General features: G+C 61.0%; 52 protein-coding genes (2 of these 52 running past the window's edge). 13 read left to right on the forward strand and 39 right to left on the reverse strand.

Annotated features, from left to right (window positions below; genetic code table 11):
- Window positions 1-931, forward strand: partial view of a GTPase/DUF3482 domain-containing protein gene (locus ND528_RS06060; protein WP_263469917.1) — the 3' portion only. The gene continues 446 nt to the left of window position 1, outside the view; 931 of the gene's 1377 nt are visible here — the last part of the coding sequence; its start codon lies off the left edge, out of view; it ends in the stop codon at window positions 929-931.
- Between the two features lie 12 nt (window positions 932-943).
- Here ND528_RS06060 and ND528_RS06065 read toward each other — a convergent pair whose 3' ends face one another.
- The 8 genes from ND528_RS06065 to ND528_RS06100 all read right to left on the reverse strand — a co-directional run bounded on the left by ND528_RS06065 (window position 944) and on the right by ND528_RS06100 (window position 10665).
- Entirely contained in the window at window positions 944-1474 is a 531-nt protein-coding gene (locus ND528_RS06065) for a hypothetical protein (protein ID WP_129997850.1), read from the reverse strand.
- A gap of 118 nt (window positions 1475-1592) precedes the next feature.
- A complete protein-coding gene (locus tag ND528_RS06070; protein ID WP_212617377.1) occupies window positions 1593-2144 on the reverse strand; it encodes a phosphonate degradation HD-domain oxygenase in 552 nt (183 codons plus the stop codon).
- The gene (locus ND528_RS06075) at window positions 2141-3274 is read right to left on the reverse strand and encodes a TIGR03364 family FAD-dependent oxidoreductase (protein WP_263469918.1); all 1134 of its coding nucleotides are present in this window, start codon (window positions 3272-3274) and stop codon (window positions 2141-2143) included. The genes ND528_RS06070 and ND528_RS06075 overlap by 4 nt, the downstream gene beginning before the upstream one ends.
- 118 nt (window positions 3275-3392) lie before the next feature.
- Window positions 3393-4418, reverse strand: a complete 1026-nt coding sequence (locus ND528_RS06080) for a putative 2-aminoethylphosphonate ABC transporter substrate-binding protein (protein ID WP_056786284.1) — start codon at window positions 4416-4418, stop codon at window positions 3393-3395.
- A gap of 26 nt (window positions 4419-4444) precedes the next feature.
- Window positions 4445-6169 (reverse strand): putative 2-aminoethylphosphonate ABC transporter permease subunit, encoded by a 1725-nt coding sequence (locus ND528_RS06085; protein WP_263469919.1) that lies wholly within the window; start codon window positions 6167-6169, stop codon window positions 4445-4447.
- Window positions 6169-7245 carry a putative 2-aminoethylphosphonate ABC transporter ATP-binding protein gene (locus ND528_RS06090; protein ID WP_263469920.1) on the reverse strand — a complete coding sequence of 359 codons (1077 nt, stop codon included), beginning with the start codon at window positions 7243-7245 and terminating at the stop codon, window positions 6169-6171. The genes ND528_RS06085 and ND528_RS06090 overlap by 1 nt, the downstream gene beginning before the upstream one ends.
- Window positions 7246-7479: 234 nt before the next feature.
- Entirely contained in the window at window positions 7480-8343 is an 864-nt protein-coding gene (locus ND528_RS06095) for a LysR family transcriptional regulator (protein ID WP_263470092.1), read from the reverse strand.
- A 15-nt stretch (window positions 8344-8358) separates the two neighbouring features.
- Window positions 8359-10665 carry a heavy metal translocating P-type ATPase gene (locus tag ND528_RS06100; protein ID WP_263469921.1) on the reverse strand — a complete coding sequence of 769 codons (2307 nt, stop codon included), beginning with the start codon at window positions 10663-10665 and terminating at the stop codon, window positions 8359-8361.
- Between the two features lie 84 nt (window positions 10666-10749).
- Here ND528_RS06100 and cadR point away from each other — a divergent pair, with 84 nt between their 5' ends.
- The gene (gene cadR / locus ND528_RS06105) at window positions 10750-11199 is read left to right on the forward strand and encodes a Cd(II)/Pb(II)-responsive transcriptional regulator (protein ID WP_130910333.1); all 450 of its coding nucleotides are present in this window, start codon (window positions 10750-10752) and stop codon (window positions 11197-11199) included.
- A gap of 125 nt (window positions 11200-11324) precedes the next feature.
- Here the strand turns inward: cadR and ND528_RS06110 are convergent, their stop codons facing one another.
- The 3 genes from ND528_RS06110 to ND528_RS06120 all read right to left on the reverse strand — a co-directional run bounded on the left by ND528_RS06110 (window position 11325) and on the right by ND528_RS06120 (window position 14024).
- Window positions 11325-12296, reverse strand: coding sequence for a thymidylate synthase (locus tag ND528_RS06110; RefSeq protein WP_076564469.1), 972 nt, complete (start codon window positions 12294-12296; stop codon window positions 11325-11327).
- A gap of 50 nt (window positions 12297-12346) precedes the next feature.
- Window positions 12347-13162, reverse strand: a complete 816-nt coding sequence (gene lgt / locus ND528_RS06115) for a prolipoprotein diacylglyceryl transferase (RefSeq protein WP_016772683.1) — start codon at window positions 13160-13162, stop codon at window positions 12347-12349.
- Window positions 13163-13241: 79 nt separating this feature from the next.
- Window positions 13242-14024 carry a sulfite exporter TauE/SafE family protein gene (locus tag ND528_RS06120; protein ID WP_016772682.1) on the reverse strand — a complete coding sequence of 261 codons (783 nt, stop codon included), beginning with the start codon at window positions 14022-14024 and terminating at the stop codon, window positions 13242-13244.
- A gap of 130 nt (window positions 14025-14154) precedes the next feature.
- On the opposite strand from ND528_RS06120, the gene ND528_RS06125 reads away from it, so the two are divergent.
- Complete coding sequence (locus ND528_RS06125; RefSeq protein ID WP_263469922.1) at window positions 14155-14901, forward strand: NRDE family protein; 747 nt, start codon at window positions 14155-14157, stop codon at window positions 14899-14901.
- Between the two features lie 194 nt (window positions 14902-15095).
- Here the strand turns inward: ND528_RS06125 and ptsP are convergent, their stop codons facing one another.
- Window positions 15096-17375 carry a phosphoenolpyruvate--protein phosphotransferase gene (gene ptsP, locus ND528_RS06130; RefSeq protein ID WP_212617384.1) on the reverse strand — a complete coding sequence of 760 codons (2280 nt, stop codon included), beginning with the start codon at window positions 17373-17375 and terminating at the stop codon, window positions 15096-15098.
- Between the two features lie 22 nt (window positions 17376-17397).
- Window positions 17398-17877 (reverse strand): RNA pyrophosphohydrolase, encoded by a 480-nt coding sequence (locus ND528_RS06135; protein ID WP_003229203.1) that lies wholly within the window; start codon window positions 17875-17877, stop codon window positions 17398-17400.
- Window positions 17878-18020: 143 nt separating this feature from the next.
- Between ND528_RS06135 and ND528_RS06140 the strand changes: the two genes are divergently transcribed.
- Window positions 18021-18677, forward strand: coding sequence for a histidinol-phosphatase (locus ND528_RS06140; RefSeq protein WP_212617385.1), 657 nt, complete (start codon window positions 18021-18023; stop codon window positions 18675-18677).
- A gap of 105 nt (window positions 18678-18782) precedes the next feature.
- Here ND528_RS06140 and ND528_RS06145 read toward each other — a convergent pair whose 3' ends face one another.
- Together ND528_RS06145 and ilvA are read right to left on the reverse strand one after the other, a co-directional pair.
- Complete coding sequence (locus ND528_RS06145; protein WP_263469923.1) at window positions 18783-19196, reverse strand: DUF2269 domain-containing protein; 414 nt, start codon at window positions 19194-19196, stop codon at window positions 18783-18785.
- Window positions 19197-19237: 41 nt separating this feature from the next.
- The gene (gene ilvA, locus ND528_RS06150) at window positions 19238-20752 is read right to left on the reverse strand and encodes a threonine ammonia-lyase, biosynthetic (RefSeq protein ID WP_071172186.1); all 1515 of its coding nucleotides are present in this window, start codon (window positions 20750-20752) and stop codon (window positions 19238-19240) included.
- A gap of 261 nt (window positions 20753-21013) precedes the next feature.
- Between ilvA and rpiA the strand changes: the two genes are divergently transcribed.
- Window positions 21014-21688: a ribose-5-phosphate isomerase RpiA gene (gene rpiA, locus ND528_RS06155; protein WP_007913886.1), complete on the forward strand. Its 675-nt coding sequence runs from the start codon at window positions 21014-21016 to the stop codon at window positions 21686-21688.
- A gap of 143 nt (window positions 21689-21831) precedes the next feature.
- On the opposite strand, the gene ND528_RS06160 is transcribed toward rpiA, so the two are convergent.
- The 4 genes from ND528_RS06160 to ND528_RS06175 form a co-directional block, all read right to left on the reverse strand.
- Complete coding sequence (locus ND528_RS06160) at window positions 21832-22749, reverse strand: SdiA-regulated domain-containing protein (protein ID WP_263469924.1); 918 nt, start codon at window positions 22747-22749, stop codon at window positions 21832-21834.
- 203 nt (window positions 22750-22952) lie between these two features.
- On the reverse strand, window positions 22953-23876 hold the full coding sequence (locus ND528_RS06165) for an SdiA-regulated domain-containing protein (protein WP_263469925.1): 924 nt from the start codon (window positions 23874-23876) through the stop codon (window positions 22953-22955).
- Between the two features lie 292 nt (window positions 23877-24168).
- Window positions 24169-24834: a fumarylacetoacetate hydrolase family protein gene (locus tag ND528_RS06170; RefSeq protein WP_212617389.1), complete on the reverse strand. Its 666-nt coding sequence runs from the start codon at window positions 24832-24834 to the stop codon at window positions 24169-24171.
- A 41-nt stretch (window positions 24835-24875) separates the two neighbouring features.
- Window positions 24876-26270, reverse strand: a complete 1395-nt coding sequence (locus tag ND528_RS06175; protein WP_122603398.1) for an FAD-binding oxidoreductase — start codon at window positions 26268-26270, stop codon at window positions 24876-24878.
- A gap of 205 nt (window positions 26271-26475) precedes the next feature.
- Between ND528_RS06175 and serA the strand changes: the two genes are divergently transcribed.
- Window positions 26476-27705, forward strand: a complete 1230-nt coding sequence (gene serA / locus ND528_RS06180; protein WP_024014707.1) for a phosphoglycerate dehydrogenase — start codon at window positions 26476-26478, stop codon at window positions 27703-27705.
- Window positions 27706-27828: 123 nt separating this feature from the next.
- Here the strand turns inward: serA and ND528_RS06185 are convergent, their stop codons facing one another.
- Window positions 27829-28254, reverse strand: coding sequence for a DUF4399 domain-containing protein (locus ND528_RS06185; protein ID WP_039757489.1), 426 nt, complete (start codon window positions 28252-28254; stop codon window positions 27829-27831).
- 135 nt (window positions 28255-28389) lie between these two features.
- Here ND528_RS06185 and ND528_RS06190 point away from each other — a divergent pair, with 135 nt between their 5' ends.
- Complete coding sequence (locus tag ND528_RS06190; RefSeq protein ID WP_137214343.1) at window positions 28390-28953, forward strand: transporter substrate-binding domain-containing protein; 564 nt, start codon at window positions 28390-28392, stop codon at window positions 28951-28953.
- A 224-nt stretch (window positions 28954-29177) separates the two neighbouring features.
- Here ND528_RS06190 and ND528_RS06195 read toward each other — a convergent pair whose 3' ends face one another.
- Window positions 29178-29663 carry a DUF523 domain-containing protein gene (locus ND528_RS06195; protein ID WP_263469926.1) on the reverse strand — a complete coding sequence of 162 codons (486 nt, stop codon included), beginning with the start codon at window positions 29661-29663 and terminating at the stop codon, window positions 29178-29180.
- 2 nt (window positions 29664-29665) lie between these two features.
- The gene (locus ND528_RS06200; protein WP_137214345.1) at window positions 29666-30298 is read right to left on the reverse strand and encodes a 2OG-Fe(II) oxygenase; all 633 of its coding nucleotides are present in this window, start codon (window positions 30296-30298) and stop codon (window positions 29666-29668) included.
- Between the two features lie 108 nt (window positions 30299-30406).
- Here ND528_RS06200 and ND528_RS06205 point away from each other — a divergent pair, with 108 nt between their 5' ends.
- Window positions 30407-31138, forward strand: coding sequence for a DUF2059 domain-containing protein (locus ND528_RS06205; protein ID WP_024014712.1), 732 nt, complete (start codon window positions 30407-30409; stop codon window positions 31136-31138).
- Between the two features lie 104 nt (window positions 31139-31242).
- Here ND528_RS06205 and ND528_RS06210 read toward each other — a convergent pair whose 3' ends face one another.
- Window positions 31243-32190 (reverse strand): phospholipase BipL, encoded by a 948-nt coding sequence (locus tag ND528_RS06210; RefSeq protein WP_263469927.1) that lies wholly within the window; start codon window positions 32188-32190, stop codon window positions 31243-31245.
- A 99-nt stretch (window positions 32191-32289) separates the two neighbouring features.
- On the opposite strand from ND528_RS06210, the gene ND528_RS06215 reads away from it, so the two are divergent.
- Both ND528_RS06215 and ND528_RS06220 read left to right on the forward strand, forming a co-directional pair.
- On the forward strand, window positions 32290-32868 hold the full coding sequence (locus ND528_RS06215) for a DUF6436 domain-containing protein (protein WP_263469928.1): 579 nt from the start codon (window positions 32290-32292) through the stop codon (window positions 32866-32868).
- A gap of 102 nt (window positions 32869-32970) precedes the next feature.
- On the forward strand, window positions 32971-35379 hold the full coding sequence (locus ND528_RS06220; protein WP_263469929.1) for a penicillin acylase family protein: 2409 nt from the start codon (window positions 32971-32973) through the stop codon (window positions 35377-35379).
- Window positions 35380-35711: 332 nt separating this feature from the next.
- Here the strand turns inward: ND528_RS06220 and ND528_RS06225 are convergent, their stop codons facing one another.
- The gene (locus ND528_RS06225) at window positions 35712-36677 is read right to left on the reverse strand and encodes a GlxA family transcriptional regulator (RefSeq protein WP_263469930.1); all 966 of its coding nucleotides are present in this window, start codon (window positions 36675-36677) and stop codon (window positions 35712-35714) included.
- A gap of 312 nt (window positions 36678-36989) precedes the next feature.
- On the opposite strand from ND528_RS06225, the gene ND528_RS06230 reads away from it, so the two are divergent.
- On the forward strand, window positions 36990-37631 hold the full coding sequence (locus ND528_RS06230; RefSeq protein ID WP_212617396.1) for an HD domain-containing protein: 642 nt from the start codon (window positions 36990-36992) through the stop codon (window positions 37629-37631).
- A gap of 175 nt (window positions 37632-37806) precedes the next feature.
- Here ND528_RS06230 and ND528_RS06235 read toward each other — a convergent pair whose 3' ends face one another.
- The 7 genes from ND528_RS06235 to ND528_RS06265 form a co-directional block, all read right to left on the reverse strand.
- Entirely contained in the window at window positions 37807-38697 is an 891-nt protein-coding gene (locus ND528_RS06235) for an ABC transporter permease subunit (RefSeq protein ID WP_122748323.1), read from the reverse strand.
- A complete protein-coding gene (locus tag ND528_RS06240; RefSeq protein WP_178083722.1) occupies window positions 38694-39575 on the reverse strand; it encodes an ABC transporter permease subunit in 882 nt (293 codons plus the stop codon). The genes ND528_RS06235 and ND528_RS06240 overlap by 4 nt, the downstream gene beginning before the upstream one ends.
- A 35-nt stretch (window positions 39576-39610) precedes the next feature.
- A complete protein-coding gene (locus ND528_RS06245; RefSeq protein ID WP_016772662.1) occupies window positions 39611-40753 on the reverse strand; it encodes an ABC transporter ATP-binding protein in 1143 nt (380 codons plus the stop codon).
- Between the two features lie 63 nt (window positions 40754-40816).
- On the reverse strand, window positions 40817-41914 hold the full coding sequence (locus ND528_RS06250) for a polyamine ABC transporter substrate-binding protein (RefSeq protein ID WP_212617397.1): 1098 nt from the start codon (window positions 41912-41914) through the stop codon (window positions 40817-40819).
- Window positions 41915-42100: 186 nt separating this feature from the next.
- Entirely contained in the window at window positions 42101-43213 is a 1113-nt protein-coding gene (locus ND528_RS06255; RefSeq protein ID WP_039757472.1) for a polyamine ABC transporter substrate-binding protein, read from the reverse strand.
- A gap of 171 nt (window positions 43214-43384) precedes the next feature.
- Window positions 43385-44749 carry an aspartate aminotransferase family protein gene (locus tag ND528_RS06260; protein WP_263469931.1) on the reverse strand — a complete coding sequence of 455 codons (1365 nt, stop codon included), beginning with the start codon at window positions 44747-44749 and terminating at the stop codon, window positions 43385-43387.
- 56 nt (window positions 44750-44805) lie between these two features.
- Entirely contained in the window at window positions 44806-46164 is a 1359-nt protein-coding gene (locus tag ND528_RS06265; protein ID WP_016772658.1) for a glutamine synthetase family protein, read from the reverse strand.
- Window positions 46165-46892: 728 nt separating this feature from the next.
- On the opposite strand from ND528_RS06265, the gene ND528_RS06275 reads away from it, so the two are divergent.
- Complete coding sequence (locus tag ND528_RS06275) at window positions 46893-48269, forward strand: glutamine synthetase family protein (RefSeq protein ID WP_039757469.1); 1377 nt, start codon at window positions 46893-46895, stop codon at window positions 48267-48269.
- Between the two features lie 315 nt (window positions 48270-48584).
- The gene (locus ND528_RS06280; RefSeq protein ID WP_095181294.1) at window positions 48585-49217 is read left to right on the forward strand and encodes a TetR/AcrR family transcriptional regulator; all 633 of its coding nucleotides are present in this window, start codon (window positions 48585-48587) and stop codon (window positions 49215-49217) included.
- A 161-nt stretch (window positions 49218-49378) separates the two neighbouring features.
- Here the strand turns inward: ND528_RS06280 and ND528_RS06285 are convergent, their stop codons facing one another.
- The 8 genes from ND528_RS06285 to ND528_RS06320 all read right to left on the reverse strand — a co-directional run.
- The gene (locus ND528_RS06285; protein WP_003229256.1) at window positions 49379-49594 is read right to left on the reverse strand and encodes a TOBE domain-containing protein; all 216 of its coding nucleotides are present in this window, start codon (window positions 49592-49594) and stop codon (window positions 49379-49381) included.
- A gap of 106 nt (window positions 49595-49700) precedes the next feature.
- Window positions 49701-50507: an aliphatic sulfonates ABC transporter ATP-binding protein gene (gene ssuB, locus ND528_RS06290; RefSeq protein WP_130912673.1), complete on the reverse strand. Its 807-nt coding sequence runs from the start codon at window positions 50505-50507 to the stop codon at window positions 49701-49703.
- Complete coding sequence (gene ssuC, locus ND528_RS06295; protein ID WP_027610511.1) at window positions 50504-51286, reverse strand: aliphatic sulfonate ABC transporter permease SsuC; 783 nt, start codon at window positions 51284-51286, stop codon at window positions 50504-50506. Before ssuC ends, ssuB begins: the two co-directional genes overlap by 4 nt.
- 9 nt (window positions 51287-51295) lie before the next feature.
- Complete coding sequence (gene ssuD, locus ND528_RS06300) at window positions 51296-52444, reverse strand: FMNH2-dependent alkanesulfonate monooxygenase (RefSeq protein ID WP_263469932.1); 1149 nt, start codon at window positions 52442-52444, stop codon at window positions 51296-51298.
- Between the two features lie 25 nt (window positions 52445-52469).
- Window positions 52470-53444, reverse strand: coding sequence for a sulfonate ABC transporter substrate-binding protein (locus ND528_RS06305; protein ID WP_110644464.1), 975 nt, complete (start codon window positions 53442-53444; stop codon window positions 52470-52472).
- Window positions 53445-53533: 89 nt separating this feature from the next.
- Window positions 53534-54127, reverse strand: a complete 594-nt coding sequence (gene ssuE / locus ND528_RS06310; protein ID WP_016772651.1) for an NADPH-dependent FMN reductase — start codon at window positions 54125-54127, stop codon at window positions 53534-53536.
- Window positions 54128-54441: 314 nt separating this feature from the next.
- Complete coding sequence (locus ND528_RS06315) at window positions 54442-55080, reverse strand: peroxiredoxin (protein WP_024014725.1); 639 nt, start codon at window positions 55078-55080, stop codon at window positions 54442-54444.
- 292 nt (window positions 55081-55372) lie between these two features.
- Window positions 55373-56643, reverse strand: the 3' portion of a protein-coding gene (locus tag ND528_RS06320) for an OprD family porin (protein ID WP_137214357.1). 88 nt of this gene lie beyond the right edge of the window; 1271 of the gene's 1359 nt are visible here — the last part of the coding sequence; the start codon falls outside the window, past its right edge — the gene reads right to left on this strand; its stop codon occupies window positions 55373-55375.

Here is a 56643-nt window from a genome sequence, read left to right on the forward strand (position 1 = left end):
GCCGCTGCTGCCGGTGCTGAATTTCGTCAGCAGCGCCAACCATCGCGAACCCGATTGGCGCGAGGCGCTGGCGCGGCTGGGGCTGCATGCGCTGGTACGTTTCGACAGCGTCGCACCGCCCGAGGATGGCGAGCGGCGCTTGTACGAGAGCCTTGCCCTGCTATTGGAAAACGCCCGGCCGCAGCTGGAGCGGTTGATCGCCGACCAGCAGGCGCAGCGCCTCGCGCGCCAGCAAAGTGCCGCGCGCCTGATTGCCGAATTGCTGATCGATTGCGCCGCGTGCCGGCGCAGTGTGGTCAGCGAAGCCGAGCAGGAACAGCAGGCGATCAGCGAACTGCGCAAAGCTGTACGCCAGCGTGAGCAGAAGTGCGTTGAGGCGCTGCTCAAGCTCTACGCGTTTCGCCCGCAGGACGCGGCGGCCAGTGACTTGCCGTTGCTCGACGGGCGCTGGGGCGATGACCTGTTCAACCCGGAAACCCTGAAACAACTCGGCGTGCGCGTCGGCGGCGGCGTTGCTGCCGGTGCGGCGGCCGGGGCTGGCGTGGATTTACTGGTCGGCGGGATTACTCTCGGCGCAGCGGCACTGGCCGGCGCGATTGCCGGTGGCGCGCTGCAAACGGCGCGCAGTTATGGCAGTCGCCTGCTCGGCAAGATCAAAGGCCAGCGGGAATTGACGGTGGATGACGCCGTGCTGCGCCTGTTGGCGTTGCGCCAGCGCCAGTTGTTGCTGGCACTCGATCAGCGTGGGCATGCGGCGATGGACAGCATTCAGGTGGCCACGCCTGTGGATAAAACCTGGCGCGAAGGCAAGTTGCCCGAGGCCTTGGGCAAGGCCCGGGCGCATCCGCAGTGGTCGTCGCTCAATCCGCAGGCGAAGTTGAACCAGGCGCAAAGGCAGGAGCAGGTTGTGGCGCTGGCGGAACAGATCTGATGCGGCGGATCATCAGCGCCATTTGAATTTTACGTAACTGGTACTCAGCTGCGAAACAAGCTTGCGATCCACGGCATCCTGATCACCATCGTTATCCACATCGAAACTGATGATCCAGTCCAGCGTTCCATCATTGTCGGTGTCGTAGTGGGAGGCGGTGTAGACGATGGTGTTGTCCTGAGGTTTGCCGGTGCCCTCGTGGAAATGCAGGCGCACCGTGTCCGGTGAACCGTCCTTGGCGAAATCCTCTGTGAAAATCTTCAGATACCGGTCCCAGGTATTACCACGATTGAACCAGTTGAGTTGCAGGTAGGTGTTGGCAAATGACTTGAGCAGGCGCTCGTCCTTGATATCTTCCTTGCCGTCGGAGTTTGCATCGCCGGCCTGGAAATCGACTTTTCCATCGGCGGTGATATCCAGTGCATAGGCGCGGTGCACGAGCGTGTCTTCAGCGCCGCTGCTTTCCTCGAAAAAATGCAGGAGCACGGTATCAGCTCTGTTGTTGGTACTTCGATCTTGGGCGGTTACTTTCAAATAACGCATACAGGTCAGTCTCGTGAGATGAGCGGACAATCAACCTAGCCCGTCCGTGCCGGATTATCTGCACGATTGTTCTTTTTATACCGTAGGACAATTCATCCGCACCGACCTTGCCTGTCTCTCAAGACAAAACGGCGCAGGCCTTGCGCTTCAGCACCGCAAGATCCATCACCGGCACTGCCTCCTTTTTGGCCAACTCATCCCAGCGCCGCATGCGCAAACTCAGCGCACACAACGGATCAGCCTCGAACGCATCCGCCTCAGCCGCGCTCATTACCCCGCCCTGATATTCCAGCGTCCTGCGACTCGCCTCACTCAACCGCGCGTAATAGCCCGGCTCGCGCAAGGTCAGATAGCGTTTGGCCTGGACGTGATATTCCACCAGTCGCGCCAGCCGCTCGCTGAAACCTGCCTCACGCAGATAATCCGCACCGAGCCGTTCATGGCTGACCACGCCATAACCGCCCATGTTTTCCGCGCCCTCGGCACACAAATGGCCGATGTCATGAAAGAACGTCGCCAGCACCACTTCATCGTCACAGCCTTCAGCCATGGCCAGTTCTGCGGCCTGGGACATGTGCTCGAGTTGCGACACCGGTTCGCCGATGTAATCGCTGGCGCCGAAGCGTTCATACAGGCCGAACACCCGGGCGATCACCTGTTCGTGATTCATGCCTCCTCCAGTAATTGCGCGATGTTGCGTTCGGCCAGCGCCGGGCCGACGCTCATGCCGACGCCGGTGTGCATCAGCGCCACGCTCAGGCCCGGTGCCGGACGCAGGAATGAAAACGGCGCCGGCCCGCGAGAACCATAGACGCCCTGCCAGCGTTCGACCACTTGCACCTGGCAGCCCAGGGTCTGCTCGGCGAGTTCGAGCATCCAGTTGTCGACCTGTTCGGCGTTGAACGGTGACGCATCGCTGCCGTAATGATGCGAATCGCCAATGATCAGTTCGCCATACGGCGTCGGGCTGATCAGCAGGTGAATGCCGTTGGCGTGCAGGTGCGGTTGTTCACGGAGAATCTGCGCCTGCACCGCTGCGGCTTCCGGCAGATCGGCGAAAGCGCCGTAGTGCACGCAGCTCAGGCCGGTGAGCACGGCGTGTTGCAGGTTCAACTCGATGCTTGGTCTGGCGCGGAGCATTTGCAAACGACAGATCTGCGGATTGAGCGCGGCAATCGGCTCGGCCAGCAGGGTCTGATAATCGTGGCCGGAGCAGACGATGATCTGCTTGCCGGTAAAACTGCCGGCGGTGCTGTGCAGACGCCCCGGCTCGACGTCGCGCACCAGCGTGGAAAAGTGAAACTCGACGCCGAGGTCACGGCGCAAGTAGTCGATCAGCGCCGGAATCGCTTCGCGCGAGTACAACTGCTGATCATCGACACCGTGCAGCGCGGCGCGGTGATGGCTGAACTGGCCGCCATACAGATCACGCAACGCTGCGCCGCGCAGCAGCTCGACGTTGTAGCCATGCTCGACCGCGCGGCCGGCGCAGAAGGCTTCGAGCAGGTGTTCTTCGGCCTCGCTGCGGGCGAACAGGTATGAGCCGTTGCGCTTGACCTGCAGGCCGGCAAGTTGCGCCCAGTCGCCCCAGATCTCGCGGCTGGCCTTGGCCAGTTCGAGCATGGTGCCGGGCGGCTGACCGGTGACCAGCGCCTGACCGAAGTTGCGCACCGAAGCGCCAAGGGGCGTGGCGGTGCGTTCGAATACCGCGACTTTGAGGCCGCGTTTGGCGGCGGCATAGGCGTGGGACAGACCGAGGATGCCGGCGCCGATGATGAGCAGGTCTTTGGGTTGTGTCATGTAGAGGTGCTCTGAATGAGAAACCGCTTTCGCGAGCAGGCTCGCTCCCACAGGGGACAGCATTGCAACTGTGGGAGCGAGCCTGCTCGCGATGGGGCCTTGTCAGTCGATAAAGATCTTACTTGGCGACAACTTTCTCGGACTTGCCGTCATACCGCTTGCGCCATTCAGCCAGGATCTCGTCGCGATTCTTCGAGGCCCAGGCAAAGTCGTTCTTGATCAGACGCTGCTCATAGTCGGCCGGCAATTCGGTCTGCGGCTTGGCAATCCCCGGCTGGGCTAGCACGGCGAAGTTCTCTTTGTACAGATCCATCGCCTCGGCGCTGGCGGAGAAATCAGCGAGTTTCTTCGCCGCTTCTTCATGCGGTGTGCCTTTGATCACCGCTGTCGCTTCGATCTCCCAGCCCAGACCTTCCTTCGGCAGGATGATGTCCAGCGGCGCGCCCTGGCGTTTCAGCTGTACGGCTGGATATTCAAAGGAAATCCCGATCGGAAACTCCCCCGCCGCCGCCAATTTGCACGGCTTGGAACCAGAGTGGACGTACTGGCCGATGTTCTGGTGCAGGCCGTCCATATACGCCCAGCCCTGCTTCTCGCCGAAGGTTTGCAGCCAGGCGCTGACGTCAAGGAAACCGGTGCCGGACGACGCCGGGTTGGGCATGACGATCTTGCCCTTGTACTCAGGCTTGGTCAGGTCCTGCCAACTGATCGGTTTGCTCAGACCCTGCTTCTCAGCCTCAACGGTGTTGAAGCAAATGGTCGCGGCCCACACGTCCATGCCGACCCAGGCTGGCGGGTTGGCGGCGTCGCGGTAATTCGCGCCAATCTTGCCGAGATCCTTCGGTGCATAACTTTGGAGCATGCCTTGCTGGTCGAGAATCGCCAGGCTCGACGCGGCCAGGCCCCACACCGCGTCAGCCTGCGGACGAGCCTTTTCGGCGAGCAGTTTGGCGGTGATGATCCCGGTCGAATCGCGCACCCATTTGATCTCGACGTCCGGGTTGGCCTTCTCAAAGGCCTCCTTGTAGGACTTCAGTTGTTCGGCTTCGAGGGCGGTGTACACCGTCAACTCGGTTTTTGCCGCGAAGGCATTCAGGCTGAAAGTCGCGAGCACAGCAGCGGCCAGGGCCATAGGCTTGAACATGAGCGTTTTCCTGTAGGTGAGTTGAATCAGTGACCGGGCGCGGTTTGCCGCCAGGCTTGAGAACGGCGCAGCAAGCCGCGCGAAGCCCACGCCAGCAGCAGCGACACGCCGGCCGAAGTGAACAGAATCAGGGTCGACATTGCCGCCGCACCGCCAACGTTGCCGGCATCGTCCATGTTCAGCACCGCCACCGCCGCGAGAATGGTGTCGGGGCTGTAGAGGAAGATCGCGGCGGAAACCGTGGTCATCGCCGAGACGAACAGGTAGCGCACGATGTCCAGCAACGCCGGCAGGCAGATCGGCACGGTCACGCGCAGGTAATGCCGGTACAGCGGCGCCTTCAGCGACAGCGCGGCGGCTTCGAACTCGGCGTCGAGCTGGCGCAGCGCGGTGGTCGCGGTCATTTGTGCGGTGGTCAGATAGTGCGCAATGGTGCAGACGATCAGCAGCGTCATCGTCCCGTAGAGCACATGCAGCGGATTGCCGCTGAGGTTGAAGAAGAAAACGTAACCCAGGCCAAGCACCAGCCCCGGCACCGCCATCGGCACGAAGCTGAGCATGCGCAAAGCCAGGTTGAGCCCGCGCTGAGTGCTGGTTTTCTCCATCAGATAGGCACCAGTGAAAATCAGCACGCTGCCAATCAGCGCGGTGCCCAGCGCCATATTCAGACTGTTGCTGTAGGCGAGCCAGCCACCGCCGGCGGTCTCGTTGAACTGATAGTGGTTGAGCGACAGCGACAGGTTGTACGGCCAGAACTTCACCAGCGAGGAGAACACTGCCATGCCGAATACCAACAGCAACGCGGCGCAAATCAGCAAAACGATCGCCAGATAGCAGCCATCGCGCAGCCTGGACGGCAGCGGCTTGAACACCTGCGCGCGCCCGCTCATGGAGTCGCCGTGACCCCGACGCAACCACGCATCGACGCCGAAGCTGAACAGCGCCGGCAGCAACAACACCATGCCGATCAAGGCGCCGCGACCGAATTGCTGCTGACCGACCACGGCTTTATAGGCTTCCAGCGCCAACACCTGATAGTCGCCACCGACCACCACTGGCACACCAAAATCGGTGATGGTCAGGGTGAACACCAGACAGAACGCGGCGAACACCGCCTGGCGGGTCGCCGGCCAGGTGATGCTGCGAAACGCCTTGGCCGGACTGGCGCCCATGCTCGACGCGGCATCGAACAGACGTGCATCGGCCAGCGACAATGCCGAGAGCAAAATCATCAGGGCATGAGGAAAGGTGTAGATCACCTCGCCCAGCACAATGCCCCAGAACCCATAGATATTGTCCGAGAGCAGCCCACGCAGCATGCCCTGATTGCCGAACAGATAGACCAGGGCAATCCCCGGCAGCATCGACGGCGCCATCAGCGGCAGCAGGGAAATCCCGCGCCAGATGCCTTTGCCCGGAATCAGCGTGCGTTGCAGCGCGTAGGCAAACAGGTAGGCCAGCGGTACGACAATGGCCGCAACGCTGAGGGACACTTTCAGGCTGTTGCCGAGCAGCCAATGGAAATTGGCACTGGTCACCAACTCTTTCGCCGCGAGCCAGCCACCGCCCTGCCCGGCGTCATTGCTGAAACCGCGCCAGAAGATCGCCAGCAACGGCAGCAATACCGCAAGGCCGAGCAATACCAGCAGGAGGATTTTGCCGCCGAGCACGAACAGGCGATCGCCGATCTCGGCTTTCGAGGACTGTCGCACCTGCTTGTGCGGTAGCGGCAGCGCGAGGTTGCTGTTCATCAGGCGAACACCTGCAAACTGCGCGGCGGCAAGGCGACCATGATCTGCTGGGCGCCGAGGCGCGGCATGGCTTCTGGCGCGAGCTCGGCGAGCAGCGCATGGCCCGGCAGTTGATCGAGTTCGAAGCTCATCCGGCAGCGGTTGCCGAGGAAAGTGATTTCGCGAACCTTGGCCGGGAACAGGTTCTCTTCGTGCACCAGCGGATTGACGTTGATCGCCTCCGGGCGGCAGAACAGTCGACCCGAAGCGCCGTGCACGCTGCCATCGGCCAGCCGCAGATTCATCCCGCCGACCTGGGCGTGACTGTCGCTGCTGCGCTGGAACGGCAGCCAGTTGCCCTGGCCGACAAACTCGGCCACGAACGGCGTGGCCGGGCGGTTGTAGATTTCCTGCGGCGTGGCGTACTGCTCGACGCGGCCGTTGTTCATCACCGCGATGCGATCGGCCATCAACATCGCCTCGTCCTGATTGTGCGTGACCATCAGCGTGGTGATGCCGAGGTTGCGTTGCAGCTGACGCAGCTCGGTGCACAAGTGCTCGCGCACCCGCGCGTCGAGGGCCGACATCGGTTCGTCGAGCAACAGCAGCGACGGCGACGGCGCCAATGCGCGAGCGAGCGCTACACGCTGTTGCTGACCGCCGGACAATTGGCCTGGGTACTTTTTCTCACTGCCGGTGAGGCCCACCAGTTCCAGCATCTGACCGACACGCCGGCGCACTTCATCGCGCCCGCTGCCGGCGAGGCCGTAGGCAATGTTCGCCTCGACCGTCAGATTGGGAAACAGCGCGTAGGACTGGAACAGAATTCCGTAATCCCGCGCTTGCGGGGCAAGGTGCGAGACATCGCGATCGCCCAGGTACAACTCGCCGCTGTCCTGCCGCTCCAGACCGGCAATGCAGCGCAGCAGCGTGGTCTTGCCACAGCCCGACGGGCCGAGCAGGCACACCAGTTCGCCGGCGGCGACATCGAGGGAGACGTTGTCCAGCGCAGTGAACGCACCGAAACGCTTGTGCACGCCGCGCACTTTCATCGGCGCGCCGGGGTTGGTCAGGGCAGTTGCGATGGCAGGATTCATGGACGGACCTCAGCAAACGGATGAGGCCAATCCTAGAGTTGTAATGCGTCCGTCATGTGGCAGCGAGGCAAAAACGGCTGATAGTGGTATTCGGGGATTTTGGTTCAGATTGTGTTTTGCCTGGGCTGACGCCTTCGCGAGCAGGCTCGCTCCCACAGGGGATCGTGTTCACAACCCAAATCCAATGTGGGAGCGAGCCTGCTCGCGAAGAGGCCTTTTCAGACATTGAAGGTCTCATGCCGGAGACATCTCTTGGGCCAAGCCGAGAAACGCCGCCGGCAAACGCGCGCCCTTCCTCTCTTTGAGGCAATACAGATACTCTGGAATCTGCGGTGCATTCTCGATGGTCAGCACGCGCAGTTGCGGATCATGCGGCACTTCCTGCCGCGCGATGATGCTGATGCCGATATTGCGCAGCACCGCCTCGCGAATCGACTCGCGGCTGCCGATCTCCAGCAACGGCCCGAAGCTCACTCCGGCGCTGGCCAGCAACTCTTTGGTCAACCGCCGCGTGGTCGAACCCGACTCGCGCATCAACAACGTATGCCCGGCCAGCGCATTCAACGTCACATGCTCAAGCGAGGCCAACGGATGATTGCGATGCACCGCCAGCACCAGCGGATCAGTGCCGAGCACCCGGCGAATCAACCGCGTATCGTCGAGCAGCTGCGACGAGGCCGCGACATCCACGCGGTAATCCTCCAGCGCTTCCAGCACCTGCTGCGAGTTGCCGATTTCCACCGACACTTCCACCTGCGGCAAACGCTCGCGGAAGGTCTTCACCAGATCGAGGATGTAATACGGCGCCGTCGCGGCAATACGCAGCGTGCCCTGCACTTGCCCGCTATTTCGCAGGAAAAACTCGATGTCCGCCTCTTGCTGCAACAGGGTCTTGACCATCGGCAGCAGCCGCGCGCCTTCGTCACTGACGCTTAAACGGCGCCCGCCACGGTAGAACAACTCCACCGAATACTGACTCTCCAGATTGCGAATCTGCGTGGTCACGGTCGGTTGGCTGAGGCCGAGTTTTTTCGCCGCCAGCGTGATGCTGCCCAGGCGGGCGACCATGTAAAACGCTTTCAGCTCGGCACTCAGCACAACCATCCCTCATTGTTATTTGCGCAACAGGCGCAAACCGTTGAACACCACCAGCAGGCTCACGCCCATATCGGCAAACACCGCCATCCACATGGTGGCCAGCCCGGCGAAGGTTACCGCAAGAAAGATCGCCTTGATCACCAGCGCCAGTGCGATGTTCTGTTTGAGGATGCTCGCGGTGTTGCGCGACAGGCTGATGAACGCAGGGATCTTGCGCAGATCGTCGTCCATCAGGGCGACATCGGCGGTTTCGATCGCGGTGTCGGTGCCGGCGGCGGCCATGGCGAAACCGATCTCGGCACGAACCAATGCCGGGGCATCGTTGATGCCATCGCCGACCATACCGACCCGGTGGCCCTGCTTGTACAGATCTTCAATGGCTTGCAGCTTGTCGGTCGGCAGCAAATCGCCGCGCGCCTCGTCGATGCCGACCTGGGCGGCAATCGCTTGCGCGGTGTGGACGTTGTCGCCGGTCAGCATCAGGGTTTTCACCCCAAGTTCATGCAACTGACGAATCGCTTCGCGGCTGGTTTCCTTGACCGTGTCGGCCACGGCGAACAGCGCCAGCGGGCCTGCGCTGTCGAGCAGCAGCACAACGGATTTGCCCTGTTTTTCCAGCGCGAACAGCTTTTCTTCCAGCTGCGGCGAGCACAGGCCCAAATCTTCGACCAGACGATGGTTGCCCAAGTGATAAGTCTTGCCGTTGATATCACCTTTGACGCCCCTCCCGCCTAGCGCGGCGAAGTTATCCACAGTCAGCGCGGCGAAGTTTTTATCCACAGCGGCACTGGCAATCGCCAGCGACACCGGGTGATCGGAGCGCCCGGCCAGCGCGGCGGCGATGGCCGGTGCCGTGGCGTCTGCGGTCGGCTCGAGCGACAGGTAATCGGTCTGCACCGGTTTGCCGTGGGTGATCGTGCCGGTCTTGTCCAGCGCCAGATAATCGAGCTTGAAGCCGCCTTCCAGATACACGCCGCCCTTGACCAGAATGCCCTTGCGCGCTGCCGCCGCGAGGCCGCTGACGATGGTCACCGGGGTGGAAATCACCAGTGCGCACGGACAGGCCACCACCAGCAGCACCAGCGCGCGGTAGATCCAGTCGAACCACGCCGCGCCCATGAACAACGGCGGGATGATCGCCACGGCCAAGGCGAAGACGAATACCGCCGGGGTGTAGATTTTCGAGAATTGGTCAACGAAACGCTGGGTCGGTGCCCGTGCGCCCTGGGCCTGTTCGACGGCGTGAATGATCCGCGCCAGCGTCGAGTTGTTCGCCGCAGCGGTCACCGTGTATTCCAGCGAGCCGGCCTGATTGATGGTGCCAGCGAAGACTTTATCGCCGACAGTTTTTTCCACCGGCAGGCTTTCACCGGTTATCGGCGCCTGGTCGATGGTCGAGCTGCCGCTGACCACCGCGCCATCCAGCGCGATGCGCTCGCCGGGTTTCACCCGCACGCGGGCGCCAAGATCGACGCTTTTAACCTCTTGTTCGCGCCAATTACCGTCGGCCTGCAATACCGTGGCCTGCTCCGGGGTCATTTGCATCAAGCCACTGATCGCATTGCGCGCGCGGTCCAGCGAGCGTGCTTCGATCAGCTCGGCGACGGTGAAGAGGAACATCACCATCGCCGCTTCCGGCCACTGACCGATGAGGATCGCGCCGGTTACGGCGATGCTCATCAGCGCATTGATGTTGAGGTTAAGGTTCTTCAGGGCAATCCAGCCCTTTTTATAGGTGCCGAGGCCGCCGCTGAGGATCGACACCAGCGCAACAATCGCCACCACCCAGTCGGGGGCAGCGCTGGTGAAGTGGATGACTTCGGCGCCCAGCGCGGTCACACCGGACAGCGCCAGTGGCCACCAGTGTTTTTTCACCGCAGCCGGGGCCGGAGCATCGACACCCGCCTCTAGCGGCTCGGCGTGCATGCCGAGGGATTTGATCGCCTCGGTGATCGGCTCGGTGCCCGGCAGATTATGGGTCACGCCAAGCACGCGATTGATCAGATTGAATTCCAGCTGCTGCACGCCGGCCAGCTTGCCGAGCTTGTTCTGGATCAGCGTCTGCTCGGTCGGGCAGTCCATCGCCTCGATGCGGAAGCTGCTCAGGCGCGCGTCTGCGCTGGTCTTTTCGCTCAATTGCACCAAGGCAGGCGCTGCGGCTTTCGACGAGCAGCAGGAATCTTCGTGCGCATGAACCGGGGCCGGCGCAGCTTTCGAAGCGCAGCAGGAATCGCCGCCGTGCGAATGTTTATGCACCGGCTGCAATTTATGACTGTGATCGTGGTCGTCGCCGGGCTTGTGGGTGTGCAGGGAGTCGCTCATTGGTCGCGTCCATGAAGGTGCCTGTTGCCAAGTAAAGACCCTGTAGCCACTATAGGGTCAAGCACCCTCTTGGAGATGGCCGTCATGAAGATCGGCGAATTGGCGAAACTCACCTACTGCGCCGTGGAAACCATCCGCTACTACGAGCGCGAAAACCTCCTGCCGGAACCGGCGCGCAGCGACGGCAATTACCGCGTCTACACCCAGGCCCACGCCGAGCGGCTGACCTTCATCCGCAACTGCCGCACCCTCGACATGACCCTCGAAGAAATCCGCAGCCTCCTCGCCCTGCGCGACAGCCCGCAGGATCAGTGCGAGAGCGTCAATGCGCTGATCGACGAACATATTCAGCACGTGAAGGCGCGAATTGATGGGTTATTGGCGTTGCAGACACAACTGCTCGACCTGCGCCAACGCTGTGGCGAAGGGCCGGAGGCGGATCAATGCGGGATTTTGCAGCGGCTGGAGGTGAGTGGCGGGGTTGTAGCGACGGAAGTTGAACATTCCCATGTAGGCCGTAGCCACGGCCATTGAGCCCAACACACAACCAAATGTGGGAGCGAGCCTGCTCGCGAAAGCGGTGTATCAGTCGACACATCTGCGACTGACACGCCCTCTTCGCGAGCAGGCTCGCTCCCACAGGGATATTGCGGTGTGGTTTAGACCGCCATCGGCGCGGTCATTGGCGGATGGTGCTCATAGCCTTCCAGCGAGAAATCGCTCGGCTCGACCAGTTCCAGCCACTCCGGCTGATACACACCGGTCTTGGCAAACTCCGGCACGCGGTCGGAGATTTTCAGTTTCGGCATGGCAAACGGCTCGCGCTTGAGCTGTTCGTTGAGCATGTCCAGGTGGTTTTCGTAGACGTGGGCATCACCGATGAAATAGGTGAACCAGCGCGGCGTGTAGCCGGTCAGGCGCCCGATCAGGCTCAGCAGCGCGGCGCCCTCGGTGAGGTTGAACGGCGTGCCCAGCCCCAGATCGTTGGAGCGGATGTAGAGAGTTAGAGAAATCTCTTTGGTCTCGACGTTCGGGTGGAACTGGTACAGCAGATGGCATGGCGGCAGGGCCATTTCATCGAGCTGGGCGACGTTCCAGCCGTGGAACAGAATGCGCCGGCTGCCCGGATCCTTGATGATCGTGTCGACGCACTGGCGTACCTGGTCGATTGCCTTGTACAGCACGACGTAGGCCTGGCCGTCTTCTTCGCCCTGAGCGATCTGCTTGTAGCCGTTGCTCAGGGTCTGTTCGATGGCAGCAGTGTTGCTCAGCGGGATCTGCTTGTACGCCGGCCACTTGCGCCATTGCACGCCGTAGATTTCACCGAGGTCGTCGTCGCCCTGACGGAACGGGTTGGCCAGCCATTGCGCGTTTTCGTTGGCGTTCTGGTCCCAGACCTTGCAGCCCAGCGCGCGGAATTCAGCGGCGTTGTTGACGCCACGCAGAAAGCCGCACATCTCGCCGATGGCCGATTTGAAAGCCATCTTGCGCGTAGTGATCGCCGGGAAACCTTCCTGCAGATCGAAACGCAGCATCGCTCCCGGAAAACTGATGGTGTTGATACCGGTGCGGTTGGCCTGCTTGGTGCCGTTCTGAATGACGTGCGAGACCAGTTCGAGATATTGCTTCATGAGTTACCTGTGTCCTTGGAGCCCCGGCGTCTCGCGCCGGGGTTCGTAGTTTAAGCCGTCGGCGCGAGCGGCGCTGCCGGGGCGCGACGATAGGCCAGCCAGATCAGCAACAGCCCGCCGACAATCATCGGCACGCAGAGCACCTGACCCATGGTCAGCCAGTTCCACGCCAGATAGCCCAACTGCGCGTCAGGCACACGGACGAACTCGACGATGAAACGGAAGATGCCGTAGAACAGCGCGAACATGCCGGAGACCGCCATGGTCGGGCGCGGTTTGCGCGAGAAGATCCACAGGATCAGGAACAGCGCCACGCCTTCAAGGGCGAACTGGTACAGCTGCGACGGGTGACGCGGCAACTGCGCCGGATCGCTGAAAGGCGGGAACACCATGGCCCATGGCACGTCGGTGGCCTTGCCCCACAGCTCGGCGTTGATGAAATTGCCGATGCGCCCGGCGCCCAGACCGATCGGCACCATCGGCGCGACAAAGTCCATCAACTGGAAGAACGACTTGCCATTGCGCTTGCCGAACCACAAGGCCGCGAGCATCACGCCGATGAATCCGCCGTGGAAAGACATGCCGCCCTTCCACACTTCGAAAATCAGTGTCGGGTTGGCCAGGTATGCGCTCAGATCATAGAACAGCACATAGCCCAGACGGCCGCCGACGATCACGCCCATCGATAGCCAGAACACCAGATCGGAGAGTTTCTCCTTGGTCCAGGTCGGGTCGAAGCGGTTGAGCCGGCGCGACGCCAACAGCCACGCGCCGCCGATGCCGATCAGGTACATCAGACCGTACCAGTGGATTTTCAGCGGACCGATGGCCAGGGCCACCGGGTCGATCTGCGGGTAAGGCAGCATTGCGACTCCTTGTTAGAGTTGAAAGCGAAATTCCCGGGCGACGCTGCCACCTCAGGATTAAGCCAGGATTGCCACGCGGTCAGAGCAGAAAGCTCAAACCCACGCAGAACAGCAAAGCGGCGAACAGCCTTTTCAGCAAGCGCGGCGACAATCTGTGCGCCAGACGCGCGCCGAGCCGGGCGAAGACCATGCTGGTCAGGGCGATGCCCAACAATGCCGGCAAATACACAAAACCGAGACTATGGGCCGGCAACAACGGATCGTGCCACCCCAGAATCATGAAACTTGCTGCACTGGCCAGAGCGATCGGCAAGCCACAGGCCGACGAGGTCGCCACGGCTTGCTGCATCGGCACGCTGCGCCAGGTCAGAAACGGCACGGTCAGCGAGCCGCCACCAATGCCGAAAATCGCCGAGGCCCAGCCAATCACCGTACCGGCGGCAGTCAGACCGAGTTTGCCCGGCACCGTTCGGCTGGCCTTGGGTTTGACATCCAGCGCCAGTTGCACGGCGATCACCAGAGCGAACACGCCGATAATCTTTTGCAGGTTCGGCCCGGAGATGGCTTCTGCGGTCAGCGCCCCGAAACCGGCACCGAGCAGGATACCCACGGTCATCCAGCGAAAAATCGCCCAGCGCACCGCGCCACGGCGGTGATGTTCACGCACGGCGTTGACCGAGGTGAATATGATCGTCGCCAGCGACGTCCCTACCGCCAAATGCGTAAGAATCGACTGATCGAAGCCCTGCAAAGTGAAGCTGAACACCAGCACCGGGACGATGATGATCCCGCCGCCGACGCCAAACAGCCCGGCGAGCACGCCCGCACAGGCGCCGAGCGCCAGGTAGAGCAGAAATTCCATGACCGTCTCCAGCACGCATCGGCAAAACAGGAGCGGCATGTTAACGGATGCGCAGCCTTCTGCTCCACTGGCGATGGATGCACGGACGCCGGATGCGTAGAGTGGGCAAAAAACACACAAGGACCACCTTATGTGCCTGATTGTTTTCGCCTGGCGCCCGGGCCATGCCCAGCCGCTGATCGTCGCGGCCAACCGCGACGAATTCTACGCCCGCCCCAGCCGGCCATTGGCGCCGTGGGCGGAAGCTCCGCATGTGCATGCCGGGCGTGATCTTGAGGCTGGCGGTACCTGGTTGGGGATCGGCGCCAACGGACGCTTCGCCGCGCTGACCAATATTCGCGATCCGCAGCAGCCACCGGCAACCAAATCCCGGGGCGAGCTGGTGGCGCGCTTTCTTGCTGACGATCTGTCGATTGATGATTATTTGAGCGATGTGGTGGGCCGTGCGGGCGAATACGCTGGGTTCAATCTGCTGCTGGGCAATGCCCATGAGCTGTGGCATTTCAATGCGCGGGCGTCGGAGCCGGTGATGTTGCAACCCGGGGTTTACGGGTTATCCAATGCCGGACTGGATACACCGTGGCCAAAACTGCTCAAGGCCAGGGCGGCGTTGAGCGCGGTACTGGACGATCCGCAGCCTGAGCGATTGCTGGCCTTGCTGAGCGACGCGCAGACCGCACCGGAGGCCGAGTTGCCGGATACCGGCGTGGGCATGGCGACGGAAGCACTGCTGTCGAGTGTGTTTATTGCCAGCCAGAGTTATGGCACGCGGGCGAGTACGGCGTTGATAGTGCAAGCGGACGGGACGCGGCGGATGGTGGAGCGCAGTTTTGGGCCGTATGGGGGGCATCTAGGGGAAGTTGAGGTTTGTGTCTAACAGCAGCCCCTCACCCCAGCCCTCTCCCGGAGGGAGAGGGGGCCGACCGAAGTGTCTTGCGGTATACATCGACCTGAAAGATCGAGTCGGTTATGGATTCAGCAAAGCACTTACAGGTCGACGGAGTTCTGCAGCATCCCCCAATCAGTCCCCTCTCCCTCTGGGAGAGGGCTAGGGTGAGGGGCTTTTGATCTTTAGAGAGCCTTGGGCACCACCGGCGAATTCATCTTCGCCAACCCGAGATTCTTCAGCGCCAGTTGCAGCGAGCTGTGGATAACTTGCGGGTTATCGATCTTCATCAGCTCCGCCAGCATTTCCTGCGCTTTACTCAGATTCACCTGACGCAACATCCACTTCACCTTCGGCAGGTTGGTGGCGTTCATCGACAGGCTGTCGAAGCCCATCGCCATCAACAGCACCGCCGCCGCTGGATCCCCGGCCATCTCGCCGCAGATACTCACCGGTTTGCCTTCGGCATGGGCGTCAGTGACCACGGTTTGCAGGGCTTGCAGCACCGCCGGATGCAGATAGTCGTAGAGGTCGGCGACGCGCGGGTTGTTGCGGTCTACCGCCAGCAGGTACTGGGTCAGGTCGTTGGAGCCGACGGAGAGGAAGTCGACCATCCGCGCCAGTTCCTTGGTCTGGTACACCGCTGCCGGGATTTCGATCATCACGCCGATCGGCGGCATCGGCACATCGGTGCCTTCGTCGCGCACTTCGCCCCAGGCCCGGTGGATCAGGTGCAGGGCTTCTTCGAGTTCGTGGGTGCCGGAGATCATCGGCAGCAGAATCCGCAGGTTGTTCAAGCCTTCGCTGGCCTTGAGCATCGCACGCGTCTGCACGAGGAAGATTTCCGGGTGGTCGAGGGTGACGCGGATACCGCGCCAGCCGAGGAACGGGTTGTCTTCCTTGATCGGGAAGTACGACAGCGATTTGTCACCGCCGATGTCGAGGCTGCGCATGGTCACCGGTTGCGGGTGGAACGCGGCGAGCTGTTCGCGGTAAATCGCCAGCTGTTCCTTCTCGCTCGGGAAGCGCTGGTTGATCATGAACGGCACTTCGGTGCGGTACAGACCAACCCCTTCGGCGCCACGCTTCTGCGCCCGCGCCACATCGGCGAGCAGGCCGGTGTTGACCCACAGCGGCATGCGGTGACCATCGAGGGTCACGCACGGCAGGTCGCGCAGGGTGTCGAGGCCCAGCGCCAGTTGTTTCTCTTCTTCAACGACCTCGGCGAACTGCTTGCGCAGCACTTCGCTGGGGTTGGTGTAGACCTCGCCACGGGTGCCGTCGACGATCATTTCGATGCCGTCGACCTTGGCGTACGGCAGGTCGACCAGGCCCATCACCGTCGGAATGCCCATGGCCCGGGCCAGAATCGCGACGTGGGAGTTACCCGAACCGAGCACCGAGACCAGACCGACCAGCGTGCCTTCCGGCACCTCGCCGAGCATCGCCGGCGTCAGCTCTTCGCTGACCAGAATGGTTTTTTCCGGGTAGACCAGGTTCTGCTGACGCTCTTCCTGCAGATAGGCGAGCAGACGGCGGCCAAGGTCTTTGACGTCCGAAGCACGCTCGCGCAGGTAGGCGTCGTCCATCAGTTCGAAACGGTTGACGTGCTCAGTGACCACCTGACGCAGCGCGCCCTGAGCCCACTGCCCCGTCTTGATCACGGTGGTGATTTCGCTGCCCAGCGAGGCATCGTCGAGCATCATCAGGTAGACGTCGAACAGCGCGCGCTCTTCCGGGCGCAGCTGGGTCGCGAGTTTGGCGGACAAGGCGCGCATGTCGGCGCGCACGCCTTCGATGGCGGTCTTGAACAGCGCCAGCTCGGCGTTGATGTCGGTGATGGTCTTGTCCGGCACCACGTCCAGGTCCGCCGGCGGCAGCATGACCACGGCGGTACCGACCGCCGCACCGGGTGAACCCGGCACGCCGACGAACTTGGCTTCCTGAATGCCCTTGCCCTGCCGGCCCAGACCACGGATCGAACCGGTGGCCTCGGCGTGGGCGATCACGCCGGCAAGCTGCGCGCTCATGGTCACGAGGAAGGCTTCTTCACCTTCGTCGAACTGGCGGCGTTCTTTCTGCTGGATGACCAACACGCCGACGACGCGGCGGTGGTGAATGATCGGTGCACCGAGGAACGAGGCGTAACGCTCTTCACCGGTTTCGGCGAAGTAGCGATAGCGCGGGTGAACCGAAGCGTTTTCCAGGTTCAGGGGTTCTTCACGCGTGCCGACCAGACCGACCAGACCCTCGTTGGGGGCCATGCTGACCTTGCCGATCGAGCGCTTGTTCAAGCCCTCGGTGGCCATCAGGACGAAGCGGTTGGTTTCCGGATCAAGCAGGTAGACCGAGCAGACCTGGCTGCCCATGGCCTCTTTGACGCGCAACACAATAATCCCCAACGCCGCCTTGAGATCCTTGGCGGAGTTAACTTCCTGGACGATCTTGCGCAGCGTATTGAGCATGGCTCGGGGTCGAACTCCGTCGTCAGTCGCGCGCTAAAAGGCGCGGGGCAAGCTCTTTGAGAGCGCGTCGATACACCTCGCGCTTGAATGTCACCACCTGGCCCAACGGATACCAATAGCTGACCCAGCGCCAGCCATCGAACTCCGGTTTACCGGTCAGATCCATCCGCACCCGCTGCTCGTTGGAGATCAGGCGCAGGAGAAACCATTTCTGCTTCTGGCCGATGCACAGCGGTTGGCTGTGGGTACGCACCAGGCGTTGCGGCAAACGATAGCGCAACCAGCCCCGGGTACAGGCCAGTATTTCAACATCTTCACGTTCCAGGCCAACTTCTTCGTTCAGCTCGCGGTACAAGGCGTCTTCCGGCGTCTCCTCGGGGTTGATCCCCCCTTGCGGAAACTGCCAGGCGTCCTGATTGATACGGCGAGCCCATAGCACCTGGCCGGCGTCATTCGTCAGAATGATCCCGACATTGGGGCGGAAACCATCGGGGTCGATCACGGCAACAACCTCGCAAACGCATGTCGCCGCATTGTTCCACAAAGCTTGATGAGGCGGCAACGAAGGTTCCTACCTTATGTGCACTCTTGTGAAAAGACCGTATTCTTGTCGCCTTTTTACTGACTTTTCAGCGGGTAACTGCAATGCGCCTGGCTTTATTCGATTTGGACAACACCCTTCTGGGCGGCGACAGCGATCACGCCTGGGGCGATTATCTGTGCGAGCGCGGCTTCCTCGACCCGATCGCCTACAAGGCGCGCAACGACGAGTTCTATCAGGATTACCTGGCCGGCAAGCTCGACAACGCCGCCTACCTGAACTTCTGCCTGGAAATTCTCGGCCGCACCGAAATGGCCGTGCTCGACGCCTGGCACAGCGATTACATGCGCGACTGCATTGAGCCGATCGTGCTGCCCAAGGCACTGGAGCTGCTGAAAAAACACCGCGATGCCGGCGACAAACTGGTGATCATCACCGCCACCAACCGTTTCGTCACCGCGCCGATCGCTGTGCGCCTGGGCGTGGAAACCCTGATTGCCACCGAATGCGAAATGGTCGACGGCCGCTACAGCGGGCGCAGCACCGACATTCCGTGTTTCCGTGAAGGCAAGGTCACGCGCCTGAATCGCTGGCTGGAAGAGACCGGGCATTCGCTTGAGGACAGCTATTTCTATAGTGATTCGATGAATGATCTGCCGTTGCTGGAGCAGGTGGCGAATCCGGTGGCGGTGGATCCTGATCCGAATCTGCGGGCCGAAGCCGAGAAGCGTGGCTGGCCGGTGATTTCGTTGCGCGACTGATATCGCCTTCGCGAGCAGGCTCGCTCCCACATGGGATCGGTGTCATTGACAAATCTCCTGTGGGAGCGAGCTTGCTCGCGAATGGGATCGACTCGGTCTCCAGCCTTAAACCGGCTTGGCCCCCATCAACGCCGCTATGGCGAGAAATCCGACGCCGCTGACAACCGCCAGCGCCAGAGTGAACTTGCGGTTACCCGCCCCGCTGGTCCACAGCCGATCCAGCCGGACCAGCAGCCAGACCGCACTGAACGTGGCCACGGCATAGATCACGCTGGACCCCAGAATCCACAATTGCCCCAATGGCCAGCCAACCAGGTGCACCAGCCACCAGCCGGTGAAAGGCATGCTGAGCATGCCGATCAGCATCAGACACCAGATGAACAGCCACGGACGGCGCATCGTACTGGCCGGGCCTTCGCTGCGATTACGCCAGGTCAGGGCGGCGAGCCCCAGCCCGCTCACGAGGATCACCACGGTCGCCGCGACGTGAAGGACTTTCAGGGTGGTCAGGGTTTCCATGTCGTTCTCATCCGTAGATCCATGCCCATCAGCGTAGCCGCTTAGCCAAGAAACAGCTGATAGGCCGGGTTGTCGCTTTCATCCCAATACGGGTAGCCGATTTCCGCCAATGCCGCCGGCACCAGATGACGCTCGTCATGGGGCACTTGCAGGCCGGCGACCACGCGGCCGTCCGCTGCGCCGTGATTGCGGTAGTGAAACATCGAGATATTCCAGCGCCCGCCGAGCTTGTTGAGGAAGTTGAACAGCGCGCCCGGGCGCTCCGGGAATTCGAAGCGCAGCACCACTTCATCGACCACCTGCGCCGCGCGGCCGCCGACCATGTGGCGGATGTGCAGCTTGGCCAGTTCGTTGTCGGTCAGGTCGATGACCGGGAAACCCTGCTCGGTCAGGCTTGCCAGCAAGGCGCTGCGCGGGTCGTTGTCCGGGTGGGTCTGCACGCCGACGAAGATGTGCGCTTCGCTGCCGGTGTTGTAGCGGTAATTGAATTCAGTGATCTGGCGCTTGCCGATGGCTTCGCAGAACGCCTTGAAGCTGCCGGCCTTTTCCGGAATGGTCACGGCGATGATCGCTTCGCGACCCTCGCCCAGCTCGGCGCGCTCGGCGACGTGGCGCAGGCGGTCGAAGTTGACGTTGGCACCGGAGTCGATGGCGACGAAAGTCTGGCCGCTGACGCCACGCTGCTCAACATACTTCTTGATCCCGGCCACGCCCAGCGCGCCGGCAGGCTCGGTGATCGAGCGGGTATCGTCGTAGATATCCTTGATTGCCGCGCAGATCTCGTCGGTGCTGACCGTTATCACTTCATCGACGTAATCCTTGCAGATCTCGAAGGTGTACTGGCCGATCTGTGCCACCGCCACGCCGTCCGCGAAGATGCCGACGGTCGGCAGAACCACGCGCTCGCCCGCCGCCATCGCTGCTTGCAGGCAATTGGAGTCGTCCGGTTCGACGCCAATTACCTTGATGTCCGGACGCAGGTATTTCACGTACGCCGCGATACCGGCGATCAACCCACCGCCGCCGACCGGGACGAAAATTGCGTCCAGCGGCTGCGGGTGCTGACGCAGGATTTCCATGGCCACGGTGCCCTGCCCGGCAATGGTGTGCGGATCGTCGTACGGGTGGATGTAGACGTAGCCTTTTTCATCGACCAGTTTCAGCGAGTAGGCCAGCGCTTCCGGGAACGAGTCACCGTGCAGCACCACTTTACCGCCGCGCGAACGCACGCCTTCGACCTTGATTTCCGGGGTGGTCTTGGGCATGACGATGGTGGCTTTGACGCCCAACACTTTCGCCGCCAGCGCCAGACCCTGCGCATGATTGCCCGCCGACGCGGTGACCACGCCTCGGGCGCGCTCCTCGTCGCTGAGCTGGGTCAGCTTGTTGTAGGCGCCGCGAATCTTGAACGAGAACACCGGCTGCAAGTCTTCGCGCTTGAGCCAGATGTCGTTGCCCAGCCGCTCGGAGAGCTGGCGGGCGTTCTGCAGCGGGGTTTCTACGGCAACGTCATAAACGCGCGAGGTGAGGATCTTCTTGACGTACTGTTCGAGCATCGGAAAGCATCACTGGGCGAGTTGGGCAGGGCCAAGGAGTCTAACCCGGCTTTTGCCCGGGCGACCACACGGATCCAGAGGTTTTATCGCGCCGAAAAGATCGCAGCCTTCGGCAGCTCCTACAGTGGGAATGCATTCCAAAGTGTAGGATCTGCCGAAGGCTGCGATCTTTTGATCTGCCAACAGGACAATGACCTTCACCACCGCGAGGCCTATAATGCCGGCCTTTCTGCCCAACCCTTGCCCGCTTCCGGAGCCCGCATGACCCAGGATCAACTCAAACAGGCCGTGGCCCAGGCCGCCGTCGACTTCATCCTGCCGAAACTCGACGACAAGAGCATCGTCGGCGTCGGCACCGGCTCCACCGCCAACTGCTTCATCGATGCACTGGCCCAGCACAAGGGCGCGTTCGATGGCGCGGTCGCCAGCTCCGAAGCCACCGCCGCGCGCCTCAAGGGCCATGGGATTCCGGTGTATGAGCTGAATACCGTCAGCGATCTGGAGTTCTACGTCGACGGCGCCGATGAAAGCGATGCGCACCTGAACCTGATCAAGGGCGGCGGCGCGGCCCTGACCCGCGAAAAGATTGTCGCCGCCGTGGCCAAGACTTTCATCTGCATCGCCGACGCCAGCAAACTGGTGCCGGTACTCGGCGAGTTCCCGCTGCCGGTGGAAGTCATCCCGATGGCCCGCAGCCACGTTGCCCGCCAACTGGTGAAACTCGGTGGCGACCCGGTCTACCGCGAAGGCGTATTGACCGACAACGGCAACATCATCCTCGACGTGTTCAACCTGCAAATCACCAACCCGGTGGAGCTGGAAGCGCAGATCAATGCCATCGTCGGCGTGGTCACCAACGGACTGTTCGCTGCGCGCCCGGCGGATCTGTTGTTGCTGGGTACCAGTGAAGGCGTGAAAACCCTGAAGGCTGAGTAACAGACTGCCCACTTGCCTTGGGCTGATAAATAAACCTGTGGGAGCGAGCCTGCTCGCGAAAGCGTCGGGTCAGTCAACATATTCAGAGACTGATCAACCGCCTTCGCGAGCAGGCTCGCTCCCACAGTGTTTTGTGGTGTTGGTCAGTTTTGTGTGGGCTTCTTGAATACGTAAAACAGATTCGGCTCGCTCACCAGGTACAACGTGCCGTCATCATCCATCGCAATTCCCTCCGCCTGCGGCACGGTTTTCTGCAAACCCTGACGCCCGCCGCTGATCGACATGGTGCTCAAGGGGCGCCCGTCGACATCCAGCTCGATAATCAACCGCGACTCGTCCGACAGTGCCAGCAAGTGCCCGCTGCGTTCGTCGTACTGCAGACTCGACAGATCACGCACAAACATTCCGGCATCGCGCTTGGGGTTGTTGATCACGTGCACCGCGTAGGTCTTGTCCGGTTTGAAGTGCGGAAAGCCGTGGACCTCGTAGATCAGCATCGGGTCGCGCTCTTTGGCCACGAAGAGCCGCTTGCCCACTGAATCGTACGCCAGCCCTTCGAAACCCTTGTTGCCGGACATGTGCACGCCGAGGGTCATTTGCTCCGCATCTTCGGCATCGAGAAAAGTGGTGTCGGCTTCAAGGTGGATCTTGATCAGGCGTTGCTGACGCTCGTCGGTGATCACGTAGGTGTCGGCGCTGATGTACTCGACGGCTTCCGGATCGCCAAACCCCACCAGAGCGATGCGCCGTAGAATCTTGCCTTCCAGCGACAGTTCGATCAGTTCGGAATTCTTGTTGGTCACGGTGAACAGGCTTTTGCGCACCGGATCGTAGGTCAGCGCCGAGACGTCATCGTCGAGCCCGTCGATCGGTCGCGCTTCGATGGTCACCCGATATTGATCCAGGCCGATCGCCTCGCTGCTCACCGGTTGCCACAGCGTGTGCAGGTTGAACCAGGCGCGCTCGAACAGGCGCAGGTATTGGCCGATCGCGATCAACGCGATCAGGACAATCATCAACAGGACGAGGATCAGCGGTTTGGGGCGGGCAAGTCGACGCATTCAGGCAGGCTCGGATTCATGACAGGCCGATGAAATATCACGCCCGTCTGAATTGAAGCTTAATGGCCACTTGCCTCAGATCGCAAGCCAAGCCCCGCAGGAGCTGCCGAAGGCTCGGGCTGCGATCGGACGACCTTTTGATTTTGACTTTCACAAGCAAGATCAAAAGATCGCAGCCTGCGGCAGCTCCTACAGGGAAGGCATTACCGGTGTTTTTCGAATCGGTAGAACAGGTTCGGTTCGCTGACCATGTACAGCGTGCCGTCCTCGTCCATGGTCATGCCTTCGGCGCGGGGGATGGTGTCTTTCAGACCGTTGAAATTGCCAAGCAACGTCATGAAGCTGACTTGCTTGCCGGCCTCGTCGAGCTCGAGCAACAGGTGTGAATCCGCCGACAGCACCAGCAGATGGCCAGTGCGCGGATCGACGGCCAGCGCCGACAGGTTGCGCAGATCCAGCTGATCGCTGGCCAGCTTCTGCTTGTCGCCCTGCAGGGTCTGGCTGCCATCGCTTTTCCAGGTGAACAGCGCTGGCGGGCGCTCCTCACCCAGGATCAATTGATGATTGCGCGGGTCCCAGGTGATGGCTTCAAAAGCCTTGTTCTGGTCTTTCGACGGCCCGAGATCGTATTTCGGGAAGTCGGCAATGTTCAGCTCACGAGTCGCGGCGTCGATCTTGACGATCGACAAGGTATGCTCACGCTCATCGACAATGGCCAGCAAACCGTTTTCCATGACCGTCAGGCCTTCAGGATTGCTCCAGCCCACCAGCGGCATTTTGCGCAACACGTCGCCCTGCAGCGTCAGCTCGACGAGGAAGGCATTCTTGCCCATCACCGCAAACAGGGTCCTGGTCTGCGGGTTATAGGCCAGATCCGAAGCTTCGTCCTTTTCCATGCCCGGCAGCGGCTTGGCATCGATCACCACCTGATAATCCGGCAGCCAGACGCTCTCCTTCTGCTCGGCCTTGCTCTCGAAGCGCTCCAGCACCCACAGCACGCCGCGATCATCCCAATGCATGGCGAACGCCAGCCCATAGGCTGCGGCGATGACCAGCAACAGCCAGACATACCAGCGCAGGACGAAGCGGGATCGGAGGGTGGTTTTTTGCTGAGTTGGAGATGCCATCAAAGGATGCGTTCCGTTAATTCAGGCCAAGGGTAATAGCACAAGAGGCCGGCTGAGACGCCAGAATCGCGGGAATTATCCAGAGAGGATGTGAAAAAAACGGCAAATGGCGGGATTGGCGTGTTCGTTTGCCAGAAACACACTTGTGGCGAGGGGACTTATCCCCGTTGGCGCGCGAAGCGCGCCCCTCTTGATCTTGAAGAGGGGCCTGCTGCGCAGTCCAACGGGGCGGTGCGACGTTTCGCTAAATCCCCCTCACCACAAAGCTCACCCCCTACAAGGGGGTCTGCGGTTAGCGCACGCTGCTGCTGAAGCTGCTCGCCCCCGGCAGTTCGAGGACGATTTCATCGCCGACGTTCAGCGGGCCGACGCCCACTGGCGTGCCGGTGAGGATCACGTCACCGGCCTGCAACGAGAAGCAGCCGGCCATGTGCTGGATCATCGGCACGATAGGGTTGAGCATCGCGCTGCTGTTGCCGTCCTGGCGCACTTCGCCGTTGATGATCAGGCGGATGCCGATGTCGGTCAGGTCAGCGAAGGTGCTGCCGACCACGAACGGCGCGATCACCGCCGCGCCGTCGAACGACTTGGCGATTTCCCACGGCAGGCCCTTGGCTTTCAGCTCGGCCTGCTTGTCGCGCAGGGTCAGGTCCAGCGCCGGCGCGAAGCCGGAGATCGCATCGAGGACTTCTTCGCGGCTCGGCTTGGTCGACAGCGGTTTGCCGATCAACACGGCGATTTCCGCTTCGTAGTGCACTGAACCACGCTCGGTCGGAATGCTGAACCCGCCTTCCAGCGGCACCACGCAACTGCCCGGCTTGATGAACAGCAGCGGCTCGGTCGGCACCGGGTTGTCCAGTTCCTTGGCGTGTTCGGCGTAATTGCGGCCAATGCACACGACTTTCCCGATCGGGAAGTGAATGCGCGTGCCGTCGACGTACTGGTGCTGATAGCTCATTTACCGACTCCTGCCTTTATTGATTCAACAGAGATTACCGATCAAACCGGGAAAATCTTGCCCGGGTTCATGATGCCGTTCGGGTCGAACACTGCCTTGACCGCTTTCATGTACTCGATCTCGGCCGGCGAGCGGCTGTAGGTCAGGTAATCACGCTTGGTCATACCGACGCCGTGCTCGGCCGAGATCGAGCCGTTGTATTTCTCGACGGTTTCGAACACCCACTTGTTGACGGTGGCGCACTTGGCGAAGAACTCGTCCTTGCTCAGGTTTTCCGGCTTGAGGATGTTCAGGTGCAGGTTGCCGTCGCCGATGTGGCCGAACCAGACGATCTCGAAATCCGGATAGTGCTCGCCAACGATCGCATCGATTTCACGCAAGAACGCTGGCACCTTGGAAACGGTCACCGAGATGTCGTTCTTGTACGGCGTCCAGTGGGAAATGGTTTCGGAGATGTACTCGCGCAGCTTCCACAAGTTGTGCAACTGGGTTTCGCTCTGGCTCATCACGCCGTCGAGCACCCAGCCCTGTTCTACGCAGTGTTCGAAGGTCTCCAGCGCGCTGTTGGCCACTTCTTCGGTGGTCGCTTCGAATTCCAGCAGGGCGTAGAACGGGCACTCGGTTTCAAAAGGCGCCGGCACGTCACCGCGCCCCATGACTTTGGCCAGGGCCTTGTCGGAGAAGAATTCGAACGCGGTCAGGTCAAGCTTGCCCTGGAAGGCGTGCAGAACCGGCATGATCGAATCGAAATCGGCGGTGCCGAGGACCATCGCCGTGAGGTTTTTCGGTGCGCGATCAAGGCGCATGGTCGCTTCGACAACGAAACCGAGGGTGCCTTCGGCGCCAATGAACAGCTGGCGCAGGTCGTAACCGGTGGCGTTCTTGATCAGGTCCTTGTTCAGCTCGAGCACGTCGCCCTTGCCGGTGACGACTTTCATGCCGGCCACCCAGTTGCGGGTCATGCCGTAGCGAATCACTTTGATCCCGCCGGCATTGGTGCCGATGTTGCCGCCAATCTGGCTGGAACCCGCCGAGGCGAAGTCGACCGGATAGTACAAGCCGTTCTCTTCGGCGACGTTCTGCAGATGCTCGGTGACCACACCCGGCTGGCACACGGCGGTGCGGTCGGTGAGGTTGACGTCGAGAATCTGGTTCATGTAATCGAACGAAACCACCACTTCGCCATTGGCCGCCACCGCAGCGGCGGACAACCCGGTGCGCCCGCCGGACGGCACCAGCGCAATTTTGTGGGTATTGGCCCAACGCACCACGGCCTGCACTTGCTCGATGGTCTTGGGAAACACGATGGCGCTCGGCGCCGGGGCGAAGTGCTTGGTCCAATCCTTGCCGTAAGTGTTCAGGGAGTCGGCGTCGGTGAGGACTTTGCCAGGCTCAACCAGGGTCTTCAGTTCATCAATCAGCGCAGGATTGGTCATCGACAGAACTCTCGAACAATTCATGGTCATCCTGAGAACGCTTCACGTCGCAGGAATGAGTGTTTAGCGGGGTGGCTATGCTAGCATACCGACCCCGCAGGACAGTGCCCAAGGCCAGATCCGCGGTGACGGCTTTGTTGCCGTGCGGGTCAGCTCCAGGCTGCTCCCTCCCTGCCATTTTTCTCCGGGATACAGGTTTACGCAGATGAGCAAGACTTCTCTCGATAAGAGCAAGATCAAGTTCCTTCTTCTCGAAGGCGTCCACCAATCGGCTGTCGACGTCCTCAAGGCGGCGGGCTACACCAGCATCGAATACCTGACTGGTTCCTTGCCGGAAGCCCAGCTCAAGGAAAAGATCGCTGACGCTCACTTCATCGGCATCCGCTCGCGCACGCAACTGACCGAAGAGATCTTCGATCACGCGAAGAAACTGGTCGCGGTCGGCTGTTTCTGCATCGGCACCAACCAGGTTGACCTCAGTGCGGCCCGCGAGCGCGGTATTGCCGTGTTCAACGCGCCGTACTCCAACACCCGTTCCGTAGCGGAACTGGTGCTGGCCGAAGCGATCCTGCTGCTGCGCGGCATCCCTGAGAAGAACGCATCCTGCCACCGTGGCGGCTGGATCAAGTCCGCCGCCAACTCGTTCGAGATCCGCGGCAAGAAGCTGGGCATTGTCGGCTACGGCTCGATCGGCACTCAGCTGTCGGTGCTGGCTGAAGGTCTGGGCATGCAGGTGTTCTTCTATGACACCGTGACCAAGTTGCCACTGGGCAACGCCACGCAGGTCAACAACCTGCACGAGCTGCTGGGCATGTCCGACATCGTCACCCTGCACGTGCCGGAAACCGCCGCAACTCAGTGGATGATCGGCGAGAAGGAAATCCGCGCCATCAAAAAGGGCGGCATCCTGATCAACGCTGCACGTGGCACCGTGGTCGAGCTCGACGCCCTGGCGGACGCGATCAAGGACAAGCACCTGATCGGCGCGGCCATCGACGTGTTCCCGGTGGAACCACGCTCCAACGACGAAGAGTTCGAAAGCCCGCTGCGTGGCCTCGACAACGTGATCCTGACCCCGCATATCGGTGGCTCGACCGCCGAAGCGCAAGCCAACATCGGTCTGGAAGTGGCAGAGAAACTGGTCAAGTACAGCGACAACGGTACTTCGGTGTCGTCGGTCAACTTCCCGGAAGTGGCCCTGCCGGCTCACCCTGGCAAGCACCGCCTGCTGCACATCCACGAGAACATCCCGGGTGTGATGAGCGAGATCAACAAGGTCTTCGCCGAAAACGGCATCAACATCTCCGGTCAGTTCCTGCAGACCAACGAGAAGGTTGGCTACGTGGTAATCGACGTCGACGCCGAATACTCGGAGCTGGCGCAAGAGAAGCTGCAACACGTCAACGGTACTATCCGTAGCCGTGTTCTCTTCTGAAGAAGCAGCGGCAAGCTTCAAGCTACTAGCGGCAAGTGAACAGCGCTTTTGCTTTACCTTGCCGCTTGCAGCTAGCCACTTGAAGCTGAATAAAAAAAGGGAGCCCCGCAGGGCTCCCTTTTTTTATTTCACGTTGACCGTGATTTTTTCCGAAACGATCGATGGGTCGAACGGCATGTGGCCGCTGTCGCCGAGGATCAGTTGCAAGGTGTGCTTGCCGGGGGCCAGTTTGATCGTGGCTTCGGTCTGCGCCTTGCCGAAATGCATGTGATGGGCGTCAGTCGGGATCGGCGCGCCTTCGGCCGGCAGGTCGTCGACGTCGATCAGCAGGTGATGGTGGCCGGTGTTCTTGGTGGTGTCACCCGCTGGGGCCAGCGCGATGTTCTTGACGCCGAACTTGACCTTGAATTCCTGCGAGACGGTGGCGCCGTCCTCGGGAGAAACGATGAACACTTCAGCATCCTTCGGCGCCGGTGTCGCCGCACTGGCCAGCACCGAAACACCCATCAGCACACCGGCCAACGCTGCACGTGACATAAAGCTTTTCATTTTCTTCTCCAGTTTTTCCGTAAAATCCGCACGGTCATGACAACTTCATGACCATTCGTTGTCGAAGGCACTCGACAACCATAGCAAAGCGAGCCTGAATCAGAGCGTCGCGATAATGATTTCAAAGGAGTGACCATGCGCCTGCTGCCTGGCCTGATCTGCCTGCTACCCCTTCTGAGCCCGCTGGCTCACGCCGAACTGATTGATGACGTCAACGACCGTGGCGAGCTTCGTATAGCCCTTGAGGCTAATACACCGCCCTTCAATTACAAGGAAGGCGACACCCTTACAGGGTTCGAGGTCGAGCTTGGGCAACTTCTGGCCAAAGAGCTGGATGTACGCGCCGATTTCATCGTCACCGATGAGGGTGACCTGCTCCAGGGCGTTGAAAGCGGCAAGTACGACGTCGCGCTCAACCACATAGCACTGACACCCGAACTCAAGGATCGTTTCGACTTCAGCGAGCCGTACGGCCAGGTCGACGGGCAATTGCTGGCGAAGAAGGACGAGACGCCGCGGCCGATGGTGCTGGTGCAGGCGTTGACCGAAGAGAAACCGAAAGCGGCGGCGCCGGTCGAGCTGGCGATCCCGTTTCAGAAGGGCAACCCGGCGTTTCAGGCCAGCCTCAAGAGCGCGCTGGAACGGATCAAGGCGGATGGGCGGTTGGCGGCGCTGTCCGAGAAGTGGTTGAAACCGTAAGAGCCCCTCACCCTAACCCTCTCCCGGAGGAAGAGGGAACTGATCCGGGGATGCTTTAGAGGTACGCCGACTTGGGATTGCTATACCGAATCCGAAATCGACTGATCATGGCTTTGTCGAATCCCTGGTCGCCAAGGTCTTTCAGTTCGATGGACAGCGCCAGACACCTCGGTCGGCCCCCTCTCCCCCCGGGAGAGGGCTGGGGTGAGGGCAACGATGGCGGATCAGTCCAAAGCCGCCAGAGTCACCGCCGCCTCAGCCAGCTCAAGCTCACTGAAAACCCGAACCCCATGACGCTTGAGCAACGCCGCCGTCACCCCTTCGCCACTGACTTTGACCCCACTGAAGGTGCCGTCATACGTCAGCAAATTCCCGCAAGACGGACTGTTCGCCTTGAGCACCGCCACCCGAATGCCGTGCTTTTGCACCAGTTCCAGCGCTTGCCGCGCCCCCTCGAGAAACTGCGCGCTGACATCCTCGCCATCAGTAGTGATGACTGCGGCAATGCCATCCAGCACCTGACCGCCCTGCCCGCCGGGAATCTCCGCCGCCGCCCGCGGCGTCGGCAATCCACCCGCCACCTCAGGACACAACGGCACTACCCGCCCTTCTTCGATCCACTGCTCAAGCAGATCAAACGGCCCGCTCGCGCCACCGTCATAACGCACGCGATGGCCCAACAGGCAGCGACTGACCAGGATCTTTTCCATGTTCAGAACGGCTCGTTGCCACGGCGACGGAACCAGCCAGTCAGCGACAAGCGCTCGCGATGGGCCGGCATCACTTCGTGGGGCACCTCGCCGGAGAGAAACACCACCAGACAGCCGCCGGTAGGCTGTACGTCGTGCACGCGTTCATCGCCCAGATACATGCGCAACTGGCCACCGTCCTCCGGCAGCCAGGCCTCGTTGAGGTAGATCACCGCCGACACCATGCGCCGGTCATCATCGCGAAAGCGGTCAACGTGCTTGAGGTAAAACGCGCCGGGCGGGTACAGGGCGAAATGGCATTCGAAATCTTCCAGGCCCAGAAACAGACCGCGATTGAGTGCCTCGCGCAGACTGTCCATCAGGCTCAGGTAACGGTCAGTGGCGTCGGCCTGCCCCGGATCGATCCACTGGATGTGATCGCCGCGGATACCCTCGCGAATTTCCGAAAACGGCCCGCGTCCGACCGCCGCCGGCGCCAGCTCACCTTCGGCTTCACGTTTACGGCACTCGGCCGCCAGCGCCCGGGTCAGATCGGCGGGCAGGAAGATGTTCTGCTGCGACCAGCCGTGTTCGGCCAGGTCGTCGACAATGCGTAACAGCAGCGGGTGTTCAGAGGATATCGGCATGGCGCGCATAGTATGCCGACGGCAACAAATCCGACAGAGCCACGCAGCGCCTTGCTACGAATTCTCGACAAGTACCGGCACCGCACGGACAATAGTCCGCTGCTGACAGGAGTCCCTATGCGCCGTTTGCTTTTTTCACTGTTGATGTTCTGCGTATTGCCCGCCTGGGCGGACGGCCACGACCAGTTGTACAAGGTCGCCGGCTGGCCAGAACAACGCGCGCATTTCAACGATGCCCTGAGCGCCGCCCAGCAGCGCTATCAGAACAGCCTGCCGCCTGCGGTGTTTCAGGCGCTGGTCAACAACAGCAATCAACGCTTCGCCGCGCAGGCCATGGATCAGCGTGCCGAAGCGCAACTGCGGCAGAAACTCGCCGACCCGAAACCGGCGCTGACCTTCTTCCAGTCACCGCTGGGCAAGAAAATCGTCGCCGCCGAATTGCTCGCAACCCGTCGCGATCAACTGGCGAAAAATGCCCAGGGCCTGCCGAAGATGCAGGCCAGCGACAGTCGTTTGCTGATCATCGGCCATCTCGCCCAGGCTCTGCCGGCCCGTGAGGCTGGTGCCGAGGTGAGTCTGGCGATCGCCGGCGTGGCGGCGGACAGTTTGAGTTCGATGATCCCGGGACTGCTCGGCGGTGGACAGGCACAGGGCATGTTGAACGGTCAGCGCCAGCGGCTGATGGATCAGATTGGCGCTGACCTGAACAACACGTTGCTCTACGTGTATCGCGATTTGTCGGATGAAGAGCTGGAAGAATTTGCGACGTTTGCCGAGTCAACCGAGGGCAAGGCTTACTACCAGGCGGCACTGGCGGCGATTCGGGCGGGGTTGGCGGTCGGCCAATAATCTTCGTCGCCAGATAAGCCGCCTTCGCGAGCAAGCTCGCTCCCACAGTTGTAACGCATTCCCCTGTGGGAACGAGCCTGCTCGCGAAGAGGCCCTCCCAGGCACTACAGATTCCTGCCCCTGATCCGCTTGCTCAAGAATTCGAAATACTCTTCACGCATCTCCGCCGTTTCATTGGCCAGGTGATGCCGTGCCTCGGCCAACAGCAGAATCTGCGGCCGGTCGAATTTCCATTTCAATACTTGCAGATTGTGCTGCCAGTCGACAGTCATGTCCGCCTGCCCCTGAACGATCAGCGGCCGCCGCGGGCTTTTTTTCGCGTGCTCGACGCGGATGATCCAGCGTGAAAGCGCGCCCACCCATTTCGTCGGCAGACGCCTTGGCTGTAACGGATCGGCCTGCAGAAACGGCAGAAAATCCGGATCGTTGGAGTTCTCGCTGAAGCGTCGCGCGACCCCGCGTACAAACGGCCGCAGCAGGTAATAACTCAACTGCGACCAGCCCCACGCCCTCGGCCGCACCAACGGCGCCAGCAAAATCACTTGCCCCTGCGCCGGGCTGTTCTCGCCATGATTGAGCAGATGATCGACGACAATCGCGCCGCCGGTGCTCTGCCCGCACAAATGCCAAGGCTGCGGCAGCGCGATCGAGTTCGCTTCAGCAAACAGCGCCTGCAACATATGCTGGTATTCCGCGAAATCACGAATGCTCGCCCGTGGCCCGCTCGACAATCCGTGCCCCGGCAGGTCGCAGGCGATCACGGCAAAATCCTGATCCAGCGCCCACTCGATCACATGCCGGTACAGGCCGATGTGATCGTAGTAACCGTGCAGCAGAAACAGCGTCGCCTTGACCTTCTCCGGCCACCAGCAATGGCTGACCAGCTCGTAGCCATCGACCTCGAAACGGCCCATGCCGCGCCAGACATCGCGCTCGGCAAAGTCGGTCTTGTAGAAGCGCTGGTAAGCCTTCGCCTCATCCGATAACGGCTGCCACTCGGCCAATGGCTTGAGGCTCGCGCGTAAATGATCGGGGTCGAAAGTATCAGGCATGCGGGTATTCCAGAGCGGGAAACGGACTTTATCGGCCTGCGATATTCATCTGTAGAGGCAGACATGGCAAGCTAGCCGGCCTTTCGAGGATCGAAAACCATGCGTTCGCCCTACCGCACCGCACTGTTCGCCAGCCTGCTCGCGCTGATCTGCGCCGGGGTGCTGTGGGCGGCGTATGACTGGTTTCAGGGCCGCTATCTGCGCGCGTTCAGCGAACATACGGCGGTATTTTCCGGCGACCCGCTGCGCCTGCCGGACAACCTCGCCGGGCCGGGCAATATCCGCTTCGTGCACTTCTGGGATCCGGCGTGCCCGTGCAACGTCGGCAATCAACAGCACCTGAGCGAGATGGTCGAACAGTTCGGTCCTCTCGGCGTGGAGTTCTTTGCCGTACAAAAACCCGGCAGCCACGGCCAGTTGCCCGCCACCCTCGCCAGCCTGAAAACCATCATCGTCCTGCCCGGCGCCGAACAGATCCCCGCCAGCCCCGCCGTGGCGATCTGGGATCGTAGCGGCAAACTCGCCTACTTCGGCCCGTACAGCGAAGGCCTGACCTGCAACTCCAGCAACAGCTTTATCGAACCGATCCTGCATGCGCTGACGGAAGATCGGCCGGTGAATGCCACGCATACCTTGGCGGTGGGTTGTTATTGCCCGTGGTCGGTGGAGGCAAAGTAAGGCATTCCGGACTTTTCAAGGACAGCGCTGCAGCGCACAGATGCTCTGTGCTAAATGTTTGCAGCCCGATGGGCGGCCCTCCCGCCTGCACAAGGAGTCACCATGAAGCGTGCGTTCACCGTTGTTGCCCTGCTCATCGTTGTCCTGCTCTGCGTCGCCGGCGGCTATCTCTACAGCAAGCAGCCGACGCGCCAGGGCCAGGTGGAACTGCGCAACCTGCAAGGCTCGGTGACCGTGCGCTACGACGAGCGCGGTGTGCCACATATCCGCGCCGAGAACGAAACCGACCTCTATCGCGCCCTCGGTTATGTGCACGCGCAGGACCGCCTGTTCCAGATGGAAGCCATGCGCCGCCTCGCCCGCGGTGAACTGGCTGAAGTGCTCGGGCCGAAACTGCTCGACACCGACAAGCTGTTTCGCAGCCTGCGCATTCGCGAGCGTGCGGCCAGTTACGTCGCCAGCCTCGACAAGCAGTCGCCGGCATGGAAGGGCCTGCAAGCCTATCTGGATGGCATCAACCAATATCAGGACAGCCACGCCGCGCCGATCGAGTTCGACGTGCTGGGCATCCCCAAGCGGCCGTTCACGGCCGAAGACAGCATCAGCGTCGCCGGTTACATGGCCTACAGCTTTGCCGCCGCGTTTCGCACCGAGCCGCTGCTGACCTACGTACGCGATCAGCTCGGCGCCGATTACCTCGATGTGTTCGATCTCGACTGGCAGGCCAAAGGCGTTCTGGCCACCGATCACACCCGGCACGCACCGGCCCTCGCCGCCGGCGACTGGCAGGACCTCACCGCCCTCGCCCGCCTCAGCGAACAGGCGCTGCTCGACAACGGCCTGCCGCAGTTTGAAGGCAGCAACGCCTGGGTGATTGCCGGCAGCCGCAGCCAGAGTGGCAAGCCGTTGCTGGCCGGCGATCCGCATATTCGCTTTTCGGTGCCGTCGGTGTGGTACGAGGCGCAGCTGTCGGCGCCGGGTTTCGAGTTGTACGGCCATCATCAGGCGCTGGTGCCGTTCGCGTTTCTGGGACACAACCTCGATTTCGGCTGGAGCCTGACCATGTTCCAGAACGACGATCTCGACCTGATCGCCGAGAAGGTCAACCCGGACAACCCCAATCAGGTCTGGTATCGCGGCCAGTGGACCGACCTGCTCGTCAGCGAGCAGCAGATCAATGTGAAAGGCCAGGCGCCGGTGACGATCACCTTGCGCCAGTCGCCCCATGGGCCGATCGTCAACGATGCGCTCGGCAGCGCTGCCGGCAAAACCCCGATTGCGATGTGGTGGGCGTTCCTCGAAACGCCGAACCCGATCCTCGAAGGTTTCTACCAGCTCAACCGCGCCGACACCTTGGCCAAGGCTCGCGCGGCGGCGGCCAAGGTACAGGCGCCGGGCCTGAATCTGGTGTACGCCAACGCCAAAGGCGATATCGCCTGGTGGGCCTCGGCCCTGCTGCCCAAACGTCCGGCCGGGGTGAAACCGGGCTTCATTCTCGACGGCAGCACGCCTGAGGCGGACAAGGACGGCTATTACCCGTTCAGCGCCAACCCGCAGGAAGAGAACCCGGCGCGCGGCTATATCGTCTCGGCCAACTTCCAGCCCGTGTCGCCGACCGGCATGGAGATTCCCGGTTATTACAATCTTGCCGATCGCGGTCAGCAGCTTGATCGTCAGCTCAGCGACAACCGGATGAAGTGGAGCAACGAGGCCAACCAGCAACTGCAACTGGGCACGGCGACCGGTTACGGCCCGCGTCTGTTGGCGCCACTGTTGCCGGTGTTGCGTGAGGTGGTCAGTGATCCGGCGCAGCTGAAACTGGTCGAGCAACTGGCGCAGTGGCCCGGCGACTATCCGCTGAATTCGATCAGCGCGACGGTGTTCAACCAGTTCCTCTACGACCTGGCCGATGCGGCGATGCGCGATGAGTTGGGCAATGACTTCTTCGAAACACTGCTGTCGACGCGGGTGATCGACTCCGCGCTGCCACGCCTGGCGGCCAAGGCGGATTCACCGTGGTGGGACAATCGCAGCACGCCGGCCAGAGAAACCCGCGCCGATGTCGTGCGCACGGCGTGGGCGGCAAGCATGGCGCATCTGAAACTCACCCTCGGCGATAACGTGGCCGGTTGGCAGTGGGGCGCTGCGCACACCCTCACCCACGGCCATCCGCTGGGGCAGCAGAAGCCGCTGGATCGCCTGTTCAACGTCGGCCCGTTCGCAGCGCCGGGCAGCCACGAAGTGCCGAACAACCTCTCGGCAAAAATCGGCCCGGCGCCATGGCCGGTGACCTATGGACCGTCGACGCGACGTCTGGTGGATTTCGCCGATCCGGTGCATGGCCTGACGATCAACCCGGTCGGCCAGAGTGGCGTGCCACTGGACAGTCACTATGACGACCAGGCCGAGGCGTATGTGGAGGGTATCTATGTGCAGGCGCATTTCAGTGAGGAAGAGGTGCTGGCGAATACGCGCAGTACGTTGAAGCTGTTGCCTGCGCGCAAGCCCTGAAGAGCCCCTCACCCTAGCCCTCTCCCAGAGGGAGAGGGGACCGATTGGGGGATATTCATAAGAAACGCCGACGTGAAAGATTGGCGCCGAATCCATAATCGATAAGGTCTTTCAGGTCGATGTAACACGCCAGACACTGCAATCGGCTCCCTCTCCCTCTGGGAGAGGGGACCGATTGGGGGATATTCATGAGAAACGCCGACGCGAAAGATTGGCGCCGAATCCATAATCGATAAGGTCTTTCAGGTCGATGTAACACGCCAGACACTGCAATCGGCTCCCTCTCCCTCTGGGAGAGGGCTGGGGTGAGGGCTTTCGAGCTCAAGCCCGGATCAAACATTCAGCGCAAAATTCATCCGAAACTGCTGCGGCGTCACCCCAAGCCGCCGGTTGAACACACTGCGCATATGCTGCGCATCACGAAACCCGCACTGATACGCCACGGTTTTCAGGGGCGCCGTGGTGCTTTCCAGCATCACCCGCGCCGCATCCACCCGCGCCCGTTCGACAAACTCCGCCGGGGTCACTTTGGCTTCCCGCGTGAATACCCGGGAAAAATTGCGCGCACTCATGTTCGCCGCATTGGCCAGATCGGCAATCGTCAGGTCGCCGGTGAGATTGGCCAGCACATACAACTGCACCAACGCCACCGCTGACGTCGGCTCGGCATGCGGCGTGAGGAACGGGCTGAACTGCGATTGCCCGCCCGAGCGCTGGGTGAACACCACCAGCCGTTTCGCCACACTCAGCGCGACCTCGGCACCGTGGTCGCGCGCCAGCAGGTACAGCGACAGATCGATCCCCGCCGTGACCCCGGCCGAGGTGTAGAGCGCGCCATCCTCGACGTACAGGCGGTCCGCCTCGACCCGCGTGGTCGGGCACAAATGCGCCAACGCCCCGGCATCGTTCCAGTGCGTGGTGACAGTGCGCCCTTCCAGCAAACCGGCGCGGGCGAGCATGAACGCGCCGTTGCAGATCGAGCCGCAACGCCGGGCGCGGCCACAGGCATCGCGCAGCCAGGCGTCGAACGTGGGGCCGAAATCCATGAATGGCAATTGCGGGCCGCCGGCGACCAGCAACAGGTCGGGGCTATCCGTTGCTTCGCCGAAGTGGCAGTGGGCGTTCAGGCTCATTCCGTTGGAACAGGCCATCGGCCCGTGCTCGACGCCGATCACTTGCAAGCGATAGTGATCCTGCGGCGCAAGAAAGCGGTTGGCTTCGGCGAACACGTCCATGGGGCCGCTGACGTCCAGTGACTGCACGCCGGGGAACACCACAATGGCGACGGATTTGTTCATGGCTCAAACGTCCTCAATACCTGTGACAAACACACAAACCTGTGGGAGCGAGCCTGCTCGCGAAGAGGCCATCACCCGCAACATAGCTGTCGAATGACACACTGCCTTCGCGAGCAGGCTCGCTCCCACATGGGCCGTGCCGGGCTTGTTGATCGAGCCACCCTTGCCGGTCCCACACCCGACAAGTGAGCTTGGCACGATTTGCAGGCGGATTGGCAAGGATCGCAGCCATGACTCGATTGTTCGCTTGGCGCGCGGGGAACAGACTTTTCCCAGCAGCGCCACGACGGCGTTTTCGACGAGGAAACCGTTATGACCAGCACCATCGCCGGCATCAAGATCCCTGACAGCGCCCTCGCCCGGGCCACCACCGAGTACATTCGCGACATCGAATCCGACCTGCTTTATCACCACTCGCGCCGGGTGTTTCTGTTCGGCGCCTTGAGCGGCGAGCGCCAGCAACTGGCCTATAACCGGGAGCTGCTGTACGTCGGCGCAATGTTCCACGACCTTGGTCTGGTCGCAGGCCATCGCAGCGATGACGAGCGCTTCGAAGTGGACGGCGCAAATGCCGCCGCAGCCTTTCTCAAGCCGTACGGGCTGAGCGACGACGACATCGAGCAAGTCTGGCTGTCGATCGCGTTGCACACCACGCCGGGCGTGCCCAGGCATCTGCGCCCGACCGTAGCACTGGTGACCGCCGGGGTGGAGATGGACGTGCTGGGCATCGATTACGCGGCGTTCAGCAGCGTGCAGCGCGAAGCCGTGGTGCATGCGCATCCGCGTGGGGAGGGTTTCAAGGAATGCATCATCTGCGCGTTCGCCGATGGCTTGCGCCATCGCCCGCAGACGACGTTTGGCAATGTGAAGACTGATGTGCTGGTGGATCAGGAGCCGGGGTTTCGGCCGATGAACTTTGTTGAGGTCATCCGCAAGTCTCCCTGGACTGCTTAAAACCAGATTTGGAACTGGGCCCTGTGGCGAGGGGATTTATCCCCGTTGGGTTGCGAAGCGACCCCAAAAAAACAGGCCTGCTGCGCAGTCCATCGGGGATAAATCCCCTCACCACAAAAGCCCGCTCCCACATTTTGATTTGGGTTGGCCTCGCAAATGAGACCAACCCGTCGGCTCACACAGTCTGCGGCGCAGGCGCGCGTCGCGCGTCCGGTTGCTTCCATGAATCGGCAGCGCTTTCTTCGATGGCTTGCTGGATGGCTTTCTTGCGGGCTTCTTCGGCGCGGCGGCTGAAGAACCAGACGAGGAAGGTCACCAGCGACACTGCCAGCAGAATCAGGCTGGCCACGGCGTTGATCTCGGGTTTCACACCAAGGCGCACCGCCGAGAACACTTCCATCGGCAGGGTCGTCGAACCCGGGCCGGAAACGAAGCTCGCCAGCACCAGGTCATCCAGCGACAGCGCGAACGACATCATCCCGCCCGCCGCCAGCGACGGCGCGATCATCGGGATGGTGATCAGGAAGAACACCTTCCACGGCCGCGCGCCCAAGTCCATCGCCGCCTCTTCGATCGACAGGTCCAGCTCACGCAAGCGCGCCGACACCACCACCGCCACATACGCCGCACAGAACGTGGTGTGGGCGATCCAGATGGTGACGATGCCGCGCTCCTGCGGCCAGCCGATCATCTGCGCCATGGCCACGAACAGCAGCAACAGCGACAGACCGGTGATCACTTCCGGCATCACCAACGGCGCAGTCACCAGGCCGCCAAACAGCGTGCGGCCCTTGAAGTGGGTGATGCGCGTCAGCACGAACGCCGCCAGCGTACCCAGTGCCACTGCAGCAACCGCGGTGTAGCAGGCGATTTCCAGCGAGCGTAGAACCGAACCCATCAGTTGCGAGTTGTCGAGCAGGCCGACGTACCACTTGATCGACCAGCCGCCCCACACCGTCACCAGTTTCGAGGCGTTGAACGAGTAGATCACCAGGATCAGCATCGGCAGATAGATAAAAATCAGCCCCAGTACCAGCATCAGGCTGGAGAAACGGAAGCGCTTCATTCTTTACCCTCCATTTCCTTGGCCTGACTGCGGTTGAACAGAATGATCGGCACAATCAGGATCGCCAGCATTACCACCGCCAGCGCGGACGCCACCGGCCAGTCACGGTTGTTGAAGAATTCTTGCCAGAGCACCTTACCGATCATCAGGGTTTCCGGACCGCCAAGCAGCTCCGGAATCACGAACTCGCCGACCACCGGAATGAACACCAGCATGCAGCCGGCAATGATGCCGTTCTTGGACAGCGGAATGGTGATTTTCCAGAAGCTGTTGAAGGTGCTCGAACCCAGGTCCGACGCGGCTTCCAGCAGGCTCTGGTCATGTTTGACCAGGTTGGCATACAGCGGCAGGATCATGAACGGCAGGTACGAATAGACCACGCCGATGTACACTGCGAGGTTGGTGTTGAGGATCTGCAGCGGCTCGTCGATCAGGCCCATGCTCATCAGGAATCCGTTAAGCAGGCCGTTGTTGCTGAGGATGCCCATCCACGCGTAGACGCGGATCAGGATCGCGGTCCAGGTCGGCATCATGATCAGCAGCACCAGCACCGTTTGCAGCTCTTTGCGCGCACTGGCGATGGCATAGGCCATCGGGTAACCGATCAGCAGGCAGAGCACAGTGCTGATAAAAGCCATTTTCAGCGAGCCGAGATAGGCGGCGATGTACAGCTCGTCGTCGCCGAGCATCGCGTAGTTGCCCAGGTTCAGCAGCAGTTGCAGCTTCTGCTCGGCGTAGGTGTAGATCTCGGTGTATGGCGGGATCGCCACGTCGGCTTCGGCGAAACTGATCTTCAGAACGATGAAGAACGGCAGCATGAAGAACAGGAACAGCCAGATGAACGGCACCCCGATGACCATTTGCCGGCCATTGGGGATGATTCGGTTCATGCGGCGTTTGAATTTGCGCATGTTCATGAGCGAAGTACCACGCCGCTGTCGTCTTCCCACCACACGTAGACCTGATCGCCCCAAGTCGGACGCGCGCCGCGACGTTCGGCGTTGGCGACGAACGACTGCACCAGTTTGCCGCTCGGCAATTCGACGTAGAACACCGAGTGCCCGCCCAGATAGGCGATGTCGTGGACCTTGCCGCTCGACCAGTTGTATTCGCAGGTCGGCATGTCGGCAGTGACCAGCAGCTTCTCGGGACGAATCGCGTAGGTTACGGACTTGTCCTGCACCGAGGTGCTGATGCCGTGACCGACGTAGATCTGCCGGTCGAGGTCCTTGCAGGTGATGGTCGCGTGGCCTTCGGCGTCGTCGATCACTTCGCCTTCGAAAATGTTGACGTTGCCGATGAATTCACAGACCAGACGGCTGGTCGGGGTTTCGTAGATGTCGATCGGGCTGCCGATCTGGGCGATCCAGCCGAGGTGCATGATCGCGATGCGCTCGGCCATGGTCATGGCCTCTTCCTGGTCGTGGGTCACCATCACGCAGGTCACACCGACGCGCTCGATGATTTCCACCAGTTCCAGCTGCATCTGCGAGCGCAGCTTTTTGTCCAGAGCGCCCATCGGTTCGTCGAGCAGCAACAGCTTCGGCCGCTTGGCCAGCGAACGGGCCAGGGCCACGCGCTGACGCTGACCGCCGGACAGTTGATGCGGCTTGCGCTTGGCGTACTGGCTCATCTGCACAAGTTTGAGCATCTCGGCCACACGGGCGTCGATCTCGGCCTTGGGAATCTTGTCCTGCTGCAGGCCGAAGGCGATGTTCTGCGCCACGGTCATGTGCGGGAACAGGGCGTAGGACTGAAACATCATATTGATCGGACGGTCGTACGGCGGCATGTCGGTGATGTCGACGCCGTCGAGGAAAATCCGCCCTTCCGTGGGCCGTTCGAAGCCTGCCAGCATCCGTAGCAAGGTGGATTTGCCCGATCCCGAACCGCCGAGCAGGGCGAAAATCTCGCCCTTCTTGATTTCCAGGGACACGTCGTCCACGGCAATCGTCTCGTCGAACTTCTTCGTGACCCGGTCGATTTTGACCAGCACCTGTTTTGGTGTCTGGTCGCCCTCGAGGGCTTTCTTGTAGGCGCCGGAGGCAACTGCCATTTACGAAACTCCCAACAGAAGCAGCAGTTCGCCACGCAAGACGAACCCTGGATAGTTTGTGCGTTATTTGCCCGACTTGACCTTGGTCCAGTTGCGGGTCATCAAACGCTGAATATTGGCTGGCAACTCGGTCGACACGTAGGTCTTGTCGAGGACTGCTTGCGGTGGGTAAACCGCTTCATCGGTGCGAATGGATTGTTCCATCAGCTTGTCCGAACCCGGGTTGGGGTTGGCGTAACCGACGTAATCACTGACCTGGGCGATCACCTCAGGTTTCAGCAAATAATTGATGAAGGCGTGGGCTTCCTTGACGTTGGACGAGTCCTTGGGGATCGCCAGCATGTCGAACCACAGCGCGCCGCCCTCTTTCGGAATCGAGTAGGCGATGTTGACGCCCTTCTTCGCTTCCTCGGCACGGTTCTTCGCCTGGAAGATGTCGCCGGAGAAACCGATGGCCACGCAGATGTCGCCGTTGGCCAGATCGCCGATGTATTTCGAGGAGTGGAAATAGGTCACGTATGGACGCACCGCGAGCAGCTTGGCGGTGGCTTTTTCGTAGTCCTTGGTGTTGGTGCTGTTGGCGTTCAGGCCCAGGTAATTGAGCATGGTCGGCATCATTTCATCAGCCGAATCGAGGAACGCGACACCGCAGCTGTGCAGCTTCTTGATGTTTTCCGGTTCGAACAGCACGGCCCAGGAATCGATCTTGTCGATACCGAGCACGGCCTTGACCTTGTCGACGTTGTAGCCAATGCCGTTGGTGCCCCACAGATACGGCACGGCGTAGAGGTTGCCGGGATCGTTCTGCTCCAGGCGCTTGAGCAGCACCGGGTCGAGGTTGGAATAATTGGGCAGCTGCGCCTTGTCGAGCTTCTGGAACGCGCCCGCCTTGATCTGCTTGCCAAGGAAGTGGTTCGACGGCACGACCACGTCGTAACCGGTGCGCCCGGCGAGCAGCTTGCCTTCCAGGGTTTCGTTGGAGTCGAAGACGTCGTAGACCGGTTTGATCCCGGTCTCTTTCTCGAAGTCGGCCAGGGTCGACTCGCCGATGTAATCGGACCAGTTATAAATATGCACCGTACCGGCGGCCTGGGCTCCGACAGCGATTGTCAGGCCGGCAGCGGCCAGCAGGGCTTTGCGCAAAGAAGAAAATACAGGCAAGTGGAGGTCCTCTAAATTGATTGGGCCCAAGTTGCCCCGCGCTGCATGACAGCCATGGCTGCCCGACAACAAAACCGGCGCGCAACTTACCCTCGAAAAACCGATCCAGCAAAACTTTCTGTCATTTAATTATCCACTGGCCGCCGTCGCGGCGACGACGGCCAGTGGTTGTGGCGACAAACCGGCTTATTTGCCCGATTTGATCTTGGTCCAGCTGCGGGTGATCAGGCGCAGCGTGGCGGCGTCCAGATCGCTGATCGCATAGAGCTGCTTCTTCACTTCAGCCGACGGGTAGATGCTCGGGTCGCTGGTGATGTCCTTGTCCACCAGAGGCGTCGCCGCCTTGTTGCCGTTCGGGAAACGCACGGCGTTGGTGATGCCGGCCATCACTTGCGGCTCCAGCAGGTAGTTCATGAACTTGTAGGCGGCTTCGACGTTTTCGGCATCCTTGGGAATGGCGACCATGTCGTAGAAAGTACCGGCGCCTTCTTTTGGAATGGTGTAGGCCAGTTTGACCTTGTCACCGGCTTCCTGAGCGCGGGTCTTGGATTGCTCCAGGTCACCCGAGTAACCGACGGCGACGCAGATGTTGCCGTTGGCAAGGTCGGAGATGTACTTGGACGAGTGGAAGTAGGCGACCGAAGGACGGATCTTCAGGAACAGGTCTTCGGCGGCTTTCAGATCAGCCTTGTCCTTGCTGTTGGTCGGCTTGCCCAGATAGTGCAATGCCGCCGGAATCATTTCGGTCGGCGCATCGAGGAAGCTCACGCCGCAGCTTTTGAGTTTCTCGATGTTTTCAGGCTTGAACACCACGTCCCACGAATCGATCTTGTCGATGCCCAGTGCAGCCTTGACCTTGGCCGGGTTGTAACCGATGCCGATCGAGCCCCACATGTACGGGAAGGCGTGCTTGTTGCCCTGGTCGCTGGCATCGCCAACGGCCTTGAGCAGGTCTTCGTCGAGGTTTTTCCAGTTAGGCAGCTTGGACTTGTCCAGCTCCTGGTAAACGCCGGCCTTGATCTGCTTGGCGAGGAAATTGTTGGAAGGCACCACGATGTCATAACCGGACTTGCCGGCCAGCAGCTTGGCTTCCAGGGTTTCGTTACTGTCGAAGACGTCGTAGACGACTTTGATCCCGGTGGCTTTCTCGAAGTTGGCCACGGTGTCCGGCGCGATGTAGTCGGACCAGTTGTAGACGTGCAGTACCTTGTCGTCCGCGTGCACCGCACCCGCCATCATGCCCGCCATGGACAGCGCGAGCAGAGTCTTGCCAGCTAACTTTTTACCTAATGCCTTCATGCGTCATGCTCCAAATTTTTCTTTTTTGAACCACTTTGTTCAGCGGCCGAACCCGGACAACTGGAACCGCGGCTAGTCTGGCAAGATCCGAGGCGGTCTTTCAACAAAAGACCAGCCTTTCTGAAAGCTTTGAGCGAGTGCGCCGCAGCTCCCCCGCCCAAAGCCTAGCACCTAGGCCTGTAGCGCACCGAGGGTCAGGTCCAGACACTTGCGTGCCTTTGTAACCAGCTCATCGATCTCCGCTTTGCTGATCACCAGCGGCGGCGCGATGATCATGGTGTCGCCCACCGCGCGCATGATCAGGCCATTGTCGAAGCAGAACTGCCGGCAGATCATGCCCACACCTTTGCCTTCGTAACGCTTGCGCGTGGCCTTGTCCTGCACCAGCTCGATCGCCCCCAGCAGACCGACGCCGCGAACTTCCCCCACCAACGGGTGATCGTTCAGCTCGCGCAGACGTTTCTGCAAATACGGTGCCGTTTCGTTGTGGGCGTTCTCGATAATTTTTTCGTCGCGCAGGATGCGGATGTTTTCCAAGCCCACCGCGGCCGCCACCGGGTGGCCGGAGTAAGTGAAGCCGTGGTTGAAATCGCCGCCTTCATTGAGCACGGCCACCACCGAATCACGCACGATCAACCCGCCCATGGGGATGTAGCCGGAGGTCAGGCCTTTGGCGATGGTCATCATGTGCGGCTTGAGGTCGTAGAAATCGCTACCGAACCACTCACCGGTACGGCCGAAGCCGCAGATCACTTCGTCGGCAACAAAGAGGATGTCGTACTTGGCGAGGATTTCCTTGATGCGCGGCCAGTAGGTATCGGGCGGGATGATCACGCCACCGGCACCCTGGATCGGCTCGGCAATAAAGGCACCGACGTTGTCGACGCCGACCTCGAGAATCTTCTCTTCGAGCTGATTGGCCGCCCAGATGCCGAACTCTTCCGGCGACATGTCACCGCCTTCGGCGAACCAGTACGGCTGCGCGATGTGGACGATGCCCGGGATCGGCAAATCGCCCTGCTCGTGCATATAGGTCATGCCGCCGAGGCTCGCGCCGGCCACGGTCGAACCGTGATAACCGTTCTTGCGGCTGATGATGACTTTCTTGTTCGGCTGACCCTTGATTGCCCAGTAGTGACGGACCATGCGCAACATGGTGTCGTTGCCTTCGGAGCCGGAACCGGTGAAGAACACGTGGTTCATGCCTTCCGGCGCCACGTCGGCAATCGCCTTGGCCAGTTCCAGTGCCGGCGGGTGTGCGGTCTGGAAGAACAGGTTGTAGTAAGGCAGTTCGCGCATCTGTTTGGCGGCGGCATAGGCCAGCTCATCGCGACCGTAACCGATCGCTACGCACCAGAGGCCGGCCATGCCGTCGAGGATCTTGTTGCCTTCGCTGTCCCACAGATAAACGCCCTTGGCGTTGGTGATGATCCGCGGACCCTTCTCTTTCAGTTGCTTGAAGTCGCTGAACGGGGCCAGGTGGTGTTCGCTGCTCAGCGCTTGCCACTCACGGGTTTGCGGGTTGTTGCTGGTCATGCCAATTCTCCTTGTTATCGGTGAAGGCGCGACGGCTGGCCGCCGCGCCCGGCGCATCAGACGGCGAAGAGCAGGTACTCACGCTCCCAGGAACTGATCACGCGCTTGAAGTTTTCATGCTCGGCCCGCTTGACCGCGACGTAGCCGGTGATGAAGGTCTTGCCGAGGTACTTCTCGATGGTCGCGCTGTTTTCCATACGCTCCAGCGCGTCCTCGATGGTCAGCGGCAGGCGCAGGTTGCGGCGCTCGTAACCACGGCCGACCACAGGCGCGCTCGGGTTCAGGCCCTCGACCATGCCGATGTAACCGCAGAGCAGGCTCGCGGCAATCGCCAGGTACGGGTTGGCGTCGGCGCCCGGCAGACGGTTTTCCACGCGGCGGTTCTGCGGGCCGGCATCCGGTACGCGCAGGCCGACGGTACGGTTCTCTTCGCCCCACTCGACGTTTACCGGTGCCGAAGTGTCCGGGAGGAAGCGGCGGAACGAGTTGACGTTCGGCGCGAACAGCGGCAACAGCTCGGGGATCAGTTTTTGCAGACCACCGATGTGGTGCAGGAATAGTTGGCTCATCGTCCCGTCTTCGTTGGAGAAGACGTTCTTGCCGGTCTGAATGTCGATGATGCTCTGGTGCAGGTGCATGGCGCTGCCCGGCTCACCGGTCATTGGCTTGGCCATGAACGTCGCCGCTACGTCGTGCTTGAGCGCGGCTTCGCGCATGGTGCGCTTGAACACCAGAATCTGATCGGCCAGCGACAGGGCGTCACCGTGACGGAAGTTGATTTCCATCTGCGCGGTGCCGTCTTCGTGGATCAGCGTATCGAGGTCCAGCTCCTGCAATTCGCACCAGTCGTAGACGTCTTCGAACAGTGGGTCGAATTCGTTGGCCGCTTCAATGGAGAACGACTGCCGGCCGATTTCCGGACGGCCCGAGCGGCCGATCGGCGGCTGCAACGGATAGTCGGGGTCGTCGCTGCGCTTGGTCAGGTAGAACTCCATTTCCGGCGCCACGATTGGCTGCCAGCCCTTGTCGGCATACAGCTTCAAGACTTTCTTGAGGACGTTGCGCGGCGACAGCTCGATCGGGTTGCCTTGCTTGTCGTAAGTGTCGTGGATCACCTGCGCGGTCGGCTCGATGGCCCACGGCACCAGGTACACGGCGTTCTGGTCGGGGCGGCAGATCATGTCGATGTCGGCCGGGTCGAGCAGTTCGTAATAGATGTCGTCTTCGACGTAGTCGCCGGTCACGGTCTGCAGCAGCACGCTCTCCGGCAGACGCATGCCTTTCTCGGCGATGAACTTGTTGGTCGGCGAAATCTTGCCCCGGGTAATGCCGGTCAAGTCGCCGATCATGCATTCGACTTCTGTGATCTTGCGGTCTTTCAACCAATCGGTGAGCTGGTCGAGGTTGTTACTCATAAATGCCTCTGGGCTGAGTCTCCTGACGCGATGTCAGGCAATTTTGACGCTTGCGGCGTCGCGTTAAAGGGGGCTTGCTCGCGCAGTGCCGGCTTACGCCTGGCACCGCGCATAGACAATGAAAGAGGAGCTTACCTGCCCTTGACGCTGGCGTTGCATTTCCCGTGCACTTTGCGAACGTGCAGAATCACAAGCATGACGCTGAGTGCAGCACGGGCTTTGGGAGGGAAAGAGTTCTATAGTGAAAGGAGACGCCATAAAGCGGATGCTGTGCCCGACGTCCAGAATATCGGACGCTGCCGTTTTGCCGGATGTTGACGAGCGTGTCGTCGACAGGCTGCGCGCCTTGCTGGCTGCGCTACGGACGGATTGATCGCCACTGATGTGATGAGCATGCAGACCGGACTGTTGCGAGCAGTCGGTGATGCCGATTAACGGCAGGCGAGACATGAAGCACCCCGGTATTATTGCTGTTATGGGTTTGACCGGAGCTTAGCCTTGTTCATTTTTTTACACAACACCCCCGTAAAAAATACAACACGGCCTGCTCAAGCCCGCAGCTGAGCAACGTTCAAGGTTGGAAAAACTGCCCCAAAATGCCCCATAAATGCCCTCAAAGCGCTTTTTCGGGGCAAAAAAGGCCTCGCTTGACTTCGGCAGGCCGTTCGGGTTGACTGAAACCAGAAAAGATCAATGATTGATATTTTTAACAACAAAGGTGTTGCATCATGTCGGTACCCCCGCGTGCCGTTCAGCTTAACGAAGCGAACGCGTTCCTTAAGGAACATCCTGAGGTTCTGTACGTTGACCTTCTGATTGCGGATATGAATGGTGTGGTGCGCGGCAAGCGCATCGAACGCACCAGCCTCCACAAGGTTTACGAGAAAGGCATCAACCTGCCGGCCTCTCTATTTGCTCTGGATATCAACGGCTCCACGGTGGAAAGCACCGGGCTGGGCCTGGACATCGGCGACGCCGATCGTATCTGCTATCCGATCCCCGATACCCTGTGCAACGAGCCATGGCAGAAGCGCCCGACCGCGCAGCTGTTGATGACTATGCACGAACTCGAAGGCGATCCGTTCTTCGCCGATCCCCGTGAAGTGCTGCGCCAAGTGGTGACCAAGTTCGACGAGCTCGGCCTGACCATCTGCGCCGCCTTCGAACTCGAGTTCTACCTGATCGACCAGGAAAACGTGAACGGCCGTCCGCAGCCGCCACGCTCGCCGATCTCCGGCAAACGCCCGCACTCGACGCAGGTCTACCTGATCGACGACCTCGACGAATACGTCGACTGCCTCCAGGACATTCTGGAAGGTGCCAAAGAGCAAGGCATCCCGGCCGATGCGATCGTCAAGGAAAGTGCCCCGGCGCAGTTCGAAGTGAACCTGCACCACGTCGCCGACCCGATCAAGGCCTGCGACTACGCCGTCCTGCTCAAGCGTCTGATCAAGAACATCGCCTACGACCATGAAATGGACACCACCTTCATGGCCAAGCCTTATCCGGGCCAGGCGGGCAATGGTCTGCACGTACACATTTCGATTCTGGACAAAGCCGGCAAAAACATTTTTGCCAGCGAGGATCCCGAGCAGAACGCCGCGCTGCGTCACGCGATCGGCGGTGTGCTCGAGACCCTGCCGGCGCAGATGGCTTTCCTCTGCCCGAACGTCAACTCCTACCGTCGCTTCGGCGCGCAGTTCTACGTACCGAACTCGCCGTGCTGGGGCCTGGACAACCGCACCGTGGCGATTCGCGTACCGACCGGCTCTGCCGATGCCGTACGTATCGAGCACCGCGTGGCCGGCGCCGACGCCAACCCGTACCTGCTGATGGCTTCGGTACTGGCCGGCGTGCATCACGGCCTGGTCAACCAGATCGAACCGGGCGCGCCTGTCGAAGGTAACAGCTACGAGCAGAACGAACAGAGCCTGCCGAACAACTTGCGCGATGCCCTGCGCGAGCTGGACGACAGCGAGGTGATGGCCAAGTACATCGATCCGAAGTACATCGATATCTTCGTCGCCTGCAAGGAAAGCGAGCTGGAGGAGTTCGAACACTCCATCTCCGACCTTGAGTACAACTGGTATCTGCATACCGTGTAAGCGTTGTAACGTCCAAAGGAACGCCGTTGGCTTCGCGCCCACGGCGTTTTTTTATGGCCGCCTGCGGCGGTTCGCTGGCAAGCCAGCTCCCACAAGGGCGGGGTATTGATTCTGTGGCGAGGGGATTTATCCCCGTTCGGCTGCGAAGCAGTCGTAAAACCTGATGACCAGATTTTGCTGATACACCGCATTGGCTGGATTTGGGGTCGCTTCGCTACCCAACGGGGATAAATCCCCTCGCCACAGTCTGCCACTCAGGAATGTCGAACACCGGGCGCTCCGCGTACAATGCCCGCTGCCCCGCAGGAGACTTCCATGACGCGTCCCGCCACCGTTCGCAAACCCCGTGCCCGCAGCCAGGCGCGGATCGATTCGATACTCGATGCCGCGCGCACGCTGCTGGCGGCCGAGGGCGTGGCCAGTCTGTCGATCTACAGCGTCGCCGAGCGCGCGCAGATTCCGCCCTCTTCCGTATATCACTTCTTCGCCAGCGTCCCGGCGCTGCTTGAAGCCCTGACCGCCGATGTCCACGCAGCCTTCCGCGCCTGCCTGCAAGCGCCGATCGACCACGACGCGTTACGCGACTGGCGAGACCTGTCGCGACTGGTCGAACAGCGCATGCTCGAGATCTACGACCAGGATGCGGCCGCGCGGCAATTGATTCTGGCGCAACACGGCCTGACCGAAGTGACCCAGGCTGACCGCCAGCACGATCTGGAACTGGGCGACCTGATGCACAAGTTGTTCGACCAGCATTTCGAATTGCCGAGGCTGCCGGACGATGTCGATGTGTTTGCCCTGGCGATGGAGCTGGGCGACCGGGTTTATGCTCGTTCGGTGCAGCAGCACGGGCAGATCACCCCGCGCATGGCCGAGGAAGGGATGCGCGTATTTGATGCCTATATCGGGTTGTACCTTCCGCCATATTTACCCAAAAGAAATCTCTAGCGCATGCACCGGCCCTTTCGCGAGCAGGCTCGCTCCCACATTTGAAATGCGTTCCCCTGTGGGAGCGAGCCTGCTCGCGAAAGCCGCGCCGCCGAATCCGCGACAGGCACAAAAAACCCCGCAGGGCTCACACCCTCCGGGGTTGTTTTTTGTTCACCGACTTACAACTTGGCGATCGACACCTCGGTGGATTTCACAAAGGCGATCACCTCACTGCCGACCACCAACTCCAGCTCTTTCACAGAGCGGGTAGTGATCACCGAAGTGACGATGCCCGAAGCGGTCTGCACGTCGATTTCCGACAGCACGTCGCCGAGGACGATTTCCTTGATCGAGCCTTTGAACTGGTTGCGCACGTTGATGGCTTTGATAGTCATGGCATTTCTCCTAGGATCGAAATGAGCTGCAAGCGGCAAGCTATAAGCTGCAAGTAAAAGCACCAGGCTTGTTCTTGCGGCTTGTAGCTTGAAGCTTGCAGCTGCTTCATTGCGCCCAACGCAATTGCGCAGGCAGGGGTGAAACGGGTTCCGGCGCCGGCGGTTCGCCGGGCAGGGACAGAACACGGTTGAGCACTTCGGTTTCCAGTGCGGCGAGGCGATGCGAGCCACGCACCCTGGGGCGCGGCAGATCGACGTGCAGGTCGAGGCCAACTTCGCCGTCCTCGATCAGAATCACCCGATCGGCGATCGCCACCGCTTCACTGACGTCATGGGTCACCAGCAGCACGGTAAAACCGTGTTGCTGCCACAGCCGTTCGATCAGTTGCTGCATCTCGATGCGGGTCAGGGCATCCAGTGCGCCGAGCGGTTCGTCGAGCAGCAGCAGACGCGGCTGGTGAATCAGCGCCCGGGCCAGCGCCACGCGCTGCTTCTGGCCACCGGACAATGCCGCCGGCCACTCATTGGCGCGATCAGCCAGACCCACGGCTTCCAGTGCATCCAGCGCTTGCTGGCGCCAGTTGCCCTTGAGGCCGAGACCGACGTTGTCGATGATCCTTTTCCACGGCAGCAGCCGCGCTTCCTGGAACATCAGCCGCGTATCGTCGCGCGCCTGGCTGAGCGGCGCGGAGCCGGCCAGCAGCTCGCCGCCAGTGGGTTGGTCGAGGCCGGCGAGCAAGCGCAAGAACGTGCTCTTGCCACAACCGCTGCGCCCGACCACGGCGACAAACTGCCCCGCCGGAATGTGCAGATCGATGTCGCGCAACACCTGCCGCGCGCCGAAGGTTTTCTGCAGATTGCGCACCGCCAGCGGAATCCCGCGCAGCAGGCGTGGAGGTTGTTGAGCGGTCATGCCGCACCTCCCTTGGCAACCTGATAGGCCGGATGCCAGCGCAGCCACACACGTTCAAGTCCACGGGCGGCGAGGTCGGCGAGTTTGCCGAGCACCGCGTAAAGCAGGATCGCCAGCACCACCACATCGGTCTGCAAGAACTCTCGAGCGTTCATCGCCAGATAGCCGATGCCGGAGCTGGCCGAGATGGTTTCGGCGACGATCAGCGTCAGCCACATGAAGCCCAGGGCGAAGCGCACGCCGACCAGAATCGACGGCAGCGCACCCGGCAGAATCACCTGCCAGAACAGGCTGAAGCCGCTCAGGCCATAACTGCGCGCCATCTCCACCAGCGCCGGGTCGACGTTGCGGATGCCGTGATACGTGTTCAGGTAAATCGGAAACAAGGTGCCCAGCGCCACGAGAAAAATCTTCGCTGACTCGTCGATGCCGAACCACAGGATCACCAGCGGAATCAGCGCCAGATGCGGCACGTTGCGGATCATCTGTACCGAGCTGTCGAGCAGGCGCTCGCCCCACTTCGACAGGCCGGTGATGAAACCCAGCACCAGACCGATGCTGCCGCCGATGGTGAAACCGAGTGCTGCGCGCCAGCCGCTGATCGCCAGGTGTGTCCAGATCTCGCCGCTGCGCACCAGACTGACGCCGGCTTCGATCACCGCCACCGGTGCCGGCAGAATCCGCGTCGACAACCAACCGGCCGACACCGACAACTGCCACACCGCCAGCAGCAACACCGGCAACGCCCAAGGCGCAAGGCTGTGGATAAATTTGTTCATGGCTGCGCCTCAGCTCTGCGATGCGGCTTTGGGCAGGATGTCGTTGGCGACCATCTCGCCGAACGGGCTGACGTAACCGGCGCTCTTCGGCAGTTCCGGGCGTTCAACGTCGAGGTGTGGGAACAGCAGCTCGGCCACCCGATACGATTCTTCGAGGTGTGGATAACCGGAGAAGATGAAGGTGTCGATGCCCAGATCGGCATATTCCTTGACCCGCGCGGCCACGGTCGGGCCATCGCCGACCAGCGCAGTACCGGCACCGCCACGTACCAGACCGACGCCGGCCCAGAGGTTGGGGCTGACTTCAAGGTTATCGCGGCTGCCGCCGTGCAGCGCGGCCATGCGTTGCTGGCCGACCGAGTCGAAACGCGCCAGCGACGCCTGGGCACGCTGGATGGTGTCGTCGTCCAGATGCGAGATCAGCCGGTCCGCAGCCTGCCAGGCTTCGGCGTTGGTTTCACGCACGATCACATGCAGACGAATGCCGAAGCGCACGGCACGGCCGAGTTTGGCGGCTTTGGCCCGGACTTGTGCGATCTTCTCGGCAACCGCTGCCGGTGGTTCGCCCCAGGTCAGCACCATCTCGACCTGCTCGGCGGCCAGATCCTGCGCCGCTTCCGAAGAGCCACCGAAATACAGCGGCGGACGCGGTTGCTGGATCGGCGGATACAGCAGCTTCGCGCCCTTCACGCTGATGTGCTCGCCGTCGTAATCGACGGTTTCGCCTTCCAGCACACGGCGCCAGATGCGGGTGAATTCCACCGAGGCCTGATAGCGTTCTTCATGGTTGAGGAACAGACCGTCACCGGCCAGTTCTTCCGGGTCGCCACCGGTGACCAGATTGAACAGCGCACGCCCGCCGGACAAACGATCCAGCGTCGCTGCCTGCCGCGCGGCGACCGTCGGGGAGATGATCCCGGGGCGCAGGGCGACCAGAAACTTCAGGCGCTGGGTCACCGGAATCAGCGAGGCTGCCACCAGCCATGAGTCTTCGCAGGAACGCCCGGTCGGAATCAGCACACCGCCAAAACCCAGGCGATCCGCCGCTTGCGCGACCTGTTGTAGATAGCCGTGATCAACCGCGCGGGCGCCTTCGGCGGTGCCAAGGTAATGGCCGTCGCCGTGGGTTGGCAGGAACCAGAAGATATTGAGGCTCATGGAGTGGTCTCCTTGTGGATTCGAATTACTGGGCTTGGGAGCTTTGGGCCACAGCGGCCGGCGGGGTCCAGATCACATCCTTGATGCTCAACGGCTTGGGAATCAGCTTGAGCTGGAAGAACGTGTCGGCGATTTTCTGTTGCGCGGCGACCACTTCCGGGGTCAGGAACAGCGCGCCGTAGCCCTGGCGTTTCACCGAGGTCAGGGTGATGTCCGCCGGCAGGCCAAGCAGTGGCGCGACCTGTTGCGTCACGTCTTCGGGATTGGCTTGCGACCATTCACCAACCGCGCGCACCTCTTCCACGAGGGTCTTGATCACCTCGGGATTTTTCTGCGCGTAAGGTTTGGTCGCGAGATAGAACTGGTGGTTGTCGACGATGCCTTTGCCATCGCGCAGGGTGTGCGCTTGCAGTTGTTTCTCGGCAGCGGCCTGATACGGATCCCAGATGACCCAGGCGTCGACACTGCCACGTTCGAACGCAGCGCGGGCATCGGCCGGTGGCAGGAACACGGTCTGAATATCGCTGTACTTGAGGCCGGCGTCTTCCAGCGCGCGCACCAGCAGGTAGTGCACGTTGGAGCCTTTGTTCAGGGCGACTTTCTTGCCTTTGAGGTCGGCCACCGATTTGATCGGCGAGTCCTTCGGCACGAGGATCGCTTCGCTGTTCGGCGCTGGCGGTTCGTAGGCAACGTAGAGCAGATCAGCGCCGGCAGCTTGAGCGAAAACCGGTGGGGTTTCGCCGGTCACGCCGAAATCGATCGAGCCAACGTTGAGGCCTTCGAGCAGTTGCGGGCCGCCGGGAAACTCGGTCCATTGCACGTCGACGCCTTGCGCGGCGAGGCGTTTTTCCAGCGTGCCTTTGGCTTTGAGCAGCACCAGCGTGCCGTACTTCTGATAACCGATCCGCAATGTCTCGGCTTGAGCTTGGGTGATGGCGCCGAAGGTGACAGCCGCAGCAAACAGAGCGACCAGACCACGACGCAAAAATACAGTGCGCATAGCGCTCTCCTTTTTGCTGTTGGGTTTTGGCTGCACCTGCTTGCCCGTTGGCGGGCGAGTAAGGCGAGTACTTCAAATTTCGATGAGGCTTAAATGCTCCAGCGAGCACTCAACAAACGTTCGTTCAGCAGGCCTGGCTCCAGCGGTTTCGGCCGGCGCGCCATGGCGCCGATGAACTGGTCCAGGGCCTCGTGCAAGCGTTGCTCCAGGGCCGGCGCCAGTTGCGCGGCGGCACTGCCTTCGCCATAAGCGATCTGGCTGTCCTCGGCGAAAATGCCCTGAAGCATTTCCTGGGCCTTGAGTGCCGACAGCACAGGCTTGAGGGCGTAATCGACCACCAGCATGTGGGCGATGCTGCCGCCGGTAGCCATCGGCAAGACTACCTTGTGATTCAAGGCACGCTCGGGGAGCAGATCCAGCAGGGTCTTCAGCGCACCGGAAAACGAGGCCTTGTACACCGGAGTGGCGATCAGCAGGCCATCGGCGTTTGCGATCTGTTGCAGCAGGTCGAGGACCTTCGGGCTGTCGAAGCGCGCGTGGAGCAGATCCTCGGCCGGGAAGTCCCGCACCTGATAACTCACCACTTCCACCCCTTGCTGTTGCAACCAGCGTTGCGAACGCTCCAGCAGCACCCCGGAACGGGAGCGCAGGCTGGGGCTGCCACCGAGTGAGACGACCAGCATTGCAGATTCCTTTAAGCGTTACAGGCGATTCGCAGGCTGCGATCTCGCTTCAATGGCAGTGACCTTACCAGCTGATTTATATATCCATAAATCATATTTATTCATTTGGTTATGCATTTAAGAGATATGCCGTTCAGCAGATTTCAGGCGAAAAAAAGGGCCGTCGAAACGGCCAAAATTCCCCTGCGATGTGATTTTGGATTCTCAAGTGCCTGGGCTGACGCCTTCGCGAGCAGGCTCGCTCCCACAGGGAATGCATTGCAAATGTGGGAGCGAGCCTGCTCGCGAAAGCGGCGGTGAAGACACCGCAAATCCTATTTGTTCGGCTGCGGCGTCAGGCGCAGGTACGGCTTCACCGCGCGATAGCCTTTCGGGAAGCGCTGCTTGATCTCGTCCTCATCCTTGAGCGACGGCACGATCACCACCTCTTCACCGTCCTGCCAGTTGGCCGGGGTGGCCACCTTGTAATTGTCGGTGAGCTGCAGCGAGTCGATCACCCGCAGGATCTCGTGGAAATTGCGCCCGGTGCTCGCCGGGTAGGTAATGGTCAGGCGGATCTTCTTGTTCGGATCGATGACGAACAGTGAACGTACGGTCAGGGTGTCATTGGCATTCGGGTGGATCAGGTCGTAGAGATCGGAGACCTTGCGATCGGCATCGGCCAGGATCGGGAAATTGACGATAGTGTTCTGGGTTTCGTTGATGTCCTCGATCCACTTGTGGTGCGAGTCCACCGGGTCGACCGACAGCGCGATGGCCTTGACGCCACGCTGGCTGAATTCATCCTTGAGCTTGGCGGTGAAGCCCAGCTCGGTGGTGCACACCGGAGTGAAGTCCGCCGGATGGGAAAACAGCACGCCCCAGCTATCGCCCAGCCATTCGTGGAAACGAATCTTGCCGGCGCTGGAGTCCTGTTCGAAATCGGGGGCGATGTCGCCGAGTCTGAGGCTCATGGTGCTGCTCCTGATGAGGGATGGGAGACAACAACTGTAGCTCGGGATCAATCAGTGTGAAAAAGAATAAATAACTAGATATCTAGATCATTAGTGAATATTAAACATCTGTTCATTGGACACCAGACGGCATCGCGACGAACATCCAGCACAAGGTTCGAGAAGGCCTTGAGTTGCAGCAAAGAGGGAAATCGAGAAAGGCTTACGGGGGTGAGCCTGACTCGAAACGCAAAAGCCCCGCCCGGCGCGATGCCGGACGGGGCTTTTTTTTGCTTCAGTTGCTCGAGCGCTATTACAACAGCGGGATCGAGTAGCTGAGGATCAGGCGGTTTTCGTCCTGGTCGCGTTGACCAGCGATGTCGGTGCGCCAGGTAGCGTTTTTCCACATCACGCCCACGTTCTTCAACGGGCCTTCCGGAACAACGTACGCCACGGTCAGATCGCGTTCCCACTCGGAAGCGCCATTGGAGGTTTGCACACGGCTCGCGTAGGTATCGACGTTGTCGCCACGCAGGTAAACCATGCCTGCGGTCAGGCCAGGCACGCCAACCTTGGCGAAGTCATAGGAGTAACGTGCTTGCCAGGTGCGCTCGCCGGCACGGTTGAACTTCTGGATCTGCATGTCGGTGATGGTGTAGTTCGACGAACCATCGCCCTGGTTCAGCCAAGGGAAGTCGCTGCTACCGTTGGAAACCTGGTAACCGCCACCGAAGGTATGACCAGCAACGGTGTACAGGAACAAGCCGCTGTACAGATTGTTGTCGACCTTGCCTTTGCCGTTACCCAGCGAACTGTTGCCGTAGGCACCGTTGCTGAAATAGGCAGATTCATCGCCATTACGACCGTCGTCGGAGCTATTGAAGTAACGGAAATCGGACTTCAGCACGCCAGGGCCGATCGACCAGTTATGCACCAGACCCAGGAAATGCTGCTTGTAGAAGTTTTCCAGGTTGCCGTAGTAGTACTGGGCCGTCAGGTCTTTGGTGATCTTGTAATCGCCACCGGCATAGATGAACTTGTTGCTGTTCGCGGTGCGCGCGTTTGCACCACCGATGGACAGCTGTTCATTGTTGCTGGAGTTACGACCTTTCACGTGCTCGATCTGGCCACCGACCAGCGTCAGGTCCTTGATCTCGCCGGAGGTGATCTGGCCACCCTGCCAGGTTTGCGGCAACAGACGACCATCGTTGGTGACGATGACCGGGTTCTTCGGCTGCAGAGTACCCAGCTTCAGTTCGGTCTGGGAGATCTTGGCCTTGGCCGTCAGACCCAGGCTGGAGAAGTTATCAACAGCTTCGCCATTGGATTCGCTTGGGAAAACAGTGCCGCCGTAAGCAGTGCCTGGGCCACCGCCGGAGGCAACGTTACCGTTGGTGCCGCCGCCCGAATCCAGACGTACGCCCAACAGGCCGATGGCATCGATACCGAAGCCGACGGTGCCTTGGGTGTAACCGGAGATGAAACGCAGATCGAAGCCTTGGCCCCATTCTTCGTTGCGACTAGGTTCGGCGTTGCCGTTACGGTTATCAGTGTTGATATAGAAGTTGCGCAGACCCAGAGTAG

The organism is Pseudomonas mercuritolerans (assembly GCF_025706525.1).
In the GTDB taxonomy this organism is placed as follows: domain Bacteria; phylum Pseudomonadota; class Gammaproteobacteria; order Pseudomonadales; family Pseudomonadaceae; genus Aquipseudomonas; species Aquipseudomonas mercuritolerans.

Bases quoted from the DNA above. Each gene is read 5' to 3' on its own strand.
- ND528_RS06120 (WP_016772682.1), bottom strand. From the start codon at position 14,024: ATGGAATTTCTGCTCTACCTGGCGCTCGGCGCCTGTGCGGGCGTGCTC.
- ND528_RS06125 (WP_263469922.1), top strand. From the start codon at position 14,155: ATGTGCCTGATTGTTTTCGCCTGGCGCCCGGGCCATGCCCAGCCGCTG.
- ND528_RS06235 (WP_122748323.1), bottom strand. From the start codon at position 38,697: ATGAAGCGCTTCCGTTTCTCCAGCCTGATGCTGGTACTGGGGCTGATT.
- ND528_RS06175 (WP_122603398.1), bottom strand. From the start codon at position 26,270: ATGACCAATCCTGCGCTGATTGATGAACTGAAGACCCTGGTTGAGCCT.
- ND528_RS06195 (WP_263469926.1), bottom strand. From the start codon at position 29,663: ATGGAAAAGATCCTGGTCAGTCGCTGCCTGTTGGGCCATCGCGTGCGT.
- ND528_RS06255 (WP_039757472.1), bottom strand. From the start codon at position 43,213: ATGAAGGCATTAGGTAAAAAGTTAGCTGGCAAGACTCTGCTCGCGCTG.
- ND528_RS06215 (WP_263469928.1), top strand. From the start codon at position 32,290: ATGCGTTCGCCCTACCGCACCGCACTGTTCGCCAGCCTGCTCGCGCTG.
- ND528_RS06190 (WP_137214343.1), top strand. From the start codon at position 28,390: ATGCGCCTGCTGCCTGGCCTGATCTGCCTGCTACCCCTTCTGAGCCCG.
- ND528_RS06280 (WP_095181294.1), top strand. From the start codon at position 48,585: ATGACGCGTCCCGCCACCGTTCGCAAACCCCGTGCCCGCAGCCAGGCG.
- ND528_RS06285 (WP_003229256.1), bottom strand. From the start codon at position 49,594: ATGACTATCAAAGCCATCAACGTGCGCAACCAGTTCAAAGGCTCGATC.
- ND528_RS06315 (WP_024014725.1), bottom strand. From the start codon at position 55,080: ATGAGCCTCAGACTCGGCGACATCGCCCCCGATTTCGAACAGGACTCC.
- ND528_RS06140 (WP_212617385.1), top strand. From the start codon at position 18,021: ATGCGCCTGGCTTTATTCGATTTGGACAACACCCTTCTGGGCGGCGAC.
- ND528_RS06110 (WP_076564469.1), bottom strand. From the start codon at position 12,296: ATGAAGCAATATCTCGAACTGGTCTCGCACGTCATTCAGAACGGCACC.
- ND528_RS06080 (WP_056786284.1), bottom strand. From the start codon at position 4,418: ATGTTCAAGCCTATGGCCCTGGCCGCTGCTGTGCTCGCGACTTTCAGC.
- ND528_RS06185 (WP_039757489.1), bottom strand. From the start codon at position 28,254: ATGAAAAGCTTTATGTCACGTGCAGCGTTGGCCGGTGTGCTGATGGGT.
- ssuB (WP_130912673.1), bottom strand. From the start codon at position 50,507: ATGACCGCTCAACAACCTCCACGCCTGCTGCGCGGGATTCCGCTGGCG.
- ssuE (WP_016772651.1), bottom strand. From the start codon at position 54,127: ATGCTGGTCGTCTCACTCGGTGGCAGCCCCAGCCTGCGCTCCCGTTCC.
- ssuD (WP_263469932.1), bottom strand. From the start codon at position 52,444: ATGAGCCTCAATATCTTCTGGTTCCTGCCAACCCACGGCGACGGCCAT.
- ND528_RS06265 (WP_016772658.1), bottom strand. From the start codon at position 46,164: ATGAGTAACAACCTCGACCAGCTCACCGATTGGTTGAAAGACCGCAAG.
- ND528_RS06245 (WP_016772662.1), bottom strand. From the start codon at position 40,753: ATGGCAGTTGCCTCCGGCGCCTACAAGAAAGCCCTCGAGGGCGACCAG.
- ND528_RS06210 (WP_263469927.1), bottom strand. From the start codon at position 32,190: ATGCCTGATACTTTCGACCCCGATCATTTACGCGCGAGCCTCAAGCCA.
- ND528_RS06070 (WP_212617377.1), bottom strand. From the start codon at position 2,144: ATGAATCACGAACAGGTGATCGCCCGGGTGTTCGGCCTGTATGAACGC.
- ND528_RS06170 (WP_212617389.1), bottom strand. From the start codon at position 24,834: ATGAGCTATCAGCACCAGTACGTCGACGGCACGCGCATTCACTTCCCG.
- cadR (WP_130910333.1), top strand. From the start codon at position 10,750: ATGAAGATCGGCGAATTGGCGAAACTCACCTACTGCGCCGTGGAAACC.
- ND528_RS06145 (WP_263469923.1), bottom strand. From the start codon at position 19,196: ATGGAAACCCTGACCACCCTGAAAGTCCTTCACGTCGCGGCGACCGTG.
- lgt (WP_016772683.1), bottom strand. From the start codon at position 13,162: ATGCTGCCTTACCCGCAGATCGACCCGGTGGCCCTGGCCATCGGTCCG.
- ND528_RS06275 (WP_039757469.1), top strand. From the start codon at position 46,893: ATGTCGGTACCCCCGCGTGCCGTTCAGCTTAACGAAGCGAACGCGTTC.
- ND528_RS06305 (WP_110644464.1), bottom strand. From the start codon at position 53,444: ATGCGCACTGTATTTTTGCGTCGTGGTCTGGTCGCTCTGTTTGCTGCG.
- ND528_RS06085 (WP_263469919.1), bottom strand. From the start codon at position 6,169: ATGAACAGCAACCTCGCGCTGCCGCTACCGCACAAGCAGGTGCGACAG.
- ptsP (WP_212617384.1), bottom strand. From the start codon at position 17,375: ATGCTCAATACGCTGCGCAAGATCGTCCAGGAAGTTAACTCCGCCAAG.
- ND528_RS06165 (WP_263469925.1), bottom strand. From the start codon at position 23,876: ATGGCATCTCCAACTCAGCAAAAAACCACCCTCCGATCCCGCTTCGTC.
- rpiA (WP_007913886.1), top strand. From the start codon at position 21,014: ATGACCCAGGATCAACTCAAACAGGCCGTGGCCCAGGCCGCCGTCGAC.
- ND528_RS06230 (WP_212617396.1), top strand. From the start codon at position 36,990: ATGACCAGCACCATCGCCGGCATCAAGATCCCTGACAGCGCCCTCGCC.
- ilvA (WP_071172186.1), bottom strand. From the start codon at position 20,752: ATGCTCGAACAGTACGTCAAGAAGATCCTCACCTCGCGCGTTTATGAC.
- ND528_RS06100 (WP_263469921.1), bottom strand. From the start codon at position 10,665: ATGAGCGACTCCCTGCACACCCACAAGCCCGGCGACGACCACGATCAC.
- ND528_RS06065 (WP_129997850.1), bottom strand. From the start codon at position 1,474: ATGCGTTATTTGAAAGTAACCGCCCAAGATCGAAGTACCAACAACAGA.
- ND528_RS06205 (WP_024014712.1), top strand. From the start codon at position 30,407: ATGCGCCGTTTGCTTTTTTCACTGTTGATGTTCTGCGTATTGCCCGCC.
- ND528_RS06225 (WP_263469930.1), bottom strand. From the start codon at position 36,677: ATGAACAAATCCGTCGCCATTGTGGTGTTCCCCGGCGTGCAGTCACTG.
- ND528_RS06200 (WP_137214345.1), bottom strand. From the start codon at position 30,298: ATGCGCGCCATGCCGATATCCTCTGAACACCCGCTGCTGTTACGCATT.
- ND528_RS06075 (WP_263469918.1), bottom strand. From the start codon at position 3,274: ATGACACAACCCAAAGACCTGCTCATCATCGGCGCCGGCATCCTCGGT.
- ND528_RS06260 (WP_263469931.1), bottom strand. From the start codon at position 44,749: ATGACCAGCAACAACCCGCAAACCCGTGAGTGGCAAGCGCTGAGCAGC.
- ssuC (WP_027610511.1), bottom strand. From the start codon at position 51,286: ATGAACAAATTTATCCACAGCCTTGCGCCTTGGGCGTTGCCGGTGTTG.
- ND528_RS06160 (WP_263469924.1), bottom strand. From the start codon at position 22,749: ATGCGTCGACTTGCCCGCCCCAAACCGCTGATCCTCGTCCTGTTGATG.
- serA (WP_024014707.1), top strand. From the start codon at position 26,476: ATGAGCAAGACTTCTCTCGATAAGAGCAAGATCAAGTTCCTTCTTCTC.
- ND528_RS06090 (WP_263469920.1), bottom strand. From the start codon at position 7,245: ATGAATCCTGCCATCGCAACTGCCCTGACCAACCCCGGCGCGCCGATG.
- ND528_RS06220 (WP_263469929.1), top strand. From the start codon at position 32,971: ATGAAGCGTGCGTTCACCGTTGTTGCCCTGCTCATCGTTGTCCTGCTC.